Source organism: Micromonospora sp. NPDC000663 (genome assembly GCF_042898105.1).
In the GTDB taxonomy this organism is placed as follows: domain Bacteria; phylum Actinomycetota; class Actinomycetes; order Mycobacteriales; family Micromonosporaceae; genus Micromonospora.
The window spans coordinates 1-56765 of sequence record NZ_JBIAYR010000016.1; the positions used below are offsets into that span (position 1 = coordinate 1).

49 protein-coding genes, 1 tRNA gene and 2 pseudogenes (1 of these 52 running past the window's edge) are annotated in these 56765 nt (G+C 71.6%); 21 read left to right on the plus strand and 31 right to left on the minus strand.

The window, feature by feature from the left end:
* Positions 1 to 788 precede the first annotated feature (788 nt).
* From uvrC to rsgA, 4 genes are all read right to left on the minus strand, one after another.
* Positions 789 to 2777 (minus strand): excinuclease ABC subunit UvrC, encoded by a 1989-nt coding sequence (gene uvrC, locus ACFY1S_RS28705; RefSeq protein ID WP_387123963.1) that lies wholly within the window; start codon positions 2775 to 2777, stop codon positions 789 to 791.
* A 111-nt stretch (positions 2778 to 2888) separates the two neighbouring features.
* Positions 2889 to 3371, minus strand: coding sequence for a Rieske (2Fe-2S) protein (locus ACFY1S_RS28710; protein WP_354829679.1), 483 nt, complete (start codon positions 3369 to 3371; stop codon positions 2889 to 2891).
* 168 nt (positions 3372 to 3539) lie between these two features.
* Positions 3540 to 6485, minus strand: a complete 2946-nt coding sequence (uvrA, locus tag ACFY1S_RS28715; RefSeq protein WP_387123965.1) for an excinuclease ABC subunit UvrA — start codon at positions 6483 to 6485, stop codon at positions 3540 to 3542.
* A gap of 192 nt (positions 6486 to 6677) precedes the next feature.
* Positions 6678 to 7748: a ribosome small subunit-dependent GTPase A gene (gene rsgA / locus ACFY1S_RS28720; protein WP_387123967.1), complete on the minus strand. Its 1071-nt coding sequence runs from the start codon at positions 7746 to 7748 to the stop codon at positions 6678 to 6680.
* A 179-nt stretch (positions 7749 to 7927) separates the two neighbouring features.
* Between rsgA and ACFY1S_RS28725 the strand changes: the two genes are divergently transcribed.
* Together ACFY1S_RS28725 and ACFY1S_RS28730 are read left to right on the plus strand one after the other, a co-directional pair.
* Positions 7928 to 8644, plus strand: a complete 717-nt coding sequence (locus ACFY1S_RS28725) for a maleylpyruvate isomerase family mycothiol-dependent enzyme (protein WP_387123969.1) — start codon at positions 7928 to 7930, stop codon at positions 8642 to 8644.
* 7 nt (positions 8645 to 8651) lie between these two features.
* On the plus strand, positions 8652 to 9305 hold the full coding sequence (locus ACFY1S_RS28730) for an MBL fold metallo-hydrolase (RefSeq protein ID WP_387123971.1): 654 nt from the start codon (positions 8652 to 8654) through the stop codon (positions 9303 to 9305).
* Positions 9306 to 9455: 150 nt separating this feature from the next.
* Here the strand turns inward: ACFY1S_RS28730 and ACFY1S_RS28735 are convergent, their stop codons facing one another.
* Both ACFY1S_RS28735 and ACFY1S_RS28740 read right to left on the minus strand, forming a co-directional pair.
* Entirely contained in the window at positions 9456 to 10064 is a 609-nt protein-coding gene (locus tag ACFY1S_RS28735) for a DedA family protein (RefSeq protein ID WP_387123973.1), read from the minus strand.
* A gap of 101 nt (positions 10065 to 10165) precedes the next feature.
* A complete protein-coding gene (locus ACFY1S_RS28740) occupies positions 10166 to 10849 on the minus strand; it encodes a class I SAM-dependent methyltransferase (protein ID WP_387123975.1) in 684 nt (227 codons plus the stop codon).
* Between the two features lie 193 nt (positions 10850 to 11042).
* On the opposite strand from ACFY1S_RS28740, the gene ACFY1S_RS28745 reads away from it, so the two are divergent.
* The gene (locus tag ACFY1S_RS28745) at positions 11043 to 11246 is read left to right on the plus strand and encodes a cold-shock protein (protein ID WP_007072071.1); all 204 of its coding nucleotides are present in this window, start codon (positions 11043 to 11045) and stop codon (positions 11244 to 11246) included.
* Between the two features lie 49 nt (positions 11247 to 11295).
* Here the strand turns inward: ACFY1S_RS28745 and ACFY1S_RS28750 are convergent, their stop codons facing one another.
* The 5 genes from ACFY1S_RS28750 to ACFY1S_RS28770 all read right to left on the minus strand — a co-directional run bounded on the left by ACFY1S_RS28750 (position 11296) and on the right by ACFY1S_RS28770 (position 16432).
* Complete coding sequence (locus tag ACFY1S_RS28750; protein WP_387123977.1) at positions 11296 to 12576, minus strand: MFS transporter; 1281 nt, start codon at positions 12574 to 12576, stop codon at positions 11296 to 11298.
* A complete protein-coding gene (locus tag ACFY1S_RS28755) occupies positions 12573 to 13148 on the minus strand; it encodes an ArsR/SmtB family transcription factor (protein WP_387123978.1) in 576 nt (191 codons plus the stop codon). The genes ACFY1S_RS28750 and ACFY1S_RS28755 overlap by 4 nt, the downstream gene beginning before the upstream one ends.
* 71 nt (positions 13149 to 13219) lie before the next feature.
* On the minus strand, positions 13220 to 14095 hold the full coding sequence (locus ACFY1S_RS28760; RefSeq protein ID WP_387123980.1) for a hypothetical protein: 876 nt from the start codon (positions 14093 to 14095) through the stop codon (positions 13220 to 13222).
* 145 nt (positions 14096 to 14240) lie between these two features.
* A complete protein-coding gene (locus ACFY1S_RS28765) occupies positions 14241 to 15914 on the minus strand; it encodes a CocE/NonD family hydrolase (RefSeq protein ID WP_387123981.1) in 1674 nt (557 codons plus the stop codon).
* A 2-nt stretch (positions 15915 to 15916) separates the two neighbouring features.
* Positions 15917 to 16432 (minus strand): MarR family winged helix-turn-helix transcriptional regulator, encoded by a 516-nt coding sequence (locus tag ACFY1S_RS28770; RefSeq protein WP_387123983.1) that lies wholly within the window; start codon positions 16430 to 16432, stop codon positions 15917 to 15919.
* A gap of 123 nt (positions 16433 to 16555) precedes the next feature.
* Between ACFY1S_RS28770 and ACFY1S_RS28775 the strand changes: the two genes are divergently transcribed.
* Positions 16556 to 18682 carry an MMPL family transporter gene (locus ACFY1S_RS28775; protein ID WP_387123985.1) on the plus strand — a complete coding sequence of 709 codons (2127 nt, stop codon included), beginning with the start codon at positions 16556 to 16558 and terminating at the stop codon, positions 18680 to 18682.
* Between the two features lie 60 nt (positions 18683 to 18742).
* On the opposite strand, the gene ACFY1S_RS28780 is transcribed toward ACFY1S_RS28775, so the two are convergent.
* On the minus strand, positions 18743 to 19621 hold the full coding sequence (locus ACFY1S_RS28780) for a transglycosylase SLT domain-containing protein (protein ID WP_387123987.1): 879 nt from the start codon (positions 19619 to 19621) through the stop codon (positions 18743 to 18745).
* 34 nt (positions 19622 to 19655) lie between these two features.
* A complete protein-coding gene (locus tag ACFY1S_RS28785; protein ID WP_387123989.1) occupies positions 19656 to 21074 on the minus strand; it encodes a DedA family protein in 1419 nt (472 codons plus the stop codon).
* 133 nt (positions 21075 to 21207) lie between these two features.
* On the opposite strand from ACFY1S_RS28785, the gene typA reads away from it, so the two are divergent.
* The 3 genes from typA to ACFY1S_RS28800 all read left to right on the plus strand — a co-directional run bounded on the left by typA (position 21208) and on the right by ACFY1S_RS28800 (position 24792).
* Positions 21208 to 23076, plus strand: coding sequence for a translational GTPase TypA (typA, locus tag ACFY1S_RS28790; RefSeq protein ID WP_203176814.1), 1869 nt, complete (start codon positions 21208 to 21210; stop codon positions 23074 to 23076).
* Positions 23077 to 23189: 113 nt separating this feature from the next.
* A complete protein-coding gene (locus tag ACFY1S_RS28795) occupies positions 23190 to 24038 on the plus strand; it encodes a serine hydrolase (RefSeq protein ID WP_387123991.1) in 849 nt (282 codons plus the stop codon).
* 52 nt (positions 24039 to 24090) lie between these two features.
* Positions 24091 to 24792: a lysoplasmalogenase gene (locus tag ACFY1S_RS28800; RefSeq protein WP_387123993.1), complete on the plus strand. Its 702-nt coding sequence runs from the start codon at positions 24091 to 24093 to the stop codon at positions 24790 to 24792.
* Here ACFY1S_RS28800 and ACFY1S_RS28805 read toward each other — a convergent pair.
* Complete coding sequence (locus tag ACFY1S_RS28805) at positions 24761 to 25558, minus strand: tyrosine-protein phosphatase (protein ID WP_387123995.1); 798 nt, start codon at positions 25556 to 25558, stop codon at positions 24761 to 24763. The two genes, ACFY1S_RS28800 and ACFY1S_RS28805, sit on opposite strands and share 32 nt — an antisense overlap.
* A 43-nt stretch (positions 25559 to 25601) precedes the next feature.
* On the opposite strand from ACFY1S_RS28805, the gene ACFY1S_RS28810 reads away from it, so the two are divergent.
* Both ACFY1S_RS28810 and ACFY1S_RS28815 read left to right on the plus strand, forming a co-directional pair.
* Entirely contained in the window at positions 25602 to 26699 is a 1098-nt protein-coding gene (locus ACFY1S_RS28810; protein ID WP_364362700.1) for a dipeptide epimerase, read from the plus strand.
* A 59-nt stretch (positions 26700 to 26758) separates the two neighbouring features.
* On the plus strand, positions 26759 to 27673 hold the full coding sequence (locus ACFY1S_RS28815; protein ID WP_387123997.1) for an NlpC/P60 family protein: 915 nt from the start codon (positions 26759 to 26761) through the stop codon (positions 27671 to 27673).
* A 37-nt stretch (positions 27674 to 27710) separates the two neighbouring features.
* Here the strand turns inward: ACFY1S_RS28815 and ACFY1S_RS28820 are convergent, their stop codons facing one another.
* On the minus strand, positions 27711 to 28709 hold the full coding sequence (locus tag ACFY1S_RS28820) for a TerC family protein (protein WP_387123999.1): 999 nt from the start codon (positions 28707 to 28709) through the stop codon (positions 27711 to 27713).
* Between the two features lie 387 nt (positions 28710 to 29096).
* On the opposite strand from ACFY1S_RS28820, the gene ACFY1S_RS28825 reads away from it, so the two are divergent.
* A complete protein-coding gene (locus ACFY1S_RS28825) occupies positions 29097 to 29390 on the plus strand; it encodes an antibiotic biosynthesis monooxygenase family protein (protein ID WP_364362697.1) in 294 nt (97 codons plus the stop codon).
* Positions 29391 to 29500: 110 nt separating this feature from the next.
* Here the strand turns inward: ACFY1S_RS28825 and ACFY1S_RS28830 are convergent, their stop codons facing one another.
* From ACFY1S_RS28830 to uvrB, 4 genes are all read right to left on the minus strand, one after another.
* Positions 29501 to 30358 carry a helix-turn-helix domain-containing protein gene (locus ACFY1S_RS28830; RefSeq protein ID WP_387124001.1) on the minus strand — a complete coding sequence of 286 codons (858 nt, stop codon included), beginning with the start codon at positions 30356 to 30358 and terminating at the stop codon, positions 29501 to 29503.
* A gap of 182 nt (positions 30359 to 30540) precedes the next feature.
* Positions 30541 to 30909, minus strand: a complete 369-nt coding sequence (locus tag ACFY1S_RS28835) for a VOC family protein (protein WP_387124003.1) — start codon at positions 30907 to 30909, stop codon at positions 30541 to 30543.
* A gap of 65 nt (positions 30910 to 30974) precedes the next feature.
* Positions 30975 to 31811 carry a helix-turn-helix domain-containing protein gene (locus ACFY1S_RS28840; protein ID WP_387124005.1) on the minus strand — a complete coding sequence of 279 codons (837 nt, stop codon included), beginning with the start codon at positions 31809 to 31811 and terminating at the stop codon, positions 30975 to 30977.
* Positions 31812 to 31880: 69 nt separating this feature from the next.
* Positions 31881 to 33989 (minus strand): excinuclease ABC subunit UvrB, encoded by a 2109-nt coding sequence (uvrB, locus tag ACFY1S_RS28845; protein ID WP_387124007.1) that lies wholly within the window; start codon positions 33987 to 33989, stop codon positions 31881 to 31883.
* Positions 33990 to 34288: 299 nt separating this feature from the next.
* On the opposite strand from uvrB, the gene ACFY1S_RS28850 reads away from it, so the two are divergent.
* A complete protein-coding gene (locus tag ACFY1S_RS28850) occupies positions 34289 to 35767 on the plus strand; it encodes a hypothetical protein (protein ID WP_387124009.1) in 1479 nt (492 codons plus the stop codon).
* A 23-nt stretch (positions 35768 to 35790) separates the two neighbouring features.
* Here the strand turns inward: ACFY1S_RS28850 and coaE are convergent, their stop codons facing one another.
* Positions 35791 to 36969: a dephospho-CoA kinase gene (coaE, locus tag ACFY1S_RS28855; RefSeq protein ID WP_387124091.1), complete on the minus strand. Its 1179-nt coding sequence runs from the start codon at positions 36967 to 36969 to the stop codon at positions 35791 to 35793.
* 188 nt (positions 36970 to 37157) lie between these two features.
* Complete coding sequence (gene rpsA, locus ACFY1S_RS28860; RefSeq protein WP_387124011.1) at positions 37158 to 38657, minus strand: 30S ribosomal protein S1; 1500 nt, start codon at positions 38655 to 38657, stop codon at positions 37158 to 37160.
* Positions 38658 to 39036: 379 nt separating this feature from the next.
* Between rpsA and ACFY1S_RS28865 the strand changes: the two genes are divergently transcribed.
* The 5 genes and pseudogenes from ACFY1S_RS28865 to ACFY1S_RS28885 form a co-directional block, all read left to right on the plus strand.
* On the plus strand, positions 39037 to 39843 hold the full coding sequence (locus ACFY1S_RS28865) for a class I SAM-dependent methyltransferase (protein WP_387124013.1): 807 nt from the start codon (positions 39037 to 39039) through the stop codon (positions 39841 to 39843).
* A 108-nt stretch (positions 39844 to 39951) separates the two neighbouring features.
* Positions 39952 to 40155, plus strand: a pseudogene (locus ACFY1S_RS28870) (Uma2 family endonuclease); the annotation flags it as partial.
* A 98-nt stretch (positions 40156 to 40253) separates the two neighbouring features.
* Positions 40254 to 40502, plus strand: coding sequence for a Uma2 family endonuclease (locus tag ACFY1S_RS28875; protein WP_387124015.1), 249 nt, complete (start codon positions 40254 to 40256; stop codon positions 40500 to 40502).
* 36 nt (positions 40503 to 40538) lie between these two features.
* On the plus strand, positions 40539 to 40757 hold the full coding sequence (locus ACFY1S_RS28880; RefSeq protein WP_387124017.1) for a DUF2945 domain-containing protein: 219 nt from the start codon (positions 40539 to 40541) through the stop codon (positions 40755 to 40757).
* Positions 40744 to 41088 (plus strand): annotated as a pseudogene (locus tag ACFY1S_RS28885) (DUF3140 domain-containing protein); the annotation flags it as partial. The gene ACFY1S_RS28880 and the pseudogene ACFY1S_RS28885, both read left to right, overlap by 14 nt.
* Before the next feature lie 160 nt (positions 41089 to 41248).
* Here the strand turns inward: ACFY1S_RS28885 and polA are convergent.
* From polA to ACFY1S_RS28925, 8 genes are all read right to left on the minus strand, one after another.
* On the minus strand, positions 41249 to 43948 hold the full coding sequence (gene polA, locus ACFY1S_RS28890) for a DNA polymerase I (protein WP_387124019.1): 2700 nt from the start codon (positions 43946 to 43948) through the stop codon (positions 41249 to 41251).
* Positions 43949 to 44083: 135 nt separating this feature from the next.
* Positions 44084 to 44794, minus strand: a complete 711-nt coding sequence (locus ACFY1S_RS28895; protein WP_357993725.1) for an ABC transporter ATP-binding protein — start codon at positions 44792 to 44794, stop codon at positions 44084 to 44086.
* Entirely contained in the window at positions 44784 to 45689 is a 906-nt protein-coding gene (locus ACFY1S_RS28900) for an ABC transporter ATP-binding protein (RefSeq protein WP_387124021.1), read from the minus strand. Before ACFY1S_RS28900 ends, ACFY1S_RS28895 begins: the two co-directional genes overlap by 11 nt.
* Positions 45690 to 45696: 7 nt before the next feature.
* Positions 45697 to 46887 (minus strand): branched-chain amino acid ABC transporter permease, encoded by a 1191-nt coding sequence (locus tag ACFY1S_RS28905; protein ID WP_387124023.1) that lies wholly within the window; start codon positions 46885 to 46887, stop codon positions 45697 to 45699.
* Entirely contained in the window at positions 46884 to 47834 is a 951-nt protein-coding gene (locus ACFY1S_RS28910; protein ID WP_364362684.1) for a branched-chain amino acid ABC transporter permease, read from the minus strand. Before ACFY1S_RS28910 ends, ACFY1S_RS28905 begins: the two co-directional genes overlap by 4 nt.
* A gap of 110 nt (positions 47835 to 47944) precedes the next feature.
* Positions 47945 to 49111, minus strand: coding sequence for a branched-chain amino acid ABC transporter substrate-binding protein (locus tag ACFY1S_RS28915; protein ID WP_364362683.1), 1167 nt, complete (start codon positions 49109 to 49111; stop codon positions 47945 to 47947).
* 208 nt (positions 49112 to 49319) lie between these two features.
* Positions 49320 to 50504, minus strand: a complete 1185-nt coding sequence (locus ACFY1S_RS28920; protein ID WP_387124026.1) for a hypothetical protein — start codon at positions 50502 to 50504, stop codon at positions 49320 to 49322.
* A 51-nt stretch (positions 50505 to 50555) separates the two neighbouring features.
* On the minus strand, positions 50556 to 51179 hold the full coding sequence (locus tag ACFY1S_RS28925) for a response regulator (protein WP_364365987.1): 624 nt from the start codon (positions 51177 to 51179) through the stop codon (positions 50556 to 50558).
* Between the two features lie 97 nt (positions 51180 to 51276).
* On the opposite strand from ACFY1S_RS28925, the gene ACFY1S_RS28930 reads away from it, so the two are divergent.
* The 3 genes from ACFY1S_RS28930 to ACFY1S_RS28940 all read left to right on the plus strand — a co-directional run bounded on the left by ACFY1S_RS28930 (position 51277) and on the right by ACFY1S_RS28940 (position 52879).
* A tRNA-Leu gene (locus ACFY1S_RS28930) sits at positions 51277 to 51354 on the plus strand.
* Between the two features lie 15 nt (positions 51355 to 51369).
* Positions 51370 to 52137: a transcriptional regulator gene (locus ACFY1S_RS28935; protein ID WP_364362681.1), complete on the plus strand. Its 768-nt coding sequence runs from the start codon at positions 51370 to 51372 to the stop codon at positions 52135 to 52137.
* 91 nt (positions 52138 to 52228) lie between these two features.
* Positions 52229 to 52879 carry an NAD-dependent epimerase/dehydratase family protein gene (locus ACFY1S_RS28940; RefSeq protein WP_387124028.1) on the plus strand — a complete coding sequence of 217 codons (651 nt, stop codon included), beginning with the start codon at positions 52229 to 52231 and terminating at the stop codon, positions 52877 to 52879.
* Here the strand turns inward: ACFY1S_RS28940 and ACFY1S_RS28945 are convergent, their stop codons facing one another.
* Positions 52880 to 54061, minus strand: a complete 1182-nt coding sequence (locus ACFY1S_RS28945; RefSeq protein ID WP_387124030.1) for a trans-sulfuration enzyme family protein — start codon at positions 54059 to 54061, stop codon at positions 52880 to 52882.
* Positions 54062 to 54144: 83 nt separating this feature from the next.
* On the opposite strand from ACFY1S_RS28945, the gene ACFY1S_RS28950 reads away from it, so the two are divergent.
* Positions 54145 to 54624 (plus strand): Lrp/AsnC family transcriptional regulator, encoded by a 480-nt coding sequence (locus tag ACFY1S_RS28950; RefSeq protein WP_364362679.1) that lies wholly within the window; start codon positions 54145 to 54147, stop codon positions 54622 to 54624.
* A gap of 14 nt (positions 54625 to 54638) precedes the next feature.
* Positions 54639 to 55682: an LLM class flavin-dependent oxidoreductase gene (locus ACFY1S_RS28955; protein WP_364362678.1), complete on the plus strand. Its 1044-nt coding sequence runs from the start codon at positions 54639 to 54641 to the stop codon at positions 55680 to 55682.
* 200 nt (positions 55683 to 55882) lie between these two features.
* Here ACFY1S_RS28955 and ACFY1S_RS28960 read toward each other — a convergent pair whose 3' ends face one another.
* Positions 55883 to 56765, minus strand: the 3' end of a protein-coding gene (locus tag ACFY1S_RS28960) for a cellulose binding domain-containing protein (protein ID WP_387124033.1). 1394 nt of this gene lie beyond the right edge of the window; the window shows 883 of its 2277 coding nt (coding positions 1395–2277); its start codon lies off the right edge, out of view; the stop codon is at positions 55883 to 55885.

Genomic DNA, 56765 nt, shown 5'->3' on the forward strand with positions numbered 1-56765 from the left:
GGTCCGGCGATGGCGCCACCGGTGAACGCGAGGCCAGCGGCGGTCAGAGCGGTCTTACGGATCAGATCGGTACGCATGATGGCGTGCTCCTCTGCATGTCGGGGGTGTCCGCACGGCACGTCACAAGGGGGGTGCGGCGAGCGTGCGGGAAAGTCTCGCGACAAACGCCGGCGATCCTCGGGGGGACCTGCTCGGGCGTTGCGGGGGATGTAACCGGGGCGGCCCGGCGGATGTTCCCGGCCGGTGCGCCCCCGCCTGACGACCCGAAAGTCGCGGTGGCATGCCAGGTATAACGACCCCGCCCGGCCCACGATTCCGCCGCCCGGGTGGCACCGACCACGGGACACTGACACCCAGACTCGACAGCGCCCACCACAGGCGGACCCGCCGAACCGGACATCGCACCCGAATCCCCGGGCGCGGTCAATCCACGATGCGCGCACTTTCCGGGAACTTGCTGCCTCAGAACGCGGCGAGGCAGCAAGTTCCCCGAAGCTGCGCGGATCTTAACCCGGGTGGCGGGCAGCGGGTCGGCGGGGCTGCCGGGGGCCGGGCGGCGCGGTGGGCCGGGCGGCGCGGCGGGCGGCGCGGTGGGCGGCGGGCGGCGCGGTGGGCGGCGGGCGGCGGGCGATACCGGACGCCGTCACCGGGATGCCAGGGACGCCGCGGAGCTCCAAGATCACGCTGGATCCAGGAAAAAGGCCCCATCCGGTGCCGATGAGGCCACTACAACCTGGATCGAGCACGATCATGCGTGCCGCGACTTGCCGCCGAGGGGCGCGCGGGCGTCAGGTGTTGGGGGTCGCGTCCGCGCTCTCGTCGGTCTTCGTGTCGTTGTCGAGGGCGGCCAGGATCGCCTCGGCGGTGCGCCGGCCCAGCCCGGGCACCTCGGTGATCTCGTCGACGGTGGCGGCGGAGAGCCGCTTGAGCGACCCGAAGTGCCGCAGCAGTGCCTTGCGCCGCACCTCGCCCAGGCCTGGTACGTGGTCCAGTGCCGATTCGGTCATCCGCTTGGAGCGGCGTTGCCGGTGGAAGGTGATGGCGAAGCGGTGCGCCTCGTCGCGAATCCGTTGCAGCAGGTAGAGCCCTTCGGAGGTGCGGGGCAGGATGACCGGGAACTCGTCGTCGGGGAGCCACACCTCCTCCAGTCGCTTGGCCAGCCCGCACAGCGCGACGTCGTCGATGCCCAGGTCGGCGAGGGCCTGCGCGGCGGCCGCGACCTGCGGTGCACCGCCGTCGACGACCACCAGCTGTGGCGGGTACGCGAACTTCCGCGGCCGGCCGGTGGTCGGATCGATCAGCACGCCGACCTGCGGCTCAGCCGCGTCATCCGGGGTGACCGGGTCGTCGGCCGACTCGACGCCCACCTCGCCCGTCTCCGCCCGTGCGTCCAGGTAGCGGGCAAAGCGACGGCGCAGCACCTCGGACATCGCGGAGAGGTCGTCGGTGGCGCCACGGACGATGAACCGCCGGTACTCGCTCTTGCGGGGCAGCCCGTCCTCGAAGACCACCATGCTGGCCACCACGTCGGTGCCCTGGATCTGGGAGATGTCGAAGCACTCGATGCGCAGCGGCGAGGTGCGCATGCCCAGCGCCTCGCTGATCTCGTCCAGGGCCTTGCCCCGAGTGGTGAGGTCACCGGACCGCTTGAGCTTGTGCCGGGCCAGCGCGTCCTTGGCGTTGCGCTCGACCGTCTCCATCAGGGCGCGCTTGTCGCCGCGTTGCGGCACCCGCAGCGACACCCGGCTGCCCCGGTGGGTGGTGAGCCACTCTGCGAGTGCGTCGGCGTCGGCGGGCAGCTCGGGCACCAGCAGCTCCCGGGGCACGTCGGCCTCGCCGTGTTCACCGCCGTACACCTGGGTGCAGAAGTGGTGCACCAGGTCGCCGGTGGTCAGGTCCTCGGTCTTCTCCACCACCCAGCCGCGCTGCCCCCGGACCCGGCCGTCGCGGACGTGGAAGACCTGCACGGCCGCCTCGAGCGGGTCGTCCGCGAACGCGACCACGTCGGCGTCGGTGCCGTCACCGAGCACCACTGTCTGCTTCTCCATGGCGCGGCGCAGCGCGGCCACGTCGTCGCGCAGTTTGGCGGCCCGCTCGAACTCCAGCTGCTCGCTCGCCTCGGTCATCTCGCGCTCGATCTTGCGGACCATGGTGTCGGTGCGTCCGGCCATGAAGTCGCAGAACCCGTCCACGATCGCGCGGTGTTCGTCGGCCGAGACGGTGCCGACGCACGGCGCCGAGCACTTGCCGATGTAGCCGAGCAGGCAGGGACGGCCGACCTGGCCGGCCCGCTTGAACACCCCGGCTGAGCACGTGCGGGCGGGGAACACCCGCAGCAGCAGGTCGAGGGTCTCCCGGATGGCCCAGGCGTGCGAGTACGGACCGAAGTAGCGCACCCCCTTGCGCTTGGCGCCGCGCATCACCTGGAGCCGGGGGTATTCCTCGTTGAGGGTCACCGCCAGATAGGGGTACGACTTGTCGTCGCGGTATCGGACGTTGAACCGGGGATCGTACTGCTTGATCCAGGTGAACTCCTGCTGGAGCGCCTCGACCTCGGTGCCGACGGTGATCCAGTCCACCGACTCGGCGGTGGTGACCATCTGCCGGGTGCGCTCGTGCAGGTTCCAGATGTCGCCGAAGTAGGAGTTGAGCCGGCTGCGCAGGTTTCTCGCCTTACCGACGTAGATCACCCGGCCGGTACCGTCGCGGAAGCGGTAGACCCCCGGTAGCTCCGGGATGGTGCCGGGTGCGGGGCGGTAGGTCGAGGGGTCAGCCACGTCAGCAAGCCTAGTCCGCGCCCCCGACAGGCCACCGCAACCACTTGATCGACTCGGGTTCCCGCAGGACGTGTCGACCCGGTGGCGGCGTACTGCCGGGGGCGCGGCCGGTCAGGCGAGGGAGATCTGGTCGCCGGTGACCTTGATGTCCTTCGGCGGCAGGGGCTTGGTGGCCGGGCCGGCCTTCACCGAGCCGTCCTCGATCGAGAACTTGCTGCCGTGGCAGGTGCAGTTGATGGTCCCGCCGTCGACGTTCGTCACCGGGCAGTTCTGGTGCGTACAGATCGGGCTGAAGCCCTTGAACTGACCGGCGGTGGGCTGGGTGATCACCACGCCCTCGGCGGCGAGGACCTTGCCACCGCCGACCGGGATGTCGTTCGTGGTGGCCAGCGACTGGGCATTCTGCCTGTCGCCGCCGCCCGCGTCGCCGGTGCTTGGCACGGCCGGGCCGCCGCTGGTCGGGGCGGCGCCCTCACCACCGTCGTCGCTGCCGCAGGCGGCCAGGACGACGGCCGCGCCGACCGCCCCGACGCCGGTGAGCAGGGCCCGACGGGTCTGCGTACCCGGACCGGTCAGCGCCTGATCGTCACTCATGCCTCGCCTCTCTCTAGCCCACTGCGCCGCGTCGGAAGCCGGCCACACTTCTTCACACGGGCAACTGTGCCGGATGGTTCACCGTGCCGCCTGTCCGACCCGGGAAATGCGGACGGGGCGGGCCCGACCGGACCCGCCCCGTTCAAAACTGACGATGCCCGACCGGGGTCAGCGCGCGGCGGCTGGCACCTTGCGGCTGGCCCGCGCTTTCGTCACACCGTTGGCCTTGGCGGCTCGTGTGGTGGCGGCTGCCGCGCCCTTGGCCTCGCCGTCGAGCTTGAGCACCTGGCGCAGGAACTGACCGGTGTGGCTCTCGGCCACCTCGGCCACCTCCTCAGGGGTGCCTGTGGCGAGCACCGTGCCGCCCCGGTGACCACCCTCGGGACCCATGTCGATAAGCCAGTCGGCCGTCTTGATCACGTCGAGGTTGTGCTCGATGGTGATCACCGTGTTGCCCTTGTCCACCAGACCCTCGAGCACCATCAGCAGCTTGCGGATGTCCTCGAAGTGCAGACCTGTGGTCGGCTCGTCGAGCACGTAGACCGTCCGCCCGGTGGAACGCTTCTGCAGCTCGGACGCGAGCTTCACCCGCTGCGCCTCGCCGCCGGAGAGGGTCGGCGCCGGCTGGCCGAGACGTACGTAGCCCAGGCCCACGTCGACAAGGGTCTTGAGGTGCCGGTGGATGGCCGGGATGGCGGAGAAGAACTCGGCGGCCTCCTCGATCGGCATCTCCAGCACGTCCGAGACGGTCTTGCCCTTGTAGTGCACCTCGAGGGTCTCCCGGTTGTACCTGGCGCCCTTGCAGACCTCGCAGGGGACGTACACGTCGGGCAGGAAGTTCATCTCGATCTTGATGGTGCCGTCGCCGGAGCACGCCTCGCAGCGACCGCCCTTGACGTTGAACGAGAACCGCCCGGGCCCGTACCCCCGCACCTTGGCCTCGGTGGTCTCGGCGAAGAGCTTGCGGACGTGGTCCCAGACACCGGTGTAGGTGGCCGGGTTGGAGCGGGGCGTCCGGCCGATCGGCGACTGGTCCACCCCGACGACCTTGTCCACGTGCTCCAGACCGGAGACCCGGGTGTGCCGGCCCGGCACCAGCCGGGCGCCGTTGATCTGGTTGGCCAGGACCGCGTAGAGGATGTCGTTGACAAGCGTCGACTTGCCCGAGCCGCTGACGCCTGTGACGGCGATCAGCTGACCCAGCGGGAACCCGACTGTCAGGTTGCGCAGGTTGTGCTCCCGCGCCCCGTGCACCACCAGCTCGCGGGACGCGTCCTGCGGGCGACGCGACGTCGGCGTCGGGATCGACCGCTTCCCGGACAGGTACGCCCCGGTGATCGACTCCTTGTTCTTCAGCAGCGCCGGCACCGAGCCGCTGTGCACGATCTTGCCGCCGTGCTCACCCGCGCCGGGCCCGATGTCGACGATCCAGTCGGCGGTACGGATCGTGTCCTCGTCGTGCTCGACCACGATCAGCGTGTTGCCGAGCCCGCGCAGCCGGATCAGGGTCTCGATGAGCCGGTGGTTGTCGCGCTGGTGCAGGCCGATCGACGGCTCGTCGAGCACGTAGAGCACGCCCACCAGGCCGGAGCCGATCTGGGTGGCCAGCCGGATGCGCTGCGCCTCGCCGCCGGACAGGGTGCCGGCCGGCCGGTCCAGGGACAGGTAGTCCAGGCCGACGTCGAGCAGGAACCGCAGCCGGGCGTTGATCTCCTTGAGGACCCGCTCGGCGATCATCTTCTGCCGGTCGGTCAGCTCGATGCCGGCGAGCAGGTCGGCGCACTCCCCCACGGACAGGTTGCAGACCTCGGCGATGCTCTTGCCGGCGAGGGTGACGGCGAGCACCTCGGGCTTGAGCCGGGCGCCGCCGCACGCCGCGCACGGCACGTCGCGCATGTAGCCCTCGTACTTGTCGCGGGACCACTCGGACTCGGTGTCGGAGTGCCGGCGCTCGATCCACTGCACCACACCCTCGAAGCCGGTGTAGTAGGAGCGCTCACGGCCGTACTTGTTGCGGTAGCGCACGTGCACCTGGTCGTCGGAGCCGTGCAGGATCGTCTTCTGCGCCCGCGCCGGCAGCGCCCGCCACGGGGTGTCGACGTCGAAGTGCTGCGCCTCGCCGAGCGCCTCCAGCAGGCGCAGGAAGTATTCCAGGTTGTGCCCGGTGGACCAGGGCTGGATGGCGCCCTCGCGCAGGGAACGCTCCGGGTCGGGGACCAGCAGCTCCGGGTCGACCTCCTTCTTGGTGCCCAGGCCTGTGCACTCCGGGCAGGCGCCGTACGGCGCGTTGAAGGAGAAGACCCGGGGCTCGAGATCCTCGATGGCGAGCGGGTGGTCGTTGGGGCAGGCGAGGTGCTCGGAGTAGCGGCGCTCGCGGTCCGGGTCGTCCTCCGGCAGGTCGACGAAGTCGAGCAGCACCAGGCCGCTGGACAGGCCCAGCGCGGCCTCGACCGAGTCGGTGAGCCGTTGCTTGGCGCTCGGCTTCACGGTGAGCCTGTCGATCACCACCTCGATCGTGTGCTTCTCCTGCTTCTTGAGCTTCGGCGGCTCGGTCAGCGGGTGCACCACGCCGTCGACGCGGGCGCGGGCGTAGCCCTTGGCCTGCAACTCGGCGAAGAGGTCGACGTACTCGCCCTTGCGGCCGCGGATGACCGGGGCGAGCACCATGAACTTGGTGCCCTCGGCCATCGCGAGGACCCGGTCGACGATCTGCTGCGGGCTCTGCCGGGAGATCCGCTCGCCGCAGACCGGGCAGTGCGGCTCGCCGATGCGGGCGTACAGCAGGCGCAGGTAGTCGTAGACCTCGGTGATGGTGCCCACTGTCGACCGCGGGTTACGCGAGGTGGACTTCTGGTCGATCGAGACGGCCGGGCTCAGCCCCTCGATGAAGTCGACGTCGGGCTTGTCCATCTGACCGAGGAACTGCCGGGCGTACGACGAGAGCGACTCGACGTAGCGGCGCTGCCCCTCGGCGAAGATCGTGTCGAAGGCCAGGCTCGACTTGCCCGACCCGGACAGCCCGGTGAACACGATGAGCGCGTCCCGGGGCAGGTCGAGACTGACGTCACGCAGGTTGTGCTCGCGCGCGCCACGGATGATCAGTCGGTCGGCCACGGTGCGTGTACTCCCGGGAGAAGACGAAGCGGAGGATCTGTCCCGCTCTGGAGTGATTCGGAGCGGTCGTGCGGGCGCGGAGAACGCGCCTCGGCAACTCTAGCCCCGAGGTACGACAGTTTCCCCCGCCCGCACATTCCCCCAGCTCAGCCCGGTCGGCCGCGCCCCGCGAGCCCTCACCACGCGCCGGGGTCAGTAGCCCCCGGGCGCCGGTGGCCGGGCCGCTCGCCGTCGGGCCGAACGCCATCCGCCACGCCGCTCGGCGGCGAGCCGCGCCTCGCGGCGTCGACTCTCGTGCGCCACCTCACCCTGCAGCCGCCGCCAGCTCTCCCACCGCCGGGTGGAGAGCTCACCACTGCGCAGCGCATCCCGGACGGCGCACGCGGGCTCGCCGCCGTGCCCGCAGTCGGCGTATCGGCAGCCCTGCGCCAACCCGGCGATGTCGGCGAACGCCCGGTCGAGCCCGGCCACGCCGTCGAGCAGGCCGACCGCCCGTACGCCGGGCGTGTCGATCACCGCCCCGCCGCCGGGGATCGGTACGAGTGCCCGCCAGGTGGTGGTGTGCCGCCCCTTGCCGTCCACCCGCCGGATCGCCTGCGTCGGCATCATCACCGCGCCGGCGAGGGCGTTGACCAGGCTCGACTTGCCGGCGCCGGACGGCCCGAGCAGGCCGAGGGTGCGCCCCGGCGCCACCTCGTCGCGCAGCCGGTCGAGCCCGGCGCCGGCCTCGGCGCTGACCGGAAGCACCGGCACCCCGGGGGCGACAGCGGCGAGCTGCCGGGCCAGCGCGGCCGGGTCGGCCGCGAGGTCGGCCTTGGTCAGCACGACAAGCGGCCGCGCCCCGGACTCGTACACCAGGGAGAGCAGTCGCTCGATCCGGCCGACGTCCGGCTCCGGGTGCACCGGCTCGACGACGGCGGCCGTGTCGAGGTTGGTGGCGAGCACCTGGCCGCTGGCGTCCTTGCCGGCGGTACGGCGGACCAGCGCGGTCCGTCGCGGCAGCACCGCCTCCATGGTGACCCGGCCGTCGGGCCAGTGGCCGAGCAGCACCCAGTCGCCCGCGCAGGGCAGCGCGGAGGGGTCCCGGGCGGCGGCGGCCAGCACCGTCCCGCCCAGGCTGGCCCGGACCGGGCCGGACGCGGTGAGCACCGTGCAGACCCCCCGGTCCGCCCGGGCCACCCGGCCCGGTCGGTACTCGTCGCGGGTGGCGGCGTACGCCGCGCGCTCGGCGTCCCAGCCGAGGGCGGTCAGGTCGATCGTCATGGCATCCTCATCGGTGTCGAAGCTGGTGATGGCGGTACACGCGTGCCACGTCCGGCATGATCACCACCTCCGTCCGACGTCCCGGTGCCGCATCTGCCGCTGACGGTAGGTCGCGCGCCGACGCGCCGAAAGCGATTTCCCCGGCGACTGTGTGACCGGATCACCGTTAGGGTCTACGGGTGACCACGGATCCGCTGCTGCTGATGGGTGAGGTGGACGCCGCCACCGATCGGTTGCTGCGCACCGCGGCCTCCCTCGACGCCGCCGACCTGGCGGGCGCCTCGCTGCTGCCGGGCTGGACGCGGGGGCACGTGCTGGCCCACCTGGCGCGCAACGCCGACGGCTTCGTCAACCTGCTCACCTCGGCCCGCACCGGCGAGCCGGTGCCGATGTACGCCTCCCCGGCGGCCCGTACGACGGACATCGAGTCCGGCTCGGGCCGGCCACCCGCCGCGCAGCTGGACGACCTGCGGCGGACCGCTGACCTGTTCGCCGAGGCGGTCGCGGCCATGCCTGTCGAGGCGTGGGCGGCGACGGTGCAGGCACGGCGGGGCCCGTGGCCGGCCGCTCTGCTCGTCTGGGGCCGTCTGCGGGAGATCGAGGTGCACCATCTCGATCTGGCCGCCGGTTACGGCGCCGCCGACTGGTCGGAGGCGTTCACCCACCGACTGCTGCGGGAGGCCGCCAGTCATCACGCGACGGGGGCGGCACCGCCGTCGCTGGTGCTCCGCGTCGACGGGAGCCGGCACGAGGTGGTCATCGGCGGCCGGGCCGACGCCCCTGTCGTCTCCGGTTCCGCCCCCGACCTGGCCGCCTGGCTGATCGGCCGTGGCGGCGGCGACACGCTCTCCGTCACCCCCGACGGTCCCCTGCCCACTCCACCGGAATGGATATAGAAACCTCATGACCTACAGCGGAGATGTCACCCAGGGTGGCGCGCCGGCGGTACGAGAGCTGGACGGGCTCACGATCAGCAAGCTGTCGGTGGGTCCGATGGACAACAACGCCTACCTGCTGCGCTGCACGGGCACCGGCGACCAGGTGCTGATCGACGCCGCCAACGAGGCGCCCCGGCTGCTGGAGCTGATCGGTGACGGTGGGCTGACCGCGGTGGTGACCACCCACCAGCACATGGACCACTGGGTGGCGCTGGAGGAGGTGGTGGCCAAGACCGGCGCGCGGGCGCTCGTGCACGCCGACGACGCGGAGGGGCTGCCGATCGAGGCGGAGCGGCTCGCCGACGGCGACACCGTGCCGGTCGGCGACTGCGCGTTGGAGGTCATCCACATCAAGGGGCACACCCCGGGCTCGATCGCGCTGCTCTACCGCGATCCGGCCGGCACCCCGCACCTCTTCACCGGCGACAGCCTCTTTCCCGGCGGGGTCGGCAACACCGACAAGGACCCGGAGCGCTTCGCCGCGCTGATCGACGACGTCGAGCACAAGGTGTTCGACAAGCTTCCGGACGACACCTGGTTCTACCCCGGCCACGGCAGGGACAGCACCCTGGGAGCCGAGCGCCCGGCCCTGCCCCAGTGGAAGGCCCGCGGCTGGTAACCGATTGACAAGATCAACACCCCGGTCGGTAGGTCGCGGAACCACCGGACGAGCCGCCACCACGACGGGGCGGGGGCCTGCCGTGCCCGGCGCAGGGATCAAGCCTGACCGCCCGGAGCCGGGCACGGCAGGCCCCCGCCAACCAGAGACTCAGCCAGCGACAGCGAACAACCGACGCCGAGCCCCCAGCAGCACGACCGAGGCCAGCACCAGACCCACCCCCATCGTGACCAGCAGGGGGCTGGGCTCGCCGGGGAGCAGGCCGGCCAGGGACCGCGACGCGGTGCCCAGCGCGAGGTAGAGACCGGCCCAGGCGGCGGCGCCGACGGTCGCGCAGCCGAGGAACCTGCGGTACGACATGCGCAGTCCACCGGCGGCCAGCGGCAGCAGAGCGTTGAACACCGGCAGGAACGGCGCGACGACCATCATCCGGCCACCGCCGCGACGCAGGATCCCTTCCGCCGCGCTCCAGCGGGCCTCGCCGATCCAGTCGCCGACCCGGCTGCGCCGCAGCCGCTCGGCGTACCGGCGGCCGACGAGGAAACTCAGCGACCAGCCGGCGAGACACCCGGCGAGCACGGCGGCGAAGGTGGCGAGCCCGGTGGTGGGACGGCCCACCCCGACCGCGGCGAGGATCGCCACGTCGCCGGGGATGAGGACGCCCAGCAGCGGTACGGCGTCGAAGAGCATGACGACCCCGAGCGCCCCCATCAGCAGCAGGATGGGCAGCTCTCCGACCTGGGCAAGCCATTGCGTCATGTCCCGTACGCTATGGCCGGCGGGCCACCGTGGACATCCGGTCGCGTCCCCCAGCGTCCCCTGGTATCGGCCTCGGGGTCGCCCCTGAGGTGGCCTCGGCCTCAGGCCGGTCGCAGCACCAGCACCTGGCGTAGTGACGAGTCGACAGACGGTTCGGTGGTGGGCACCGGGTAGTCGGCAAGCACCGTCAGGCGGTCCTCGGGCAGGTGCCCCCGGTCGGGGTCGCCGACCAGGACCTCGGCACCGCCGGCGGCGGCCCGTTGCAGGAACGGCAGCACCCGCTCGGCCAGGGCGCGACTGTAGAAGACGTCTCCGGCGACCACCAGGTCGGCCTCCGCGCCGGCCTGGTCGAGCAGGTCGTCCCCGGTGGTGTCGACGTTCACCTGGTTGACCCGGGCGTTGATGGTGACGGCGGCCACGGCGTACGGGTCGATGTCGTTGGCGACCACCCGTGCGGCGCCGGACAGCGCGGCGGCGATGGCCACCAGGCCCGATCCGGCGGCGAGGTCGAGCACCCGCCGGCCGGCGGCGAGCTCGGGATGGTCCAGCAAATGGCGGGCCAGGGCCTGACCGCCGGCCCAGACGGAGGCCCAGTAGGGCGGCGGGAGGGCGTGCCCGGCGGCAGCCTCCATCCGTGCCCACCAGACGATCGCGTCTTCGGCGAGGTGCAGCCGTACCTCCGGGACGAAGGGGGTGGGCACGAGCCGGAGCCGGTCCAGCCCGTCGCCGGGAGCGTCGATCTCGCGCTCCAGCACGGACAGCGCGGCGGCTGTGGCACCCTTCATCGGCGCAAGCATGCCCCAGCGGAGGGTCGGCGGGGCGTGTTTCACGTGCCGCCGCGCAGAGTTCACCCGACTTCGCACAAAGACCTACGGCACTTCGGCCGGCGGATCCGGGGTTTGCCCGTTACTGTCGAACAGGTACGGGCGATCATCGGTCAACGGCCGAGGGTCAGCCGCTTTGAACAGGGAGAGATGCATGGCAACCGGCACGGTTAAGTGGTTCAACTCGGAAAAGGGCTTCGGCTTCATCGAGCAGGATGGTGGAGGGCCGGACGTGTTCGTCCACTACTCCGCCATCGCGACGAGCGGCTACCGGGAGCTCAACGAGGGCCAGAAGGTCGAGTTCGAGGTGACCCAGGGGCAGAAGGGTCCGCAGGCGGACAACGTCCGCCCGATGTAGCTCCGTGCCGGTGACGGCGGCCGGGTCTCCGGCCGCCGTCGCAGCGCACTCAAGACGCCGCCGGGGCGGCGGGCAGGTCCCGCCGCCGCCGGAGCGGTCCGATCAACAGAATCATCGGCGTCAAGGCCAGCCAGGTGGTCATCACCGTGATCGCTGTGCCGACGCCGTAGCGCGCGCCGACCGCACCGGCGAGCAGGGCCGCCAGTGGGATGGCGCCGAAGTTGAGCAGATGCATGCTCACTGTCACGCGGCCGAGCAGGTGGTGCGGGGTGTACGTCTGCCGGAAGGCGCCCTTGACCACGTTGCCGACGGCCACCCCGAGGCCGATCAGCACGCCGCCGAGCGCGGGCCAGATCAGGCCCACACCGGGTGCGGCCAGGGGGATGAGCAGCGCGGGCGGGCCGGTCAGGGCCGCCCCGATCAGCATGGCCCGTGCGGTGCCGAAGCGCCGCGCCAGTGTGGTGGCCAGCAGCGCGCCGACGATCCCTCCGACACTCATGACCGCGACCAGGGCACCCACCATGCCGGGCGCGAGTCGCAGCTCGCGGACCAGGAAGACCACCAGAACGGCCTGGTAGCCGGTCAGTCCGATGTTGCTGGCCGCACCGAAGACCGTGAGCACCCGCAGGTACGGGTCGCGGATGACGAAGCGCAGCCCTTCGGCGATGTCGCGGCGCAGCGACCGGGAACGGTCGGTACGGCCCGTGCGGGGTTCGACGGTGCGGATGCGCAGCAGGAGGGCCGCGGAGAGCAGGAAGCTGACGGCGTCCAGCAGCAGCGCGGCGACAGCCCCGGTGAGCTGGGCGATCAGGCCGGCGAGACCCGGCCCGACGACGTAGCTGACGGTCTGGGTTGCCTGGAGCTTCGCGTTGCCCTCGGGCAGTTGCTCGGGGCGCAGCACGACGGGCAGGTAGACCTGGTTGGCGGTTTCGAAGAAGACCCGCGCGGCGCCGGCGCCGAGTGCGACGAGCAGCAGGTGCCCGACGGTGAGCCGATCGAGCGCGGCGGCCAGGGGCACGCTGAGGAAGGCCAACGCGCACAGCAGGTCGCAGATCACCATCACCGGCCGGCGTGGCAGCCGGTCCACCCACGCCCCTGCGGGGAGTCCGATCAGCAGCCACGGTAGCCAGGCCGCGGCGGTGAGCACCGCCACCTGAAAGGTGCCGGCGTCGAGGACGGCCACTGCGACAAGTGGCAGTGCGACGGTGGTGACGTTGCTGCCAATGCTGCTGACGGTCTGGGCTGCCCAGAGCAGCCGGAAGTCCCGGTGCCGCAGCAGCCCGCCGCGCGCTGGGGCGCGACGGAGGGCGGCGCCGGTGGTCGCGGTCACGGCCGGGCCGGGACGCCGTGGGCGAACACGAACACGGGCTGGCGGTCGCGGCCGTCGTCGGGCAGCGGACGCTCGGCCCAGCGGGCCAGCAGATCGATCATTTCGCGGCTCAGTTCGGCCAGTTCCTCAGGGGTGAGGTGCATCCACTTGTCGGTGGAGAACGGGCCGTCGTGCCAGGCGGCCTGCGTCGGCTCGTCGGCGGCGTGCCAGGCGCGGGCGAGGGCGACGTGCCTGTCGAGGTTGAGCGAGGTGGCCGCGTCGGCGACGGCTCGGGCGCCGGGGTCGCCGTCGAAGTCGCTGTTGGACCAGCGCACTCCCCTGGTGACGAGCCGCCACCACCGTTCACGTCGATCGCGGGCCAGCTCGGGGGCCTCGGTGACCAGTTCACCGGCGGCGAGGACCTTGAGGTGGTGGCTGACGTTCGCGGGCGCCTGGTCGGTGCGGTCGGCGAGCATCCCGACCGTGGACGGGCCGTGGACCTTGAGGACGTCCATGAGCCGGCGGCGCAGCGGGTGGGCCATCGCCGCGAGGACCCGCGAGTCGGTGACCTGGCGCACGTCCGGGCTCTCCATGCGGTCAGTCTGACATCCGCAACAACTCTTGCGCAATAGGTTTTGCCCAAGAGTTGTTGCGGATGGCCGGGTCAGGCCACCAGACGACGCGCCAACTCGTCAGCCACCTGCTTGGCCATCGTGGGCGGGATGGCCGCCGCGATCCGCTCCGGGGTCAGGCCGGACAGCACGCCCTGGATGATGGCGGGCTCGTCGGTGAAGTCCCGACCGGACAGCGCGGCCAGGGCGGACTGCAGGGCGCTCAACTGCGCGCCCAGCGTCTTGAGCGTCGGGTGCGCCGGCACGTAGTTGGTGGCGGTGGCGTCCTCGCCCAGCGCCATCCTGGTGTAGATCTGACCGATCGGGTTGCGGCCGTCCAGCACTGTCAGGTTCTTGTGGACGGTTGCCAGCCAGTTGTGCTCTTCGGGGGTCATGTCGTTCTCCTCCAGGAGTCCGATGGAGCTGAGGTAACGGCGGAACAGGGGTCGCTGGTCACGACCCGCCTTGATCGCGTCGCGGAAGAAGCTGACGTGGGTGTGCCAGCGGTGCGAACCGTCCCCGCTGGTGCGCTTGCCGAGCCGGTCCCACCGCTTCACTGTCTTACCGTCGAGGCTGTAGATGATCTCGCGGATGTCCCTGGTGTCCGCCGCGTTCGCGGCGCACTGCTCCGCGCACCAACGCGAGAAGCTGGCCAGGGTGTGCGTACCGCCGCCGGAGCGGACCTCGAAACCGCCGACGTCGAGCGCCGCCGCGTCGAGCGTCAGACCGGCCCGGTCCCGGGGTGACTCCACCACCGAGTAGTCGTTGGTGACCACCCGATCGGATCCACAGTGGTACCCGCCGCGGTGGGCCGGGTCGCCGACGATGCCGACCTCCGCCGGCTCCAGGTCGTCCGGTCCGGGGGCGTTGTCGAGGTGGGTGAGGAGCAGGGTTCGAAGGGCCAACAGATTCGCCGGGGCCCGGGTCATGGGGTCCCCCCTTTCCGGATGGACGGGGGCCGGGCACGGCGTCACGCCACGTACGCGGTGTGGGCTTGCGGGCGAGCCCGGCCTACTGGTGCACGGCGCCGGGCGTTGACCCAACCATAGCCCGCTATATGGACGAATGCCCAGCTCAGAGGCGTGACGGTTGCGGGGAGCCAGAGTGGACGACCGGAAGGATCAGCGCGGAGGGGCGCTCGGGGTCATGGAAGACCTGCCGCCAGCCGGCACGCAGCGTCACCGCCGTGCCGAGGGATTCGCCGGTGCCCGGGTTACGCGCCCAGCGCGGATGGGCGCCTCCGCTTACCTGCAACCGCAGCCGGTGCCCGGCGGCGAACCGGTGCGCGGTCGGCCAGAGCGGCACCGGCACGCGCGCCGCGCCGGACGGGTCTGCCGGAAACCGGTCGGGCGCGACCCGGACCAGCCCGTCACAGATGTTCCGGGACCTGCCCCGGCGGTCCACGTCGCACAGTCGCACGAAGACATCCAGGTACGGCAGCTCGCCCCGGACGTGGATGTCGGCGCGTACCGGCCCGACGACCTCCAGCGGCCGGGTCAGCGGGGCGCTGGTGTACGTCAGCACGTCGGGTCGGGCCTCGACGCGCCTGTTGTCAACAGCGCCGGCGCGCTTCGCGACGAGCAGCGGCCCGCCCTGTGACGGGGTGGGATCGGCCGGGTCGTAGCGGAACTCGTCAGGCGTCGACGGCACCGGCGCACGTGTCGCCAGCTCGCCGCCCGGGTGCAGGTGCCAGGCGGTGTCCGTCGCGGGTGGCGGCCAGTCCGGCAGGTCACGCCAGCCGCCGCCGCGGCCCCCCACGTACAGCCGGACCGGCGCCGCCGACCCGCCCGGACGGCGATCCCCCGAGGTCAGGTGCGTGTCGAGCCAGGCCAAACCCTCCCGCAGGGCGGCGACGAACAGTCCGGGACTGCCGTGCGTCCACGGCCCGATCACGAGGCGCCCCCGGGCACCGGCGGCGCGCAACGTGGCGTGGTCGTCGAGCTGGGCGGGCAGGAAGATGTCGTGCCAGCCGGTGACCATCAGCACCGGTGCCCGTACGCGGGCGACCCGGTCGGCGAAGACCCGCGTCCGCCAGTACGGGGCGTCCGGAGTGTGGTGGCGCAGCCACTCCTGGAAGAAGGGGATGGTCACGCCGGTGGCCACCCGGTCGGCGTCGGCCAGCGGCAGGTGCTCCAGCGCGGCGGCCAGCCGGGGCTGCCCCCGTTTGAGCTCCCACTGCCGGGCCAGCCACGGCACGGTCTGCGCGTGCAGCAGCTCCGCCCAGGTCAGCACCGTGTCCAGGGCGAAGGACTCCCCCGCGTACGTCGAGTCGCGGGTGGCCGAGGCGGTGACCACCGCGACCATCGCCCGCAGGTCGTCGCCGGCGTCGGCGGCCAGCGCCCACTGCGCGAAACCCTGGTAGCTGATCCCGAACATGCCCAGCGCACCGGCCCACCAGGGTTGGCGGCGCAGCCAGTCGAGGGTGTCCAACCCGTCGTCGCGCTCGTGCACCAGCGGGGCGAAGGTGCCACCGGATCCGCCGGTGCCCCGGCAGGACTGGATGACGGCGTGCCGGCCGCGTGCGGCGAGCAGCCGCCCGAGCAGGCGTAGCGGGCCACCCCGCCCGTACGGGGTGCGGATCAGCACGGTCGGCGCGTCGGAAACGGTAGGGGCGTAGTGGTCGGTGCGCAGCACCACACCGTCACGGGCGCGTACCGGGATGTCGCGGGTGACCCGTACCGGTCCGGTGCGGGTCGCCGGCAGCCGCAGCGCGGCGCTGGCCAGGCGGGCGGCGAACGGGGGCGGCACGGTCAGCTCGTCGGGCGGCGGGGCGGCTCGGGTCGGGCGGCGCGCACCGAGTCGCGGTGGGTACGGATCGACTCGCTCATCGCCGTCATGAACCGCTGCACCACCTCCAGCTCGTCCTCGCTGAACCGGTCCATGACCGTGTCGGTACGGGCGCCCAGCGGCCGGAAGAATTCCATGGCCAGCGCGGCGCCCTGGTCGGCGTAGTGCAGCAGCACCTTGCGCCTGTCGGCGGTGTCCCGGTCCCGGCGGATGTGCCCGGCCCGTTCGAGTCTGTCGATCAGGGCGGTGACCGAGCCGGAGGAGAGGTTGAGCTGTTCACCGAGGCGCCCGGGGGTGATCGGGTCGCCGAGCATTTCGGCGTCCATCACGGCGATCAACGCCTGCAGGTCGGTCGGGTTGAGCCCGTGCAGGTTGGCGAACGCGTGACCGACCTGCTGGGCGTCCACCGAGTACCGCCGAAGGTTGTTGGTGATCTCCCCGACCAGTTGTGCGCGGCGCGTTTCACGCCGCCGATACATGCCGTGAGTTGCCACCTCGTGCCGCTTCTCCCCGTCGTCCGACCTCCGGTTGCAGCATAGAGCAGCCGGAGATAATCTCGATAAACAAGATACTCGGCGCTCGAAACACATGGGGTCTACCTGATGTCCGTCTTCACCAGAGTCGCCCGCGGCCGGTTGGCCGCGTGGCTCACCGTGGCCGCCGCGATCGTCGTCGGCGCGGCCGTCTTCGGGCTACCCCGGCCGGACAATCCGGCGCCGGTCTCCGCCAGCGGACTGTCCGTGCAGTGGCAGTCGACGCAGGTGGAACGCCTGCAGGACCAGCTTCCGTCGAGCGAGGTGCAACCCGCCATCGTGGTGGTCAGCCGCGACGACGGCGGCGCGCTGAGCGAGGCCGACCGGGGTGCCGTCGCCGCCCGCTCCGGTGAACTGGGCAACCTCGCGGTGGGCGGGCGGGTCAGTCCCCCGCAGCTCTCCCCGGACGGCACGGTGGCGCTGGTCGCCGTGCCGCTGAGCACCGCCGGCGGCCAGGAGGAGGTCACCGGGAAGGTCGACGAGGTCCGCGCCGCGCTTGAGGCGCTGCCCGAGGGGCTCGCGGTCGAGGTGACCGGCGCTCCCGCCTTCACCGCCGACCTCGCATCGGTCTTCGAGGGCGCCGACATCACACTGCTCGCGGTGACCGCCGCCGTGGTGGCGCTGCTGTTGCTGATCACCTACCGCAGCCCGTTCCTGTGGATCGTGCCGCTGGTCGTGGTCGCGGCGACCGAGCAGATCACCCTGCGCGCGGTCGACACGATCGTGCCGGCGTTCGGGATCACCCTGCAGTCCGGGCAGGTCACCGGCATCGCCAGCGTGCTGGTCTTCGGCGCTGCCACCGACTACGCCCTGCTGCTCATCGCCCGCTACCGCGAGGAACTGCGCCGCGACGAGAACCGGTTCGCGGCGATGCGCGCCGCGTTGCGCCGCACGGCCGAGCCCATCCTGGCCAGCGGCGGCACCGTGGTGCTCGGCGTGCTGACCCTCCTGCTCAGCGAGCAGGAGACGAACCGGGCACTGGCCGTGGCCTGTGCCACAGGTGTGGTCTTCGCCATGCTCTCGGCGCTGTTCGTGCTGCCCGCCGTGCTCGTGCTCTTCGGCCGTGGCCTGTTCTGGCCGTTCGTGCCCAAGGTCGGCGGCCCGGCCCGCGAGGGTCGGCTCTGGGGTCGGCTCGGCGCCGCCGTGGAACGCCGTCCCCTGCCGGTCGCCGTGCTGGCCACCCTGCTGCTCGCCGGCCTCGCGCTTGGTGGGCTCGGTATCCGCACCGGCCTGTCCGAGACCGAGCAGTTCCGGGCCCAGCCGGAGGCGGTCACCGGGGCGCAGACCCTGGCCCGGGCGTTCCCCGCCGGCACCACCCAGCCGGTGGCGGTGCTCACCACCCCGGCCGCGGTGCGGGCGGTCACCGACGCCGCCACAGGCGTGCCCGGCGTCTCCTCGGCCCGTCCCGGCGACGCCGGTGAGGCCGTCGCCCAGGTCGACGTGGTGCTGGAGGCCGAACCCGGCACGGCCGCCTCGGACCGGGCGATCGAGGCGCTGCGCGACGCCGTCGCCGCCGTTCCCGACTCCGCGCCTCCCGCGGTCGACGGCGCCGACGCGCCCACCGGGGCGATCGTCGGCGGCACCGTGGCTGCCACGTACGACTCAGACGAGGCCAACGACCGGGACCTGCGGCTGATCATCCCGATCATCCTGCTGCTGGTCGGCGCGGTGCTCGTGCTCCTGCTGCGCGGTCTGCTCGCGCCGCTGCTGCTGGTGCTCACGGTCATCGCGTCGTTCTTCGCCAGCCTCGGCGCCGCGTGGCTGCTCTTCGACCACGTGCTGGACTTCCCGGCACTGGACAGCGGGGTGCTGCTGCTCGCGTTCGTGTTCCTGGTGGCGCTCGGGGTGGACTACAACATCTTCCTGGTCACCAGGGCCCGGGAGGACGCCCGCACGGCCGGCACCCGGGACGGGATGCTCTCCGCCCTGCGGGTCACCGGCGGCGTGATCACCAGCGCCGGCGTGCTGCTCGCCGCGGTCTTCGCCGTCCTCGGTGTGCTGCCGCTGATCACGCTGACCCAGATCGGGATCATCGTCTGCATCGGCGTCCTGCTCGACACCCTGCTGGTCCGCACGGTCCTGGTGCCGGCGCTGGCGTTCCTGCTCGGCGACCGCTTCTGGTGGCCCGGCCGGATCAGGCGGGACCACGACGCGGACACCCAGGCGGCACCCGAGCCGGTCGCCGCCCGGGACTGACAGGCGTACCAACCGGACGGCGGGGCCGTGGCGCGACTGCCACGGCCCCGCCGCCGTCGGTCAGTACGTCAGGCAGACGCACTCGGTCATCAACGCCCGCACGTTGCGCACGTACGACGGGTTGGGGATGGTCAACGGCTCACCCTCCTGCGCCACCGCCGCGTGCCCGTAGTTGTACGCGGCGATGACGGCGTTGAGCAGGCAGGAGTCCAGCTCCGAGGTGCACAGGGCGGCGTCGAGGCGGAAGTCGGACTCGAAGTACATGTCGCCGATGTACTTGGTCAGCCAGGCCAGGTAGTTGGCCCCCAGGTACGCGTTGTCCCGGTAGTCGTCGATGTCGTAGCTCTGCTCGAACCGCTGGTTCATCCAGGTGGCGGTGCCCGACATCACCTGCATCAGGCCGACACCGCCGTCACAGGCGTAGATGTTGGACTGCCAGCCGCTCTCCTGCCAGGCGGTGGCCTCGACCAGTTCGAGTGGGATCTCGATGTCCGGTGCCGAGGTCGGCCAGTAGGTGCGCGCGGCGGCGTCGGTAAGTGCCGCCTTCACCGCCGACCGGCTCGCCTGGGTGCCCTTGTAGCTCGGCTTGCAGGATGCCGGAGCCGGCTTCGGCGGCGGCGGCGGGACCTTTGTCTCGCTGGGCGGCTTGGCCACGGCGCGCGGCTTCGGCGCCGACCCGGTCGTCCGGGTCGGCTTCCTGGTCGGCTTGGGGGACGCGGTGCGGCTGGGCGCGACGCCCATCGACGCCACGGCGCTCGCCGACGGCGTCGGCTCCTCGGTCACCTCGTCCAGGGGGACGTCGGTCGGGGCGTCGGTGACCGCTACCGGCGCCCCCAGGTCCGCCGGGCTGTCGCCCTTGTCCGCGCAGCCGGCAAGCGTGCCCGCCAGGAGGAGCCCGGCGAGCCCCGCGGCGCTCAACCGACCTGTCCATCGAACCATCGCCGTGCCTCCCCCGTGAGACTGTCGCCGCACCCTAGCAAGGTTCGACAGGCCGCCGAGGCCCCTGCGGCGGCGTCCGGACCGGCTCCACGGGCTGCTCCCGATCCCTGATCGCCCGGTCCCTCGTGGCCCAGGCGACGACGAACACCACGGTCCACAGCACCCCGAGCAGCACCGCCGCCGCGGTCCCGCTCGCCGTGTCCAACCCGAGGTAGAGCCGCGCGCCGCCGACGCCCACCACGCCCGCAGCGGCGGCCGTCCAGGCGGCCACCGCCGCCGGCCAGCGGGCGCTGCGCGACACCAGCCAGGCCAGGGTGCAGAAGCTCGCCGCGACCACCGCGTTCTGGGTGGGGAACGGGACCGACTCGCGTCCGCCAGGCCCCGCCGCGGGCGACCCGGTCAGCTCCGCCACCACTGCCAGCACCAGCAGCGGCACGAACGCGCCCACCGTGCCGACCACGCTGAGCAGGTCGGCCCGCCACGGCCGGTTCCGCCACGCCACCACCGCCGCCACCAGCGCCACCAGCACGATCAACAGCCACCCGCGCACCAGCGACACCACTACCGCTGTGGCCTCGGCGGCGTCCGGGGTCCGCCGGGCGGCGAACCAGCCCCCGATCGCCCCGTCCAGCGCGGCGAGCCCACTGTTGCGTACCACCACGGCGAGCAGACCGGCGATGGCGAACCCGGCGGCGAAGAGCAGCAACAGCCCCGCCGCGAGGTTGAGCAGCAGCGTCCAGGCCGGCCCGACCCGCATGGCCACCAGGAAGAACAGCAGCCCGTACCGGGCGCTGAGCCAGCGCATCGGGGGCAGCGCGCCGGCGCGGGAGAGCAGCGCGCGCACCGGGTCGGGGTTACGGCCCAGCCACCGGCCGGCGAGCACCACGCCCAGCAGCCCGGCCAGCAGCACCAGCGCCGCGCCCGTGGCACGGCCCAGGAAGCCGGAGACCGTGTCGTACGACTCACCGGCCAGGTGACCGAGCAGCATCGAGCCGCCCACCCAGGTCACCACGCCGGCGACGTTCCACGGCGCGAACCGCCGGTACGGCATGCCTGCCGCGCCGGCCAGCCGGGGCACCAGGGTGCGGGCGAAGGCCACCCAGCGGGCGGCGAACACACCCCGTCCGCCGAGGCGGGCGAGCATGGCCTCGGCCCGACCCCACCGCTCCGGCCCGACCCGGTGCCCCAGCCCGGCGCGCAGCTTCGGGCCGTACCGCCGGCCGGCGCGGAACGCCAGCCCGTCACCGAGGACAGCCGCGACGATCATCGCGACCAACGCCGGGCCGAGCCGCAAGGTACCGTTGTAGGTGAGGAAGCCGACGAGCAGCAGGGTAGCCTCACCCGGCACCAGCAGGCCGAAGATCACCGCGGTCTCGCCCGCCACGATCAGCGCGGCGACCAGGTAGATCCACAGAGTGGGCAGACCCTGCACCGCGGTCAGCAGGTCGTGCACTCAGGCCCCCGGGACACGGGAGCCAGCATGCCAGCCGGGGGAACGACCGGCACAGCGGTTTCACCAGAGATCAGGGGCACCTGGGGGTGACCCCGACGCAGCCTGCGCGAGCGCAGGCGGAAGGATAGAGGGTATGCAGCTTCGCACCGACCTCCGCAACGTCGCCATCATCGCTCACGTCGACCACGGCAAGACCACCCTGGTCGACGCCATGTTGCGGCAGGCCGGCGCGTACGGCGCACGAGGCGAGACGACCGAGCGGGTGATGGACTCCGGTGACCTGGAACGGGAGAAGGGCATCACCATCCTGGCCAAGAACACCGGCGTGCGCTACCTGCCCGCCGACGGTTCGGACCCGGTCACCATCAACATCATCGACACCCCTGGCCACGCCGACTTCGGTGGCGAGGTGGAGCGCGGCCTGACCATGGTCGACGGTGTGGTGCTGCTGGTGGACGCCAGTGAGGGCCCGCTGCCGCAGACCCGCTTCGTGCTGCGCAAGGCCCTGCGGGCCCGGATGCCGATCATCCTGGTGATCAACAAGGTGGACCGTCCGGACGCCCGGATCAAGGAGGTCGTGGACGACACCTACGAGCTCTTCCTCGACCTGGACGCGGACGAGGAGCAGATCGACTTCCCGATCGTCTACGCCTGCGCCCGCGACGGCATCGCCTCGCTGACCCAGCCCGCCGACGGTTCGGTGCCCGACGACAGCACCTCCCTGGAGCCGCTGTTCCGCACCCTGCTCGACACCATCCCGGCCCCCGCGTACGAGGACGGCGCGCCGTTGCAGGCGCACGTCACCAACCTCGACGCCTCGCCGTTCCTCGGCCGGCTGGCGCTGTGCCGGGTCCGCCAGGGCACCATCAGCAAGGGCCAGACGGTGGCCTGGTGCCGCACCGACGGCAGCACCCAGCGGGTCCGCATCTCCGAGATGCTGATGACCGAGGGTCTGGAGCGCAAGCCGGCCGAGACCGCCGGCCCGGGCGACATCATCGCCGTCGCCGGCATCTCGGACATCATGATCGGTGAGACCCTCGCCGACGCGGAGAACCCGGTGGCGCTGCCGCTGATCACCGTGGACGAGCCGGCCATCTCGATGACCATCGGCACCAACACCTCGCCGCTGGTCGGCCGGGTCAAGGGCTCCAAGGTCACCGCCCGGATGGTCAAGGACCGGCTCGACAAGGAGCTGATCGGCAACGTGTCGCTGCGGGTGCTGCCCACCGAGCGGCCGGACGCCTGGGAGGTGCAGGGCCGCGGTGAGCTGGCCCTTGCCATCCTGGTCGAGCAGATGCGCCGGGAGAGCTACGAGCTGACCGTCGGCAAGCCGCAGGTGGTCACCCGGGTGATCGACGGCAAGACCTGCGAGCCGGTGGAGCGGCTGACGATCGACGCGCCGGAGGAGTACCTGGGCGCGATCACCCAGCTCCTGGCAACCCGCAAGGGCCGGATGGAGCAGCTGGTCAACCACGGCACCGGCTGGATCCGGATGGAGTGGCTGGTTCCGGCGCGTGGCCTGATCGGCTTCCGCACCGAGTTCCTCACCGACACCCGTGGCACCGGCATCCTGCACCACGTCTTCGAGTCGTACGAGCCGTGGTTCGGCGAGCTGCGGACCCGCAACAACGGCTCGCTCGTCGCCGACCGGGCGGGCGCGGTCACCGCCTTCGCGATGATCAACCTTCAGGAGCGCGGTCAGCTCTTCGTCGAGCCGACCACCGAGGTGTACGAGGGCATGATCGTCGGGGAGAACTCCCGCTCCGACGACATGGACGTCAACATCACCAAGGAGAAGAAGCTCACCAACATGCGGGCGTCGACCTCCGACGAGACCGAGAAGCTGATCCCGCCGCGCAAGCTGTCGCTGGAGCAGGCGCTGGAGTTCTGCCGCGAGGACGAGTGCGTCGAGGTCACCCCGACCGCGGTGCGCATCCGCAAGGTGGTGCTGGACCAGCAGCTGCGCGGCCGGGCCGCCGCCCGCCGCAAGCACGCCGGCTGACCCACCGGCACCCGGCTTCCGGGCGCGTCGGCCGCTCGCGGCCGGCGCGCCCGTTTGCTTCCCGGCGCGGGTACGCGGGCCCGCCCGGCAGGTGATCGGCTACGGTCACCGGCATGACCTGGGATGATCTCGACGCCCACCTGGACCGGGTGCCCGGCACCGTGTCGGCGTACGTGGGCCGGCTCGACGCACCGCCGACCTGGACGCGGCACGCCGACGCCGCCCACTACGCCGCCAGCACCATGAAGGTGGCGGTGCTCGCCGCGCTGCACCGCGCCGCCGAGTCGGGCGTCCTGGACCTGGACGCGCAGGTCCCCGTGGTCAACGAGTTCGACTCGGCCCAGCCCGGCGCGCCCCGCTTCTCCTGCGCCAGGCACTACGACAACGACGACGCGGTCTGGGACCGGATCGGCGGCGCCGCGCCGCTGCGCTGGCTCGCCGACCGGATGATCGTGCGGTCCAGCAACCTCGCCACCAACCTGGTCATCGGGCACGTCGGGCTGCCGGCGGTGGCCGAGGTGTGGGCGGCGGTCGGCGCCCGCGCCAGCGTCACCGGGCGGGGCATCGAGGACTTCGCCGCCCGCGAGGCAGGCATCACCAACGAGGTGACCGCCGCGGACCTGGCCGCCCTGCTCGGCGCGCTGGCCACCGGGGCCACCACCCCCGGCCACCTCGCGTCCCCGGCGGCCTGCGCGGCCATGCTGGACGTCCTGTTCGCCCAGGAGCACCGCGAGGACCTGGCGGCCGGCCTGCCCGAGGGCACCCGCATCGCGCACAAGAACGGGTGGGTGCGCGGGGTCCGGCACGGCGCGGGAGTGGTGCTGCCCGACGACGCCCCGCCGTACCTGATCGCCGTCTGCACCACCACCGACCTGGCCGGCGGCGACGACGTCGAGGACGACGCCTGCCTGCTTCTCGCGCACATCTCGGCGCAGGTGTGGGCCGCCCGTCACCAGCTCTGACCGGGACCGCCGCTGCGGCTAGGCTGCTCGCACCCCAACCCCGGAGCCGTCGATGCCGCGCAGCCGCACCATCCTGATCGTCTTCCTCGCCGTCACGGCGGCGAACCTGCTGGCCAACGCCACCGACAACCACCTGGCCGAGGTGCTCAGCAAGCCGCTGCTCATGCCGCTGCTTGCCGCGTACCTGTGGCGGTCCACAGTCGAGCGTGGCGCCCGGGCGGACCGGCTGGTGCTCGCCGGGCTGGCGTTCGCCACAGGCGGCGACGTGGCCCTGCTGGGTGACGGCACCGGCTGGTTCATCGCCGGCATGGCCTCATTCCTCGGCACCCATCTGTGCTACCTCGCGGCGTTCACCAGGGGCGGCGCCGCGACCGCGCTGCGCCGCCCGCCGCTTGTCGCGGTCCCCCTGGGGTACGCGGTGCTGACCGTCCTCGCGCTCGCCTGGATGTGGGCGGGACTGACCGACGAGGGTCTGGCCGTACCGGTGGCCGGCTACGCGCTCGCGTTGGCCGCGATGGCCACCACCGCCGTCACGCAGGGCTGGCGGGTGGGGCTCGGCGCCGCGCTGTTCCTCGGCTCGGACCTGCTGATCGCCGCCGGGGTCGCCGACGTGGCACAGCCGCCGGGCGCGCCGGTGCTGGTCATGGCGACGTACGCGGCGGGTCAGGCGCTCATCGTCGCCGGCCGGGCGGCCCACGCGCAGGCACCGCCCGGCGCGCCTGTCACTCCAGCAGTTGCGCCCGCAGCGCCGTGAGGACGTCGTCGGTCAGCCCGAGCCCGTCGCGCAGGTAGCCGTCGAACGAGCCGTGCACCAGGCGTACCTCGTCGTAGCCGGCGTCGAGGTACGCGTCGCGAACCTCCAGCACCGGCAGCACGGCCTCCACGTCCAGTTCCGGCTGCCGCCGCCGCATCGCCTCGATGATCACCGCGCGCAGGCTCTCGGTCAGCGCGTTGTTGCGCAGGTACTCGGCGCGGATGGTGGCCTCGTCGACGCCGAGCGCGGTCAGCAGGATGACGGTGAGCCAGCCGGTGCGGTCCTTGCCCGCGGAGCAGTGGTAGACCAGCGGCAGGTTCTCCGGCCGGGTGGCCAGCCGCACCGCCTCGGCGAAGCCGACCCGCGCCGACTCACCTGTGACGAACCACCTGTAGATCTGGGCCATCGCCCCGGCCGTGCCCTGCCGGGCCAGCTCCGCGTACGCGTCGAGGTCGTGGCCGAGCAGCACCGCCGAGACGTACGTGAAGACGGGGTGTTCCGGGTCGTGCACCGGCAGGTGCACCAGCCGCGGTTCGCCGGCCAGCCGGTCGGCCGGGGCGACCGCGACCTCCGAGGAGTCCCGCAGGTCCAGCACACAGGCCGGTCCGAGCTTCGCGAGCACCGGCAGGTCCTCGTCGGTGAGGCGGCCCAGCGCGGGGGTACGGATCAGCCGTCCGGCGCGTACCCGCCGGCCGTCGGCGCCCGGCAGGCCACCCAGGTCACGGGCGTTCGGCGCGCCCACCAGCTCCCAGTCCCGCCCGGTCATCGGTCTCCCCCTCCGCCGCCAGTCTGCGTATAGGGTGCCCCACATGACGATCTCGGCGGTACGCACCCACCGGGTTTCCGCCCCCTTACACACCCCGTTCGTCACCGCGCTGCGCCGCACCACGACTGTCGACACCCTGGTCGTCGAACTCGTCGACGCGGACGGCCGTTCAGGCTTCGGCGAGGCGCCGCAGGTCTGGCAGGTCACCGGGGCGTCGGTCGCCGGTTCCCAGGCGTGCGTGCGCGAGCTGCTCGGGCCGCTGTTGATCGGCCGTGACCCGGACGACCTGGTGGCCCGCTGCGCGCAGGTGCAGCGGGCGGTGGTCGGCAACGAGGCCGCGAAGGCGGCTGTGGACGTGGCGCTGCACGACCTGGCCGCCCGGCGGTTGGGCGTACCGCTGGTGCGTCTGCTGGGTGGCACGGCGCTGCGGGTCCCGACGGACGTGACCCTCGCGGCCGGCGACGCGGTCGACCTGGCGGCGGCAGCGCGGCAGCGGCAGGCCGACGGTTTCGGCGTGCTCAAGATGAAGGTGGGCACCGACGCGGCAGGTGACCTGGACCGGGTACGGGCGGTCCGCGCGGCGGTAGGCGCCGGGGTCCGGATCCGGCTGGACGCCAACCAGGGGTGGACGCCCCGCGAGGCGGTACGGGTGATCAGGGGTATCGAGGACGCCGGCCTCGACGTGGAACTGGTCGAGCAGCCGGTGGCGCGCTGGGACCTGGACGGTCTGGCGTGGGTCAGCGACCGGGTGTCCGTGCCGATCCTCGCCGACGAGGCGGTCTTCGGGGTGCGTGACCTGGTGGAGGTGATCCGTCGCCGGGCCGCCGACATGGTGAACGTCAAGCTGGCCAAGTGCGGCGGGCTGCAGCCGGCGCGCACGCTGCTGGAGCTGGCCGCCGCGCACGGCCTGGGCACTGTGGTCGGGTCGATGATGGAGAGTCAGGTGGGCATCGGCGCGGCGGCGAGCCTGGTCGCGGCGTACGGCACCACGGCCGTGGCGGACCTGGACGCCGGCTGGTGGCTGGCCTGGTCGCCGGTGCAGGGCGGGATCCGCTACGACGGGGCGACTGTGGTGTTGCCGGAGGCCCCTGGCCTGGGCATTTCCGGCCTGGCTGAAGCTAAGGTGCAAGACCGAGGTTGATGGCCGTTTGTTTCTTTCATAGAGTTCCCCGGGACAGCCGATTCGAGCTGGGGGTTGACGTGGAGCTGCAAACGGGCCGCGAGGCCCTCGTCCGGGTCGCGGTGGCCACCCTGTGGACCTCCCCCGAGGCGGTCCGCCCGGTCGACGGCCCGGCGCTGAGCGCCGGCGCGGACATCTCGGCCTGGATCTCCGGTCTGGACACCGACCAGCAGGTAGGCGACTGCGTGCTGAGCCAACTCCTGCTCGGCGAGCGGGTCCTGGTCAGCGAGCTGCGCCCGGACGGTTGGGCGCGGGTGGTCGCCGTCGAGCAGCCGGCCGCCAAACTGGACCCCCGCGGCTACCCGGGCTGGCTCCCCGCCGACCAGCTCACCCCCGTCGACCCGGCCGTCGCCGGGGACGCGCTTGTGGTGGACGCGACGGTCACCGGGCTGCGCTCCACGCCGAACGGGCCTGTCGTGGTGCCAGGCGTGGTCGTCGGGACCCGCCTCGTGCCGGCCGGCCCGGCCCGCGCCGGCTGGCAGCCGGTGCACGTCCCCGGCCAGCCCACGCCGCTCTGGCTGTCCGAGGGCGACCTCGCCCCGCCGTCCACCGAGCCGCCGAACGCGGAGCAGGTGCTCGCCGTGGCGCAGCGCCTGCTGGACGTGGCGTACGTGTGGGGTGGGCTGTCGTCGTACGGCATCGACTGTTCCGGGCTGGTGCACCTGGCGTGGCGGCGCTTCGGGGTCCTGCTGCCCCGCGACGCCGACGACCAGGCGGGGGCCACCACTCCCCTGCCGCTGGGCGCGGAACGCCCCGGCGACCTCTACTTCTTCGCGCGGCCCGGCCGCGGCATCCACCACATCGGGATCGTCACCGCGCCGCCCGGTGGGGAGCAGCGACGGATGTTGCACGCCTGCTACCGGCGGCGGCGGGTCGTCGAGGAGGCCCTGCCGGCCGAGCGCACCGCCACCCTGGTCGGCGCGCACCGGGTCTGACACCGGCCGGGCGTCCGGACGCCCGGCCGGCGCGACGTCAGCGTCGGGCGTCGGTCAGCTCGCGGCGCCGGTCCCGGGAGGACTTGATCAGGCTGGCGGCGGTGGCGACGCCCAGCGTGCCGATGATGACCAGCAGCGAGAGCCAGATCGGGATGTGCGGCGCCCAGCCCACGTGCTCCCCGCCGTTGATGAACGGCAGGTTGTTGTCGGCAAGCGCCTCCAGCACGAGCTTGACCCCGATGAAACCGAGCACCACGGCCAGGCCGTAGCTCAGGTAGATCAGCCGGTCCAGCAGGCCGCCGAGCAGGAAGTAGAGCTGCCGCAGGCCCATCAGCGCGAACACGTTGGCGGTGAAGACCAGGTACGGCTCCTGTGTGATGCCGAAGATCGCCGGGATCGAGTCCAGGGCGAAGATCAGGTCGGTGGTGCCGATCGCGATCATCACGATGAGCATCGGGGTGAACAGCCGCTTGCCGTTCTCGTGGGTCATCAGCTTCGCGTCGTCGTAGCCCTTGGAGATCGGCAGCGCCCGGCGGCTCCAGCGGATCAGCAGGTTCTCGGAGAACTCGTCCTCGTCCGGCTCACCCTGGCGGGCGAGGTTGACCGCCGTGTAGATCAGGAACGCGCCGAAGATGTAGAAGACCCAGGAGAACTGCGAGATCAGCGCGGCGCCCGCCGCGATGAACCCGCCGCGCATCACCAGTGCCAGCACGATACCGATGAGCAGCACCTTCTGCTGGTACTGCCGGGGCACCCCGAAGCGGGCCATGATGATCACGAAGACGAAGAGGTTGTCCACCGAGAGGCTGTACTCGGTGAGCCAACCCGTGTAGAACTGCCCCGCCGCGCTGGCCCCGGAGGTCAACCAGAGGCCGGCGCCGAAGAGCAGGGCCAGGCCGACGTAGAACGCGACCCAGAGGCTCGACTCCCGCACGCTCGGCTCGTGCGGACGCCGACCGATGATCAACAGGTCGACGAGCAGAACCGCAGTCAGTACGACGAGGGTCCCCGCCCACACCAATCCGGACACGTCCAACGTTCCATCCTCCGGCAGACACGCGACGTCGGGCACACCGTACGCCCGTGGGGAGGCCGGTGTACCGGTGACGCTCACTCTGGTGACTGTCGGAGGTCTCTTCCGCCGCCGCCCCACCGGGCGACGACCGACGGAGCCGGGTCGGGACGCCCAGGGCTTGCGGCGATCGACCGTGCTGACGACTCCGACGCGGGGGAATACTCCCCTCCTCGATGACCATTGTTGCCCACCACGCGCCGTGATCACACCCCGGGCAGCCGGTGGCTGCGCCCATCCGTATCGCGCGCGTCACACCCGCACACGTGTCCTAGGAGGCTAGTGCAGGTCCGACGTGGACGCCGACCCCACGAGGCCGCCGCTCCTCCGGGCCGTGGGAGGCTGTGCGACATGGTGCTTGAGGTCGCGTTGATCGACGTACTGCCCGGACACGAGGACGCGTTCGCCGCCGCGTACGCCGAGGGTCACCCGATCCTGGCCGGGGCCACCGGCTGCCGGTCGGTGCGGATGACCCGGGGCATCGAGTCCCCGACCCGGTTCGTGCTGCTCGTCGAATGGGACTCGGTCGAGGCGCACGAGGAGAACTTCCGAGCCACCGAGCGGTTCGAGCAGTGGCGCGCCCTGATCGGCCCGCACTTCGCCGGGCCGCCAGTGGTCGAGCACTTCCTCGACGTACCGGCCTGAGCAAGCTGTCGTACCCCCCGGATAGCGTGCCCGCGCACGCGCCGGTCGCCGGTCCCGACGGGCTCGGGGGCGCCGGGCCCGGTGGCCGCGCGGGCACCACCGTGCCCGCCTCACCCGCCGACGCGCCGGGCCAGCGCCGTGACCGACTCCTCCGGTGACAGCGCGGCCGCCAGCAGGGCCTCGGTCATCCGCTCGTAGCGGTCGACGTCCAGCACCGTGGCCAGCCGCACGTCGGTGGTCAACGCCTCCAACATCACCGTCCGCGGGTCCGCCGGGTCGGGAAAGGCATAGCAGGAGTACGGCGTGAGCGGGTGCAGGCCGCCACCGGCCGCCCCGCGCGGCAGCAGCCGCACCGTCACGTGCGCCAGCCCGGTCACGGCGACCAGGTGCCGCAACTGTTCGCGCCACACCTCGACGGGCAGGTCGCCCGGGTCGCAGGCCGCCTCGGCGAGCACCGCCGTGTAGCGCGGCGGGTCGGCCCGACGCAGCACCTCCTGGCGCAGCGCTCGGGCGCGCACCTCCACCTCGACGTTCACGTCGGGCGCGAGCAGGGCGCCGGCGGCGACCCGCAACCGGGCGTACGCCGGTGTCTGGAGCAGCCCCGGCACGATCGCCGGCTGGTACTCGACGATGTGCGCCGCACCGGCCTCCAGTTCGGCGTACGTGCGTTGCCGCTCGCTCATCTCACCGAACGTCCTCCACCAGCCCCGGCTGGTGGCCGCGTCCCGGGCGATCACGATCAGCGCCTCGCGGGCCGGCGACGGCACCTGGTAGACGTCCAGCAGGTCCAGCACGTCGGCGAGGTCCGGTCGGCTCTGCCCCAGCTCGATGCGGGACAGCTTCGACGTCGAGGCCCACCCCAGCCGGTCACAGACCTGTTCCAGGGTCAGCGCCTCACGTCGGCGCAACTGGCGCAGTTCTGCGCCCAGACGTACTCGTCGAATGACAGGACTTGTTGGCAGCGGCATCCCGGCCTCCCCACCGAGGGAGAGTACGCAGGACGATCACCCAGTGCAATACCTTGCTTGCAGACCGCAACCGGGGAGGTCCTCCCCACCGGGCCGGACCGGCAGGCACGTGCGGTTTCCGCACCCGATGACCGGCACCGGCCGGGCGCCCCCGCGTCGCCCGGCCGGCGTCCACCGGCGGCTCAGGGCCGGTACGTGCCAAACGCCCACGGGATACCGGCGAGGTCACGGGCGGCGTAGTCACGGGACCCGTAGTCGGTGTTGTACGGCTCCCGGGTGACGTCCGCGCCGGCGGCTCGGGCCCGGGCGCAGTGCACGTCGACATCCGGCACAGCCACGTAGAGGGACCAGTCGTCGTCGGCCGGCCGGGGCGCCCCGTCGACACGCGGACCCAGCAGGATCATGCCGGTGTCCAGGACGAGTTCGGCGTGCGCGACAGTGCCGTCCGGCGCGTCGTACACGGCGTGCACCTGGAAACCGAAGGCGGAGCAGAGCCAGTCGATCGCGGCGCGGGGATCGGGATACCGAAGGATCGGATAGACGGTTCGCATACGACGAGTCTCCCGCCCACGGCCCGCTCCCGATTGGACGAATGTGACCTGCGGCAGGCCGGCGGTCAGCCCCCCGGGCGGGCGGCGAGAAGTGCCGCCGGGGTGGTTCCGGCGAACTGGTGGAAGTCCCGGATGAGGTGGGACTGGTCGTAGTACCCGCAACGGGCCGCCACCTCGGCCCAGTCGACGGCCCGCCCGGCCGACGCCGCACCGGTCGCCGCGTCCGCGCTGCCCAGTGCCGCGCGGGCCTGCTGGAAGCGCAGCAGCCGGGCCGCCGTCTTGGGCGGCAGGCCGACCTCCTGCCGGAACCGGGCCGCCAGGTGCCGCCGGCTCCATCCCAGCTCGGTGGCGAGCGCGCCCACGCCGCCCTGCCCACCCCGGGCCAGGAGCCATCGCCAGGCCCAGTCGAGCCGGGCGTCGACAGGTGGGGACGCCGCCAGCCGGGCGGCGAGTGCCGCGTCGAGGAGCGCGAAACGGCGCGGCCAGTCCGGCGCGTCGGCCAGCCGGCACCGCAGCCGATCGAGCCAACCGCCCGGGAGTTGCCCGACACCCACCGCCCGGTTGGTCAGCTCACCCAGCGGCAGGCCGAGAAGGCGGCGGGCGGTCAGCGGCGACAACAGCAGCTCGACGCCCTCCCCCACCCCCACCGTGCGGGTCGTGCACCAGCCGTCGAACGTGCCGGCAACGAACGAGTCCACCCGCCGGACGCCGCGCTCCGCACTGCGCGGGTCGGTCACGTCCAACGGGGCGCCCCAACCCAGGATCAGCACCACGAACACGCCCGCGGTCTCGCGGCGGACCAGCGGCACATCCGCGCGTTCCCGGTAGCCGATGTACCTGTCGACGAACGGCCGCAACCGGACCTCGGGCAGACCGACGACCATCTCGTCGGCAGGCGTCACCGCTGTCAACCCGACCGCCCTCCCCCGCCCCGACCGGCCGCGCCCACCCGCGTGTCGCCGGGACCGTCGTCACTTCACGCCTGCGGCGTCCATCCCGCGCAGCTCCTTCTTCAGGTCGGCCACCTCGTCGCGGATCCGCGCCGCCAGCTCGAACTGCAACTCGCGGGCGGCGGCCAGCATCTGGTCGTTGAGCTCCTGGATGAGCTGGGCGAGGTCGGCACGGGCCATCCCCTCCCGCGAGGGAGTGGTGGCGCCGGCCCGACTCCGGCTGCGCGTCTCCTTGACGGGCGCCTTGCCCCGGGAGAGCTGGCGCACCGCGCCGCCGACCCGGGAGTTCTCGGTGTCCTCCGCCTCGCGGTAGATGTCGTCCAGGATGTCGTGGATCTTCTTGCGGAGCGGCTCCGGGCTGATGCCGTTTGCCTCGTTGTGCGCGATCTGCTTGGCCCGACGCCTGTCGGTCTCGTCGATCGCCGCCGCCATCGACGGGGTGATCTTGTCGGCGTACATGTGCACCTGCCCGGACACGTTACGGGCGGCCCGTCCGATGGTCTGGATCAGCGAACGGCCGCTGCGCAGGAAGCCCTCCTTGTCGGCGTCGAGGATCGCCACAAGCGACACCTCGGGCAGGTCCAGACCCTCGCGGAGCAGGTTGATGCCGACCAGCACGTCGTACTCGCCCTTGCGCAGCTCGCGCAGCAGCTCCACCCGGCGCAGCGTGTCCACCTCCGAGTGCAGGTAGCGCACCCGGATGCCGTTCTCGAGCAGGTAGTCCGACAGGTCCTCGGCCATCTTCTTGGTCAGCGTGGTGACCAGGACCCGCTCGTCCTTCTCGGTGCGCAGCTTGATCTCGTGCATGAGGTCGTCGATCTGGCCCTTGGTCGGCTTGATGACGACCTCCGGGTCGATCAGGCCGGTGGGGCGGATCACCTGCTCGACGAACTCACCCTGGGACTGCTCCAGCTCCCACGGGCCGGGGGTCGCGGAGAGGTAGACCATCTGGCCGACCCGCTCCAGGAACTCGTCGAAGCGCAGCGGCCGGTTGTCGGCGGCGCTGGGCAGCCGGAAGCCGTGGTCGATGAGCATCCGCTTCCGGGAGGCGTCACCCTCGTACATGCTGCCGATCTGCGGGATCGTCACGTGCGACTCGTCGACCACGGTGAGGAAGTCGTCGGGGAAGTAGTCGAGCAGGCAGTGCGGCGGGCTGCCGGGCAGCCGCCCGTCCATGTGCATCGAGTAGTTCTCGATGCCGGAGCAGAAGCCGACCTGCCGCATCATCTCGATGTCGTAGGTGGTGCGCATCCGCAGTCGCTGCGCCTCCAGCAGCTTGCCCTGCCGTTCCAGCTCGGCCAGCCGCTCGGCCAGCTCCGCCTCGATGTCGCGGATCGCCCGCTCCATCCGCTCCGGGCCTGCCGCGTAGTGCGTCGCCGGGAAGATCACCAGCTTGTCGACCTCGCGGACCACGTCACCTGTCAGCGGGTTGAGGTAGTAGAGCTTCTCCACCTCGTCGCCGAACAGCTCGATGCGGACCGCCAGCTCCTCGTACGCCGGAATGATCTCCAGGGTGTCGCCCCGGACCCGGAACGTGCCCCGCTGGAAGGCCATGTCGTTGCGGGTGTACTGGATGTCGACCAACCGGCGCAGCAACTGGTCGCGGTCGAGCTCCTGGCCGACCCCGACCCGGACCGCTCGGTCCAGGTATTCCTCCGGGGTGCCCAGACCGTAGATCGCCGAGACGGTCGCCACCACGATCACGTCGCGGCGGGTGAGCAGCGACATCGTCGCCGAGTGCCGCAGCCGCTCGACCTCCTCGTTGATCGAGGAGTCCTTCTCGATGTAGGTGTCGGTCTGCGGAATGTACGCCTCGGGCTGGTAGTAGTCGTAGTACGAGACGAAGTATTCGACAGCGTTGTGCGGCAGCAGCTCGCTGAACTCCTTGGCCAGCTGCGCGCAGAGCGTCTTGTTGGGGGCGAGCACGAGGGTCGGGCGCTGCAACCGCTCGATCAGCCACGCCGTCGTGGCGCTCTTGCCGGTGCCTGTCGCGCCGAGCAGCACCGTGTTACGGTCGCCACGCCGCACACGTCGCTCAAGATCGTCGATGGCGGCCGGTTGGTCACCGGCCGGCTGGAACTCACTGACGACCTGGAAGCGGCTGTCCAGCCGGGGAATGTCGAGCGCCATGACCTCAACGGTACGCCGGAGGTCCGACAGGAACGGCCGTCACGCCGGGTCCGTGATCAGCTTCAATATTCCCATTGTGTGGCACATGTCACCGGCGCTAGGCTTTCGACGTAGGCCGCTCGCGGCGGCCGACCGGGCCGGTGGCCGGGCCGTCATCTCGGCCGGTCGCCCCCGGCACTGCGGGTCGCAGCACCCGGCGTGTCCGGCGTGCGCACCTGTGTGGTCGCGCTCGAGGCGCAGACCGGCCGCCGCGAGCGCCCCTGCTCGTCACCCCGTCGCGCTCCACCCGTTTCACATCCGTGGACACCTCTGCGCACCCGGCAACCGACACCGACTCCGGGGACGTGCCCCGGTCCGACGGCCCGACGCCACCCGCCCGCCGGCGGCGCACGGTGCTGCTGCTGCTCGGCCTGACCGCGGCGATGTCCGCGACGGCGCTGGTGATCGGTCTGCTGAGCTGGGCGCCCGACCCACCCGAGCCGGCCCGGCCGCTCACCCTGGCCGAGGGCGAGCGACTGGCCGCGATGCGGGTCACCAACCTGCGGGACCTGCGCGCCGGGGTCCGTGTCACGGCCGGCACCGGCGCCGCGCGCACCGAACTGGTCGGCTGGGTGGACTGGTCGCGGTCCCTGCTCTACCTGGACGTGGGCGGGCCGGGCGCGGGCACGGAGCGGGGCCTGTTGCAGCGCGTCGGTCCGGCACTGGTGATCCGGCCGGACCCGGCGGCGGTGCCCACCCCCGCCGCGCCTCCCCTGGTGCCTCCCGCCGACCGCTGGCGGCAGCACCGCCTGACGCCCGGCACGGGCCTGGCGCCGGTGCTCGACCTGCTCCTCGGCCTCTGCGCCGACCGGCCCGACCCGCCGCCGACGGTGGGCCGCTGGGTTGCCCGGGACACCGTCGCCGGCGGTGCGGTGGACGTCCTCGCCGCCCCACTGCCCGCCGCGACACTGCCCGCCGCGACACCGGCCAGCCCGGCCGCGCCCGACGACGGGCAGCCCCGCTACTGGCTCGACGGGGACGCCCGGCTGCACAAGCTGGTGACCCGGCTGCCCGGGGTCGGCCCCGTCACGGTGACCCTCAACCGCGCGGACCGCCCGACGCTGCGCCCGGTGGACGCGCTCGGCGGCCGGCCCGGGCTGCCCCGCGCGCTCACCGACGCCGAGCGGCGCCGGCTGGACCGGCTACCCGCCCGGCTGCGGGCCCAGGGCGGTGGTGCCACGGCGACCCTCACCGCGCCGGTGGGCACCGACACCAACCTGCGGGGCGCCGGCTGGTTGAGCTGGACCACGCGGACCGCCTACCTGGCGGTCGCCGACCTCGGCGTACCCGACCGGCGGACCCTGCTCTGGCGGGACGCCGCGACGCAGGCCCGCGCGGACGTGCCCGCCACGGCCGGTGGCGGCGGCACCGCCGAGACGCCCGGCCGACCACCCATGCCACCGCCCGCCGGCGCCTGGCGCTTCGACCGCACCGGCACGGACGACCTGGGCGTCCTGGCCGGGGCCGCGCTCGCCGCCGGCACTGACGTGCGGCGCGGTCCGGCCCAGCGGGTACGCGAAGACGTCGCCGACGGGCGGACCGTGGACGTCATCGAGCTGGACACCGGCCCCGGCCGGTTGCGCTACTGGATCGACCGCGACGGCTCACTGCGCCGGCTGGAACTGCACACCAGCGCCGGCATGTGGGCACAACTGGATCTCAGCCCCGGCGTCATGCCCCGGCTGAGCCCGGCGCCCCGGCCACCGGCCACGACCCGCCCGGCCGCCCGGCCGCGCTGACCCGCGCCGCCCCGTCGTGACCCTCAGGGCCGCCAACCGGTCTGCGCGGCCCACTGCTCGGCGCGCAGGTACTCCTCGTCGAACCACGGGTCACGCACCGTACCGGACCCGACGGCGTCCGGCGCGGCGTCGACCAGCTCCCGCTTGAGCAGCAGGTACGCGGACCGCCGGTCAGGGTCGGCCCGCAGGTGGTCGCGCATCAGCAACGCATGCCGCCAGCCCGGCGAGTCGACCTGGCGCACGTGCAGGCGCACCGGGCGGCCCGGGTCGGCGCTGCCGTGCAGCCGCTTCTCCCAACGGCCGTCGGCCGGCCGCGGGTCGTCCCACCACTGGCCCGGCACCCGGGGAAACCCGGCGTTCGCCAACCGGTCGGTGAACACGCCGTCGGCGTCGGCGAGGTCGGGCAGCGCCACCTGCACGTCGATGACGTCCTCCGCGGCGACGCCGGGCACCGCCGTCGGACCGACGTGGTCGATCCGGAGTTCGGCCGGCGCGAGCGCGTGCCGGATCCGCGCGGCCAGCCGGGCGTACTGCTCGGGCCACGTCGGGTCGGCCACCGCCCCGTCGACCCGGTCCGGCGGCACCACCCGGCGCGACCGCAGGTTGCGCTCGTAGGGCAGCAGACGCCGCTCCCACAGCTCGTCGACGGCGGTGTGCAGCGCCGTCAGGGACGCGTCGTTCGTCAGCACCACGTCCGCCGCCGCGCGGCGGCGGTCGTCGTCGGCCTGCGCGGCGATCCGCCGCTCGGCGTCCGCCCGGTCCATCCCCCGGGTGCGCACCAGCCGGTCCAGTCGCGTCGACACGGCCGCCTGCACCACGACCACCAGGTTGTACGTGGGCGCGAGCCCGACCTCCACGAGCAGCGGCACGTCGTTGACGACTACCGCGTCGGGTGGTGCCGCCGCCGTCAGCTCCGCGGTACGGGCCCGCACCCGAGGATGGGTGATGGCCTCCAGCCGACGGCGGGCCGCCTCGTCGGCGAACACCACGGCGCCCAGCGCGGCCCGGTCCAACGCGCCGTCGGCGTCCAGCACCCGGTCGGAGAAGGCGGCGACGATCTCGGCCAGGCCCGGGCTGCCCGGTGCGACGACCTCGCGGGCGATCTGGTCGGCGTCGATGAGCACCGCGCCCCGCTCGACGAGCCGCGCGGCCACCGCGCTCTTGCCCGATCCGATTCCACCGGTCAACCCCACCCTCAGCACCCGACCAGTCAACCGGATCACCGTGCCCGCCGCCAAACCCGCACCGCGCCGGCCGCGCGTCGCGCCCGGTCCGGAGTGCGCAGCACGGCCGGACCGACGAACGGCGAAGGCCGGGCCCACGAACGGCGAAGGCCCCGCCCCCGGCGATCCGAAGATCGCGGGGACGGGGCCTGTCGTCGTTCAGCGGGTCACTTACCGCCGGCGAGCTTCTCCCGCAGTGCGGCGAGCGCCTCGTCGGTGGCCAGCGTGCCGGCCGGCTCCTCGGCCTGCCGGCTCGGGGCCGGGCTGGACGAGGAGGTGGTGCCCCCAGTGGCGGCCGGGACGGCCGGAGTCGGGTTGGCAGCGGCCTCGGCGTCGGCGGCCCGAGAGGTCTGCACCTGCTTGGTGTGGGCCTCCCAACGCTGACGGGCCTCGGCGTACTGGTTCTCCCAGGTCTCGCGCTGCTTGTCGTACCCCTCGAGCCACTCGCCCGTCTCCGGGTCGAAGCCCTCCGGGTAGATGTAGTTGCCCTCGGCGTCGTACGTCGCGGCCATGCCGTAGAGGGTCGGGTCGAAGTGCTCCTCGCCCTCGACGAAGCCCTCGTTGGCCTGCTTGAGCGACAGCGAGATCCGGCGACGCTCCAGGTCGATGTCGATGACCTTGACCATGACCTCGGAGCCGACCTGGACGACCTGCTCCGGGATCTCCACGTGGCGCTCGGCCAGCTCGGAGATGTGGACCAGGCCCTCGATGCCGTCGTCCACCCGGACGAACGCGCCGAACGGAACCAGCTTGGTGACCTTACCGGGCACGATCTGCTGGATCGCGTGGGTGCGGGCGAACTGACGCCACGGGTCCTCCTGCGTCGCCTTCAGCGACAGGGAGACGCGCTCGCGGTCCAGGTCGACGTCCAGGACCTCGACCTCGACCTCCTGGCCCACCTCGACGACCTCGGACGGGTGGTCGATGTGCTTCCAGGACAGCTCGGAGACGTGCACCAGACCGTCGACGCCGCCGAGGTCCACGAAGGCGCCGAAGTTGACGATCGAGGACACGACGCCCTTGCGGACCTGGCCCTTCTGCAGCTTGTTGAGGAACTCGGTGCGCACCTCGGACTGCGTCTGCTCCAGCCAGGCCCGGCGGGACAGGACCACGTTGTTGCGGTTCTTGTCCAGCTCGATGATCTTGGCCTCGAGCTCCCGCCCGACGTACGGCTGCAGGTCGCGCACGCGCCGCATCTCGACCAGGGACGCGGGCAGGAAGCCGCGCAGCCCGATGTCGAGGATGAGGCCACCCTTGACCACCTCGATGACCGAACCGCGGACGACGCCGTCCTCGTCCTTGATCTTCTCGATCGTGCCCCAGGCCCGCTCGTACTGCGCCCGCTTCTTGGAGAGGATCAGACGACCCTCCTTGTCCTCCTTCTGGAGGACCAGGGCCTCGATGTGGTCGCCAACAGTCACAACCTCGGCGGGGTCCACGTCGTGCTTGATCGACAACTCCCGAGAGGGGATGACACCCTCGGTCTTGTAGCCGATGTCGAGCAGGACCTCGTCCCGATCGACCTTGACGACGGTGCCTTCGACAATGTCGCCGTCGTTGAAGTACTTGATGGTCTCGTCGATCGCGGCGAGGAAAGCCTCCTCGGAACCGAGATCGTCGTGGGTGACCCGGGTGGCGCTCGAGGGGGCCTCGATGCTGCTCGTCATGTGGGCGGTTGCTCCGGTCGGTGGGTTGTCACAGCAGGCTGGTGTCGCAGTGACCTGTTCGCGCCAGCGGATCCGTCGCCGGGCACACCGAACGATCGCCTAGTGAGATCATGATGTGGCTCCGTCGACCGCGCACCTGCTCCCTGCCGAGACACACGATCCGCGAGCGCATCGTCTAGCCTACCGTGCGCATTACCACAGCGTGCAAGCCCTCCCGGCTTCTCTGGATGCGATGACCTGCGAAAGCCGAACAATCGCCCGGAAACCGCCCCTGCTGTCTCGTGCGTCACACCCGCCCCGACAGCCACCGCCGGAGCGGGTCGGCGGGTCGGGTCGGCCCAGCGGGCCGCTCAGCCCCGAGTGGGCCTAGCGTGGGCGGGTGGATGACGACAGCCGGGTGACCCGGCGCCAGGTGGGTGACGCCGAGGCCCGGCGCGCCAACCGCGGCTGGTGGGACGCCGACGCCGACGACTACCAGGCCGAGCACGGCGCGTTCCTCGGCGAGGTGGACTTCGTCTGGTGCCCGGAGGGCCTGCGGGAGGCCGACGCCCGGCTGCTCGGCGACGTGTCGGGGCGACGGGTGCTGGAGGTGGGCTGCGGAGCCGCGGCCGCCGCCCGCTGGCTCGCCACCCAGGGCGCCCGGCCGGTCGCCTTCGACCTGTCCGCCGGCATGTTGCGGCACGCCGCCGAGGCCGCCGACCGCACCGGGGTACGCGTACCGCTGGTGCAGGCCGACGCGCTCGCCCTGCCGTTCGCGGACCGGGCGTTCGACGTGGCCTGCACCGCGTTCGGCGCGATCCCGTTCGTGGACGACTCGGCGGCGCTGCACGCCGAGGTGCACCGGGTGCTGCGACCGGGCGGCAGGTGGGTGTTCTCGGTGACCCACCCGATGCGCTGGATCTTCCTCGACGACCCCGGTGAGGGCGGCCTGACGGCCGTGCACTCGTACTTCGACCGCTCGCCCTACGTCGAGCAGGACGAGGCGGGCGTCGCCACCTACGTCGAGCAGCACCGCACCCTGGGCGACCGGGTCCGCGAGCTGGTGGGCGCCGGTTTCCGGCTGGTGGACCTGGTGGAGCCGGAGTGGCCGGTGGGCCACGAGGGGATCTGGGGGCAGTGGAGCCCGCTGCGGGGGCGACTCTTCCCCGGTACCGCCATCTTCGTCACCGAGAAGCCGCTCGAGTGAGCGCGTCGCACGCGTTGTCCGGCCTGCGTTCCATCGATCGCCGGTAGGCTCGTTCCCATGAGCGCCGAGCCCATCCCGACATCACCTGGCCCCTGGTGTCCGGATCCGATGCGGCAGCAGCGTGCCGACTACACGCTGGAGGACCTGCTCGCCCTGCCGGACGACGCCCCCCGCGTCGAACTCGTCGACGGAGTTATCCAGGTGACGCCCTCCCCCACCCTGGGCCATCAAGACATCTGCAGCCTGCTGTGGCTGTGGCTGCGCTCGCACGCCCCGGCGGACCTCCGTGCCGCGCAGGCCGTCGGCGTCGCGCTCAGCCGAAACACGAGCCGCCAGCCGGACGTGCTGCTCGCCACGCCGAGATCCCGTCCCACCGGTCCACACTGCGGCCGGCCGACGTCGTGCTCGCCGTGGAGATCGTCTCGCCCGGGACGCGACGGATCGACCGGTTCGCGAAGCCCGGTGAGTACGCCGCCGCCGGCATCCCCTACTACTGGCGGATCGAGCAGGATCCGGTGCACGTGTGCGCGTACCGGATCGGCGACGGGGTGGGGCCGGGCGGTGAGCGACAGTACGAGCTGGTCACCGACGGCGCCGACGTGATCGAGCTGACCGAGCCGTTCGCCATGAAGCTGCCGATCGCCGAGATCAGGCCGTAGCCGTTTCGCCCCGACGGGGTCGGGTAGCCGAGGCGCATGGCCGAACAGAGTTTCCGCAAGGGCGACCATGTCTCCTGGTCGGCCCACGGAAGCCGCGCGTACGGCGTGGTTCAGGGGACGATCACCGAGCGGACCCGGATTCGGGGGCGGGCCGTGAACGCGGCTCCCGACAACCCGCAGTACCGGGTTCGCAGCGACGGAACGGGCCGCGACGTGGCCCACCGACCCGAGGCGCTGCGCCATGAGCAGAGGTGACGACGGCCGGGACACCTACCGGGAGTTCACCGAGGCGGTGAACATGAAGCCCCGCGAGTTGTCCACCTGGCTGGAGACCGACGAGTCGAAGCAGGTCGGCTGGCACAAGGGCGGCCGCTCCGGCGGCGGCGAGTCCGTCGGGCACGAGTCCGGTCGGAAGATCATCGACCTGTTGCGTCGCAAGCGCGCCGAACTGTCCGAGGGCGACTACAAGCACATGCGCAAGGTGGTCGGCTACGTCCGCCGGCACATGGCCCAGCGCCCCTCCGGCGACGTCCGCGACACCAAGTGGCGCTGGTCCCTCATGAACTGGGGCCACGACCCCCTGAAGTAACCCACCACCGAGCGCCTCCAGATCAAGCGCTCACGGCGGTGGACGCGACCAGCATGACCTGGTCAGGGTTTCCGGGGCAGCCCGACCCGCGCAGGGATCAAGCCTGACCGCCCGGAGCGGTCGGGCTGCCCCGGGAACCCCCACCACAACCACAGAATCAGTGATCGGCGCTGTTCCAGTCCCGGCCCTCGCCGACCGACACCGACAACGGCACCGACAGCGGGTACGCCCCACCCATCTCTCGCCGGACCAACGCCTCCAGCGCCTCCCGCTCACCGGGGGCGACCTCGAAGACCAACTCGTCGTGCACCTGCAGCAGCATCCGCGAGCGCAGCCCGGCTTCGCCCAGCGCGGTGTCGACGTGCAGCATCGCCACCTTGATGATGTCTGCCGCCGAGCCCTGGATGGGGGCGTTGAGCGCCATCCGTTCGGCGATGTCGCGACGCTGCCGGTTGTCGCTGACCAGGTCGGGCAGGTAGCGGCGGCGACCCAGGATGGTCGACGTGTAGCCGTCCTGGCGGGCTCGGGCGACCACCTGGTGCAGGTAGTCGCGCACTCCGCCGAAGCCGGCGAAGTAGTTTTCCATCAGCCCGCGTGCCTCTTCGGTGCTGATGCCGAGTTGCTGGGACAGGCCGAACGCGCTCAGCCCGTACGCCAGGCCGTAGTTCATCGCCTTGATCTTGCGACGCTGGTCGGGGGTGACCTCGTCGACGGGCACCCCGAACACCGACGACGCGGTGGCGGCGTGGAAGTCGGCTCCGGAGTTGAACGCGTCGATCAGGGCGTCGTCCGAGGAGAGGTGCGCCATGATGCGCATCTCGATCTGGCTGTAGTCGGCGGTGAGCAGGCACTCGTAGCCCTCGCCGACCACGAACGCGCGGCGGATCCGCCGGCCCTCCTCGGTGCGGATCGGGATGTTCTGCAGGTTGGGTTCGGTTGAGGAGAGCCGCCCGGTGGCCGCCACCGTCTGGTTGAACGTGGTGTGGATGCGGCCGTCGTCGGACACCGACTTGAGCAGGCCGTCCACTGTCGACTTGAGCTTGGCGACGTCGCGGTGACGCAGCAGATGGGCCAGCACCGGGTGCGGCTGCTGCGCGTAGAGCCACTGCAACGCGTCCGCGTCGGTCGTGTAACCGGTCTTGATCTTCTTGGTCTTCGGCAAGCCCAGCTCGGTGAAGAGGATCTCCTGCAACTGCTTGGGCGAACCCAGGTTGAACTCCCGGCCCACCGCCTCGTACGCGCCCTGCGCGGCGGCCTTCACCTCGGCCGCGAAGTGCGCCTCCAGCTCGGAGAGGTAGTCCGTGTCGGCGGCGATGCCGGTGCGCTCCATCCCGGCCAGCACCCGCATCAGGGGCAGCTCCACACCCGCCATCAGCCGGGCGGACTGCTCGCCGTCGCGGGACAGCTCGGCGTCGATCGCGTCGGCCAGATCCAGTGTCGCGCGGGCCTGGAGCATCAGGTTCTGCTCGACGACACCCTCGTCACCCAGCCCGTCGAGGGTCAGCTGGCCGGACTCCGGAACGTCGACGCGCAGCTCCCGGTGCAGGTAGCGCAGCGCCAGGTCGGTCAGGTCGTAGGACCGCTGGTCCGGTCGGGCCAGGTACGCGGCGATCTGGGTGTCGCGCTGGATCCCGGCCAGCTCCCAGCCGTGCGCGGCGCACGCCAGCACGGCGGGTTTGCTGTCGTGCAGCACCTTGGGTCGTTGCGCGTCGGCCAGCCAGGCGGCCAGGGCGCTCTCGTCCGTCGGGTCGAGCCCCACCGGGTCGACCCAGGCCGCCGCGCCCCCGGCGGTGGCCAGCGCCAGGCCGGTGATCGAGGCGGTGTGCCGGCGGTTGGGGCCGGTGTCGAGCTTGACCGCCAACCCGACGGGCGTACCCGCCGGAGCGTGGTCCGCCAGCCAGGCGGCGAGCGCGCCCGGCTCGGTGAGCACGGCGCCGGTGAGGTCGAACCCGGACTCGGCCTCCGGCTCGACGGACTCCAGATACTGGTAGAGGCGGTCGCGCAGGATGCGGAACTCCAGGGTGTCGAAGACCTGGTGCACCGCCTCACGGTCCCAACCGGTCCACCTGGTGTCCTCCGGGCGCAACGGCAGCTCCAGGTCGGACACCAGGCAGTTGATCTCGTAATTGCGGATCACGTCCGCGAGACGCTCCCGCAGACTGTCGCCGGCCTTGCCCTTGATCTCGTCGGCGCGGGCGATCACGCCCTCCACCCCGCCGTACGTGGTGATCCACTTGGCGGCGGTCTTCGGGCCCACGCCCGGGATGCCTGGCAGGTTGTCACTTGTCTCGCCGACGAGCGCGGCCAGGTCGCGGTACTGCTGCGGCGGAACGCCGTACTTGGCCTCGATCGCCGCCGGGTCCATCCGGGCCAGGTCGGAGACGCCCTTGCGCGGGTACAGCACGGTCACCTGGTCGTCGACCAGCTGGAACGCGTCCCGGTCACCGCTGCTGATCAGCACCGTCATGCCCTGGTCGCGGGCCTGGCAGGCGAGCGTGGCGATCACGTCGTCGGCCTCGAAGCCCTCCTTCTCGACCACCGGGATCTGCAGCGCGGCCAGGACCTCCTTGACGAGGCTGACCTGGCCCTTGAAGTCGTTGGGGGTCTCGCTGCGGCCGGCCTTGTACTCCGCGTACTTCTCGGTGCGGAAGGAGCGGCGGGAGACGTCGAACGCGACGACGATGTGGGTGGGCTGCTCGTCGCGCAGCACGTTGATCAGCATCGAGGTGAAGCCGTACACCGCGTTTGTCGGCTGACCCGTCGTGGTGGAGAAGTTTTCCACGGGTAGGGCGAAGAAGGCCCGGTATGCCATGGAATGTCCGTCGACGAGGAGCAGGCGCGGCGTCGTAGCTGTCACGGCAGCGACTCTAGTCCGTCGCACCGACATCTCCCGGCGGCGGCACCGCGCGCGCCGGGGCCGGAACGGACAGCCCGGTCGAAACGGCGGCGGCCGGCCACCCCCGAGGGGATGACCGGCCACCGCACGTACAGCTCAGGCGACGCCGAGGTACGCCTCCTTGACCGCCGGGTCGTGCAGGAGCTCCTGGCCGGTGCCCTCCTTGACGATCCGGCCGGTCTCCAGCACGTACCCCCGGTGGGCCCGGGACAGCGCCTGCTGGGCGTTCTGCTCCACCAGCAGGATCGTGGTGCCCTGCTCGTTGATCCGCGTGATGATCTCGAAGATCTGCTGGATCAGCTTCGGCGCCAGCCCCATCGACGGCTCGTCGAGCAGCAGCAGCTTCGGACGGGTCATCAGCGCCCGACCCACCGCCAGCATCTGCTGCTCACCGCCGGAGAGCGTGCCACCGGCCTGCTTGCGGCGCTCCTGCAACCGCGGGAACAGGTCGAACACCATCGCCAGGTCCTTGGTGATGCCGGCCTTGTCCTTGCGGGTGTAGGCCCCCATCTCCAGGTTCTCCAGCACGGTCATGCCGGGGAAGACACCACGACCCTCGGGCGACTGCCCGATGCCCCGGATCACCCGCAGGTCGGCGCGGAGCCGACTGACGTCGACGCCCTCGAACTTGATGCTGCCCCCGGAGATGGCGTGCAGCCCCGAGATCGCCTTCATGGTCGTGGTCTTGCCCGCGCCGTTCGCGCCGATCAGCGCCACGATCTCGCCCTGCTCCACGTGCAGGCTGATGCCGTGCAGCGCCTCGATGCGGCCGTAGAGCAGTTTCAGGTTGTCGATCTCAAGCAGCATCCTCGACACCTCCCAGGTACGCCGCGATCACCTTCGGGTCGTCGCGCACCTCGGCCGGCGACCCCTCGGCAATCTTCTGCCCGAACTCCAGCACCACGAGCCGGTCCACCACGCCCATGACCAGTCGCATGTCGTGCTCGATCAGCAGGACGGTGACGCCCGAGTCGCGGATCTTGCGGATCAGCTGGAGCAGCGCCACCTTCTCGGCCGGGTTGAAGCCGGCCGCCGGCTCGTCGAGGCAGAGCAGCTGCGGGTCGGTGGCCAGCGCCCGAGCGATCTCCAGTCGGCGCTGGTCACCGTACGACAGGTTGCGGGCCAGGTCACCGGCGCGGCCCTGGATACCCACGAAGTCCAGCAGCGCGCGGGCCTTCTCCTTGCCCTGCCGCTCCTCGCGCCAGTGCCGCGGCAACCGCAGCAGGGCGCTCGGGACGCTGGTCTTGTGGTTGGCGTCCGCGCCGACCTGCACGTTCTCCAGGGCCGTCATCTCCGGGAAGAGACGGATGTTCTGGAAGGTACGCGCGATGCCCAGCTTGGTGATCTGGAACCGCTTGCGGCCGCTGACCTTCTCGCCCCGGAACCGGATCTGCCCGGTCGTCGGGGTGTAGACGCCGGTCATGGCGTTGAAGCAGGTGGTCTTGCCCGCGCCGTTCGGGCCGATCAGCCCGAGGATCTCCCCCTCGTAGAGGGTGAAGTTGACGTCGTTGAGGGCCACCACGCCGCCGAACCGCAGCGTGACGTGGTCGACCTCCAGCAGCGGCTTGCGACCGTCGGCCGACGGGGTCGGCTCACTGACCGCCTCGTCCGGCGTCGACGAGGTCTCCGGCGGGCTACCCGCCGTCGTCCGCGCGTCGATCGCCATGTCGCGCTCGCTGGTGACGTCGCGCTCGCTACCCATCCGTGGCTCACTCAACGACAGCCACCTCCTTCTGCCGGTCCTTGAGCTCGGCGGCCCGCCGCCGGTTCGGCCAGAGACCCTGCGGCCGGAAGATCATCACGACGATCAGCAGAATCCCGAAGATGAAGTAGCGCAACGACGTCGGGCTCACGTCGAAGTCGTTGCCGAAGACGGTGGCCGTCTCCGGCAGACCGAACACGTCACCCACCGACCGCAGCCACTCCGGAATGTAGATGACCAGGAAGCCGCCGAGGATTGCGCCGCCGATGCTGCCGGCACCGCCGAGCAGCACCGCCGCCAACACCAGAATCGAATTCTCCAACGAGAACGTCGAGGAGTTGACGAAGTTGGCCTGACCGGCCCACAGCGTGCCGGACAAACCACCGACCGCCGCGCCGATCGCGAACGCCCACAGCTTGAACCGGAACGTCGGAACGCCCATCAGCTCCGCCGCGTCCTCGTCCTCCCGGATCGCGACCCACGCCCGACCCACCCGGCTGTTGGCCAGGTTACGGATCAGGAAGACCGCGCCGATGATCACGGTGAGCAGCAGCCAGTAGTACGGCTTGAACTCGAACTGGAAGATGGCCGTCCCGTCCGGGTACTTGCCCGGCGGGTGGGCCACCTGCGGGATACCGCGGTCACCGTTGAGGATCCAGTCCTGGTTCTTCGCGATGATCCGGATCATCTCGGCGAAGCCGAGCGTCACGATCGCCAGGTAGTCACCGCGCAGCCGCAGGGTCGGAGCGCCCAGCAGCACACCTGACAACAACGCCAGGGCGATCGCGATGGGCACCGTGACCAACCACGGCCACGGGCTCTCCAGCCAGTTGTACTCGGTGATGAGCTTGCTCTCCGGCGACGTCAGCAACGCCACCGTGTACGCCCCGACCGCGAAGAAGCCGAAGAACCCCAGGTCCAGCAGACCGGCGTACCCCACCACCACGTTGAGGCCGAGCGACAGCAGCACGATCCACGCGCAGTAGAACAGCACGGCCGCCATGTCGTTGCGGGTGGTGTACAGCGGGATCCACAGACCCGGAATGTTCAGGTACTCGTAGAACCACTTGTTCGGCAGGACGTACATGAAGGCGATGAAGGCCAGCAACCCGGTGATCCGGGCGGACTTCGGCAGCCCGTCGACCCGCCGACCGATGGCACTCGAAGCGGAGTGCCAGCGCTCTCGCAGAGCGGTCATGCCCGCGCCCTCCCCAACGACTCGCCCAGCAGACCGGTCGGCCGGAACATCAGCAGGACGATCAGCACGACGAACGCGATGAGGTCCCGCCACTGCGAGCCGAACAGCGCCGACCCGTAGTTCTCGACCAGACCCAGCAGAACGCCGCCGATCGCCGCGCCCCGCAGGTTGCCGATACCGCCCAGCACCGCCGCGGAGAACGCCTTGAGCCCGAGCAGGAAGCCGATGTTGTACCGGGTGTTGCCGCTCTTCATGTCACTGAAGACAGCGGCCACACCGGCCATCAGACCACCCAGGACGAAGACCAGCGCGATCACGCGGCTCTTGTTGACACCCATCAGCGCGGCGGTGTTGGAGTCCTGCGCGACCGCGCGGATGCCCTTGCCGAAGCGGGTGCGGTTAACGAACCAGTCGAGCCCGACCATCATGACGATGGCCACGCTCAGCGTCAGCATCTGCACGGGCGTGACGCTCCAGCCGCCGATGCTGAACAACGTGTCAGCGGGCAGCAGCGCCGGCGCGCCGACCTGGCGACGCTGGGTCAGCGTCCCCATCAGCTCCATCAGGGCGTACGACGCGCCGATGGCCGTGATCAGGAAGGCCAGCGGCGGCGCGTTGCGCCGCCGTAGCGGACGGTAGGCGGTAACCTCGATCAGAAGCGCGACACTGCCGGACAGCAGCGCCGCCGCCACGATCGCCAGTGCGATCAGCAGCAGGGCGCGACCCACCGAGGGTGCCCCGCTGTTGCTATCGAGCCCGAAGGCTGCCCAGGTCCAGATGGCACCGAACGTGCCGATCATGAAGACCTCGGAGTGCGCGAAGTTGATGAGGCGCAGCACGCCGTAAACGAGGGTGTAGCCGAGGGCGATGAGCGCGTAGATCGCACCCTGCACCAACCCGGTTGTGGTCAGTTCCGGGAAGCCCCGGACGAGTTCTGCAAAGTCCACCGATGCTCCGAAGGGTGTTGCGTTGAGCCGATGCGGCCGGGGTTACGCACCCCGACCGCATCGAAACAACTCTGTTCGTCACGCCCTCAAACCTGTGACCCCGACCGGGATCAGGCCTTCGGGATCTCCACGTCCGGAGCCCACGCACCGGCGGTCGCCTTGAAGGCCCACACCTTGACCTGCGCCGGGTCCAGCTCGCCGTTGGCCTCCCACTTGTAGGTCACGCCGGAGGCGGAACCAGCCTTGTTGTAGGAGGAGAGGAAGGCCTGGATGTCGGTGCGGGTGGTCTTGCCGGCCTTGATCGCCTCAAGGTAGATGTTGGCCAGGTCGAACGCCACGTCGGCGTACACGCCCGGGTCCACGTTGTACTTGGCCTTGAAGTCGGTCACGAAGGTGCCCTTGGCCGCGGTCGCCGGGCCACACGGGCAGGTCGCGATGGTGCCCTCGACGTCCTTCTGACCAGCCACCGACAGCATGTTGGCGTCGTTGATGCCGTCGCCACCGATGAACGTGCCGGTCCAGCCAGCGGCGCGCAGCTGCTTGAGGAACGGCGCCGCCTCCTCGGTGTAACCCGCGTAGAACAGCACGGTCGCGCCGCTGGTCTTCACCTTGGAGATCTGCGCACCGAACTCCTGCGCGTTGTCGACGACCTTGTCGGTGCCGATGACCAGCGGGCCGAGGCCCTTCTTGGCCTCGTCGGCCAGACCCGCGCCGTACGCCGACTGGTCGTCGATGACGAACGCCTTCTGCGCCTTTAGCACGTTCTTGATGTAGCTGGCGATCGCCGGGCCCTGGGAGAAGTCGTTGCCGACGCCCCGGTGGAAGACCTTCCAGCCCTTCTCGGACAGGCTCGGCCGCGTGGCCGACGGGCTGATGCTGGGCAGGGTCGCGGTGTCGAAGATCGGCAGCGCGACCTCGCTCTCACCGGAGAACGCCGGGCCAACCATGCCGACGATCTTCGTGTCCGCCACGGCGCTGGTCGCCAGACCACCGGCCAGGTCGGCCTTGCCCTGCGAGTCGAACGCCTGAACGGTGACCTTGCAGTCCGCGTTCGCCGCGTTGTACTTCTCCACGGCCAGGTCGGCACCCTGCTTCATCGGGGTGACCAGGCCGGCGTCGGCGCCCGAGAGCGCCCCGAAGAAACCGATCTTGAGGTCGCACGCCTTGCTGGCGGAACCACCCGACGTGCCCTCGTCCTTCTTACATGCGCTGGCGCCGCCGGCAACGAGCGCCACGATGGCGACGCTGCCGAGGACGCGCACGAAGTTTTGCCTCAAGGCTGGAACCCTCCTCCGTCCAGAAGCCCGATGTCGCCTGGCAGAGCGCCTCGACGCCAACGGACCGGACCGTTCACCCGGTCTGGGGCGGGACGTTATCCCAGAAGCACTACTCACCGTAAGGTGTCGTAGGCGGCATTGACTCAACCGTTACCAGACGCGGAGAACCTCGCGTTTAGATGTCACATCGGCGGCTGTCGACAACCCGTCAGACGGCCCCGGAAGGCGCGAACCAGACCCTCGCCGCGACCCCGTCATCGACGATGGCCACCACCCGGCCAGCCAGCACCGCGACCGCCGCGGACGTGTCCCCACCAGCGGAAACGTCACTCGGAAGCACCACCGGAAGCCACGACGCGGCACCCGCTGCGGACAGCCACAGCCGATGCCCACCGGCCGCCACCGTCATCGCCACAAGCCCGTCCGCACCGCCCGCCGCCGACTCCACACCGGCCACCGCACCCGTGCCCGTGGCACCGAAACGACCCGCCGCCCGCCACGTGGCGGCGCCCGTGGCGCCACCCCCGGGCTCGCTCACCCACGCCTGGAACGCGCCGCCGCGCACCCCCACCGCGTACATGGTCGACCCGATCCGCACGAGACGCTGCACGATCTCGTCGTCCCCGGTCGCCGGCAGCGCCACACGTGTCCACGACCGGCCGTCGCCGGAGAACCAGACGAACGGATCACGATCGGCCCGACCCGCCGGCCGCCCCCCACCGCCGACCAGCCAGCCGTCCGGCACCGCCACCGCGTCCGTGGCGAGCGTCGTCAGACCCGCGTCGCTGGCCAGCGCCGCGGCGCGGTCGACCAGTTGGAAGTCGGCAGCGTCCGGGGAGAGCCACACCGCCGCGCCACCCGTGCGCGCGCCCGCGATCAACCAACCGCCGGCGCCACCGGCGATACGGCTCGCGCTCACCGCCTCCGGCCCGCCGTACACCTCGAACTCGGCAGGCACCTCGGTCAGACCGCCGTCCGGGTCCGGTCGCCACGTCCGCACCCGCGGATTGCCGTGCGCGCCGCCCGCCCGGGCCCCGATGACCGCGACCCGCCCCTCATGACAGCCGGCGGCATAGAGGATCGCCCGCTCACCGTAGTAACTGATCGGGCGCAACGGCAGCGGCGTCCACGTGCGACCCTCCGGACTCCCCCACGCGGCCGGGCGGGTCGCGCCGTCGGGCCCACCCACCGCGCCGACCACGTACCACCGACCCGCGCAGGCCGTCACGTCACGGACGATGAGCCGACCCGCGGAACCCGGCGGAACCGGCAGATCGGCGGCCTCCCACCGCGGCCGGACCGGCTCCGACGGACCCTCGTCCCGGCCGGCTCGACAGCCGGCGAGCAGCGTGGCCACCACCCCGAACACCGCGATCACACGCCGGACCGACACGCATGTGATGCTATCGATCCGGCCGGCCGGACGCGGCCCCCGCCGCGACGGTCAGACCGTCGGCTGCTGCGCCATCTCGCCACCGGCGGTCTCGGCCAGGATCCGCTCGGCGACCTCCTTCATGGTCATCCGGTGGTCCATCGCCGTGCGCTGGATCCACTTGAACGCCTGCGGCTCGGTCATCCCGTACGTCGTCATCAGCGCACCCTTGGCGCGCTCCACCGTCTTGCGGATCTCCAGCCGGTCGGTCAGGCTCGCGACCTCGGCCTCCAGGGCCGCGACCTCCGAATAGCGCGACAGCGCGATCTCCACAGCCGGGACCAGGTCACTCTTCTGGAAGGGCTTCACCAGGTACGCCATCGCGCCCGCGGCACGCGCCCGCTCCACCAGGTCACGCTGGCTGAACGCGGTCAGGATGATCACCGGGGCGATCCGCGCGCCGGCGATCCGCTCGGCGGCGGCCAGCCCGTCCATGATCGGCATCTTGATGTCGAGGATGACCAGGTCGGGCTTCAGCTCCTCGGCGAGGCGCACGGCGGTCTCGCCGTCGCCGGCCTCCCCCACCACCTCGTAGCCCTCTTCGACGAGCATCTCGGCGAGGTCCAGCCGGATCAGCGCCTCGTCCTCGGCGATCAGTACGCGCCTGCGCTCGGCATCCGTCGGCGTCTCAGCCACCAGCCCTACCCCCACCAGTTCGAACGCGTCACCCGCCCAGCCGGGTGTCACCGCCCTCAGCGTAGTGGGTATCCTGTCAGTGCTGAATCAGGGAAGCGCCCTCGTAGCCCAACTGGCAGCAGGCAATGGTCTCAAACTCCATACAGTGTGGGTTCGAATCCCACCGAGGGCACCAAAAATTGTCGTACGGGTGTTCGAGAATTTTCTCGTGCACCCACCCGAGATACGTGCCCGTGCGCGACAGCTCTTCCTCGCTGGCGGCACGGTTGCCGACACCGCTCGTGCGGTCAGCCTGCCCTATCGGACTGTCTGGCACTGGTGCAACGACCGACCAGAGACGAAGTTCCAGGGCACGCAACACCGGTGTTTTCGCTGCCGTGACGGTGTCGACAGTCCGACAGACCCGAAGGCCTACGCCTATCTGCTCGGCCTTTACCTGGGCGATGGCCACCTGGTGACGACTGCGCGCGTGCCGGTGTTGCGCATCTACTGCTCCAACGCATGGCCAGGGCTGATCGAGGCGTGCGACATGGCCATGCGGGCCGTACTCGCGTCGAAGGTGCAACGGGTCCAAAAACAGGGTTGCGTCGGGGTGCAGAGCTACGGCATGCACTGGCCGTGCCTGTTCCCGCAGCACGGCCCCGGCAAGAAGCACGATCGGCCCATCGTCCTGACCGACTGGCAGCGACCGATTCTCCAGAGCCATCCCGGCGACTTCCTGCGCGGCCTGTTCCACTCCGACGGCTGCCGAGTCGCCAACCGCGTGACCGTGCGCGGCAAGGCGTACGTCTATCCGCGATACATGTTCGTCAACGAGTCGACCGACATCATGCAGCTGTGCCAGTGGGGTCTCGACCTGCTCGGCATCGACTGGCGGATGAACCGGCGCAACTCGCTCTCGGTGGCGCGGCGAGGCGCGGTCGCCGCGCTGGACCGGCATGTGGGCCCGAAGTCCTGACCGCCGCCGGCGCGGGTCGTGCCGATCGTGGGAGCCTGGCTGACGCGCGGGCGGATGGCCGGTGGCGGGTCGACGACAGGGGTGGGAACTGATGCGGGTGGTCATCTTCGGTGCGACCGGCATGGTCGGTCAGGGCGTGCTGCGGGAGTGTCTGCTCGCCCAGGACGTGCGGGAGGTGGTGACTGTCGGCCGGAGGCCGACCGGCCGACCGGATCCGAAGCTGCGCGAGCTGACGGTCGCGGACGTGGGCGAGTTGGCGGCGGTACGCGCCGAGTTGACAGGCGTGGACGCGTGTTTCTACTGCCTGGGTGCGTCGTCGTTGGGTCTGGACGAGGCCGCGTACACCCGGATCAGCTACGACTACCCGCTCGCCGCCGCGCGGTTGCTGGCGGAGGTGAGTCCGCCTGTCACGTTCATCTACGTCTCGGGCCAGGGGACCGATTCGTCGGGTCAGGGCCGGGTGATGTGGGCGCGGGTCAAGGGTCGTGCCGAGAACGCGATCATCGACCTGCTGCCCAACGGGTACGCGGCGCGGCCGGGATTCATCCAGCCGACGTACGGGGCGGTGTCGAAGACCCGGTTGTATCGGACCGGGTACGCGGTCACGCGTCCGTTGTTCCCGGTGCTGAGGCGACTCTTCCCCAACCAGGTCACCACCACCGACGGGATCGGCCGGGCCATGCTGCGGGTGGCGCGGGAGGGCTCACCGACCCGGGTGTTGGGCAACCGCGAGCTGCGCTGATCAGGCGATCGTGTCGAGCGCGTGGGCGAGGTCGGCGCGCAGGTCCTCGGGGTCTTCGAGGCCTACCGAGAGGCGCAGCAGGGCGGCGGCGGGTTTCGCGTCGCCGTCGACCGGTCGGTGGGTGAGTTTCGCCGGGTGCTGGATGAGGGTGTCGACGCCGCCGAGGGACACCGCGTGGGTGATCAGGCGGCAGGCGCCGGCGACGGCGGCCGCGGCGGGTGCGCCGCCGCGTACCTCGAAGGCGAGCAGGCTGCCGGGGCCGGCCATCTGCCGGCCGACGAGCGCCGCCGGGTCGTGCACCGAGGGGTGGTGCACCAGGTGTACGGCGGGGTGGTCGGCGAGCCAGCCGGCGAGCTTCTCGGCGCTGGCCTGCTGGGCGCGGACCCGCAGCGGCAGGGTCTGCAGGCCGCGGTGCAGGAGGTACCCGCCGAGGGGGTGCAGGATCGCGCCGGTGACCGCGCGGACCTGGCGCAGTCGGGTGGCCCAGTCGGCGCCGCAGGCGACGGCGCCGGCGAGGACGTCGCCGTGACCGCCGATGCTCTTGGTGGCGCTGTGCAGGACGAGGGCGGCGCCGTGCCTGGCGGGTTGTTGCAGGACGGGGGTGGCGACGGTGTTGTCGACGAGCAGCGGGACGTCGCCGGCGGCGGTGGCGAGGGCGGCGATGTCGACGAGGTCGAGGGTCGGGTTGGCGGGTGTCTCGACGATGACCAGCGCAGTGTCGGGACGGATGGCGTCGGCGACCTGGTCGGGGTTGGCCCAGGTGACTGTGGTGCCGAGCAGGCCGGTCGCGAGGACGTGGTCGGTGCCGCCGTACAGGGGTCGGACGGCGACGATGTGACGGTGTCCGTCGCGGGTGGCCGCCAGCAGGGTGGCGGTGAGGGCGGCCATGCCGCTGGCGAAGGCGACGGCCTGCTCGGTGCCCTCCAGGTCGGCCAGTGCGGCTTCGAAGCGGGCGACCGTCGGGTTCCAGAGCCGTTGGTAGACGGCGCTGCCGTCGGCGGGGAGGGTGCCGCCGGTGGCCAGTTGCTCGTAGGCGTCGCCGCCGCCGTCGACCGACGGCAGGGGGTTGGTGGTGGAGAAGTCGATCGGTGGCACGTGCACGCCGAGGGCGCGCAGGTCGTCGCGGCCGGCGTGTACCGCTCTGGTGTCCACCGTCGTCGTCATGCGGGTAGCGTCGAACATCTACCGGCTCAGGGGCAATGGTTCGGCAGATCATTCTGTTGAGAGGGCTGTTTTCGTCGCCGCATTCGGGCGAGAATGGTGAAATGCCTGCTGAGCCGAATGATGTACGGCCGTATCCGGCCCTGGACGAGGTGGACCGGGCGATCCTGTCCGAGTTGGCTGCGGACGGCCGGTTGCCGAACAACGCCCTCGCCGAGCGGGTGGGGGTGGCGCCGTCGACCTGCCTGACCCGTACGCGGGCGTTGCGGGAGCGTGGCGCGATCCGCGGATTCCACGCCGAGGTGGACCCGGCTGCGCTGGGTCTGCCCCTGCAGGCGCTGGTGTCGGTGCGGCTGACCGCGCACGAGCGGGCGGCCGTGGACGCCTTCCGGGCCCGGTCGGTGCGGCTGCCGGGGGTGGTGTCGGTGTTCCACGTGGCCGGCGCGGAGGACTACGTGCTGCACGTGCGGGCGGCGTCCGGTGACGCGCTGCGCGACTTCGTGCTGGACCATCTGGCTGTCGATCCGGTGGTGCAGCACACCCAGACCAGCCTGATCTTCGAGCAGGCGCGCGGGATGGGCTGAGCGGCCCGGATGGAATGAACGGGCAGGCCGGGGAGTTGGCACAACGTGTGATCACCGTACCCTTGTCTGTTCTTGATCTTGCCCCGGTCGCGAAGGGCGCCACCGCCGGCGCCGCGTTGCAGGCCACCACCGAGCTGGCGCGGCGCACCGAGGAGTTGGGCTACCGCCGCTTCTGGGTGGCCGAGCACCACAACATGCCGGCGATCGCCAGCTCCGCGCCCGCCGTGCTGCTGGCGCACCTGGCCGCGAACACCTCGACGATCCGCCTCGGGTCGGGCGGGGTGATGCTGCCCAACCACGCGCCGCTGGTGGTGGCCGAGCAGTTCGGCACCCTGGAGGCGCTGCACCCGGGCCGGATCGACCTGGGCATCGGTCGCGCGCCGGGCACCGACCAGATGACCGCGCTGGCGTTGCGCCGCACGATGGAGGGGCTGTCCGCCGAGGGCTTCCCGAACGAGCTGGCCGACCTGATGAACTACTTCAGCGGGGAGAAGCCGGGGCAGATCGTGGCGACCCCGGGTCGCGGCCAGCAGCCGGCCGTGTGGCTGCTCGGGTCGAGCGGCTTCAGTGCGCAGCTCGCCGGCCTGCTGGGCCTGCCGTTCTCCTTCGCCCACCACTTCAGCTCGGCGAACACCCTGCCGGCGCTGGCCCTGTACCGGCAGAACTTCCGGCCGTCGCAGTGGCTGGACAAGCCGTACGCGATGGTGGCCGTCAACGCCGTCTGCGCCGACACCGACGAGCGCGCCGAGTGGCTGGCCGGGCCGAGCGCCCTGTCGTTCCTGAAGCTGCGCTCCGGCCGGCCGGAGCCGCTGTCGACGCCCGACGAGGCGGCCGCTTACCCGTACACGGAGATCGAGCGGGAGTTCGTCCTGGCCCGCCGCGACGGTCAGGCGATGGGCTCGCCGGAGACGGTGCGTCGGCAGCTGACCGAGTTGCAGGAGCGCACCGGCGCGGACGAGCTGATGCTGACCACGCTCGTCTACGACGTGCAGGACCGGGTGCGCTCGTACGAGCTGATCGCCGAGCAGGTGGCGGGCGGCCTGCGCCAGGACGCGTGAAACACGATCTTCACGTCAGCGTCACCCCGGCGACCCGGACGGTGCCTAATGTTGGTGCCGGTGGTGGTACGGCATTCCCGGTCGGGACGGGTCGGGAATGCCGCGGTGTGGCGCACCGGGCCGGAGCTGAGCGGATTCCGCGGCTGCGGCCCGGTGCCTGCCACCCTAGGCGACCCCGTTCGGGACCGCCAGGGGTCGGATCACCGTAGGTAGATGTTCGGGGTCGGCGGGCCGGCCATCTGATCACCGATGAAGAAGCCCGGATGCGGCGGCTGGTTGTAGGCGGTGTTCTGCCAGGCGACAGCCACCCGGTACTGCGGGTCGTGCATCAGCGTGTGGATCCGGGTGCTGGTCGGAGTGGGTGTGCTGTAGATGCGCAACGCCCGACTGTCGGTGGTCCGCCAGATCACCTCCTCACGCCAGTCCCCCAGGATGTCGCCGGAGAGCGCCGGCGTGGACTTGGTGCCGTTGTTGGAGGCCACGTCGCTGCCGGTGAGCAGCCGGGTCTCACCGCCGGTGCCGTACTTGTCGATCTTCGTTCCGTCGAGCAGCTCCCGCACCGGGTCGCCGTCCCACCAGGCGAGGAAGTTCGCCGACGACGGCTTGCGGCCGACGTTCTGGCCCCTGGTGTTGGCCAGCCCGGCGACCGCCGACGACCACGACTCCGCGCCGGGGCTGCCCGCCCAGATGTCCGCGGAGACACCCCTGCCGTTGTCGCCCGACGCCGGCGTGGACCAGAGGATCTGACCCGTACGGGCGTCGGCGAACCAGGAGCTGGGCTTGCTGGCGTCCTCGTCGACCTTGAACACCTCCAGGCCGCCGCGGCCCGGGTCCAGGTCCCCCACGTGCAGGGCGTCGCCGTGCCCGTTGCCCGTCGAGTAGAGCAGCCGGCCGTTGTCGTCGATGGTGGCGGCGCCGTACACGATCTCCTGCCGGCCGTCACCGTCCACGTCGGCGACCGAGAGCTGGTGGTTGCCCTGGCCGGCGGCGGCGCCGTTGCCGGAGGAGTTCGAGTCGAACGTCCAGCGCCTGGTCAGCGTGCCGTTGCGGAAGTCCCAGGCCGCGATCACCGCGCGGGTGTAG

What these genes read in the sequence shown, in the direction of transcription:
- ACFY1S_RS28710 (WP_354829679.1), bottom strand. Translation starts at nt 3,371, where the DNA reads ATGAGTGACGATCAGGCGCTGACCGGTCCGGGTACGCAGACCCGTCGG.
- rsgA (WP_387123967.1), bottom strand. Translation starts at nt 7,748, where the DNA reads ATGACGATCGACCTGACCGCCCTCGGCTGGGACGCCGAGCGCGCGGCG.
- ACFY1S_RS28730 (WP_387123971.1), top strand. Translation starts at nt 8,652, where the DNA reads ATGACCTACAGCGGAGATGTCACCCAGGGTGGCGCGCCGGCGGTACGA.
- ACFY1S_RS28735 (WP_387123973.1), bottom strand. Translation starts at nt 10,064, where the DNA reads ATGACGCAATGGCTTGCCCAGGTCGGAGAGCTGCCCATCCTGCTGCTG.
- ACFY1S_RS28740 (WP_387123975.1), bottom strand. Translation starts at nt 10,849, where the DNA reads ATGAAGGGTGCCACAGCCGCCGCGCTGTCCGTGCTGGAGCGCGAGATC.
- ACFY1S_RS28745 (WP_007072071.1), top strand. Translation starts at nt 11,043, where the DNA reads ATGGCAACCGGCACGGTTAAGTGGTTCAACTCGGAAAAGGGCTTCGGC.
- ACFY1S_RS28755 (WP_387123978.1), bottom strand. Translation starts at nt 13,148, where the DNA reads ATGGAGAGCCCGGACGTGCGCCAGGTCACCGACTCGCGGGTCCTCGCG.
- ACFY1S_RS28760 (WP_387123980.1), bottom strand. Translation starts at nt 14,095, where the DNA reads ATGACCCGGGCCCCGGCGAATCTGTTGGCCCTTCGAACCCTGCTCCTC.
- ACFY1S_RS28770 (WP_387123983.1), bottom strand. Translation starts at nt 16,432, where the DNA reads ATGTATCGGCGGCGTGAAACGCGCCGCGCACAACTGGTCGGGGAGATC.
- ACFY1S_RS28775 (WP_387123985.1), top strand. Translation starts at nt 16,556, where the DNA reads ATGTCCGTCTTCACCAGAGTCGCCCGCGGCCGGTTGGCCGCGTGGCTC.
- ACFY1S_RS28780 (WP_387123987.1), bottom strand. Translation starts at nt 19,621, where the DNA reads ATGGTTCGATGGACAGGTCGGTTGAGCGCCGCGGGGCTCGCCGGGCTC.
- typA (WP_203176814.1), top strand. Translation starts at nt 21,208, where the DNA reads ATGCAGCTTCGCACCGACCTCCGCAACGTCGCCATCATCGCTCACGTC.
- ACFY1S_RS28795 (WP_387123991.1), top strand. Translation starts at nt 23,190, where the DNA reads ATGACCTGGGATGATCTCGACGCCCACCTGGACCGGGTGCCCGGCACC.
- ACFY1S_RS28800 (WP_387123993.1), top strand. Translation starts at nt 24,091, where the DNA reads ATGCCGCGCAGCCGCACCATCCTGATCGTCTTCCTCGCCGTCACGGCG.
- ACFY1S_RS28805 (WP_387123995.1), bottom strand. Translation starts at nt 25,558, where the DNA reads ATGACCGGGCGGGACTGGGAGCTGGTGGGCGCGCCGAACGCCCGTGAC.
- ACFY1S_RS28810 (WP_364362700.1), top strand. Translation starts at nt 25,602, where the DNA reads ATGACGATCTCGGCGGTACGCACCCACCGGGTTTCCGCCCCCTTACAC.
- ACFY1S_RS28825 (WP_364362697.1), top strand. Translation starts at nt 29,097, where the DNA reads ATGGTGCTTGAGGTCGCGTTGATCGACGTACTGCCCGGACACGAGGAC.
- ACFY1S_RS28830 (WP_387124001.1), bottom strand. Translation starts at nt 30,358, where the DNA reads ATGCCGCTGCCAACAAGTCCTGTCATTCGACGAGTACGTCTGGGCGCA.
- ACFY1S_RS28835 (WP_387124003.1), bottom strand. Translation starts at nt 30,909, where the DNA reads ATGCGAACCGTCTATCCGATCCTTCGGTATCCCGATCCCCGCGCCGCG.
- uvrB (WP_387124007.1), bottom strand. Translation starts at nt 33,989, where the DNA reads ATGGCGCTCGACATTCCCCGGCTGGACAGCCGCTTCCAGGTCGTCAGT.
- rpsA (WP_387124011.1), bottom strand. Translation starts at nt 38,657, where the DNA reads ATGACGAGCAGCATCGAGGCCCCCTCGAGCGCCACCCGGGTCACCCAC.
- ACFY1S_RS28880 (WP_387124017.1), top strand. Translation starts at nt 40,539, where the DNA reads ATGGCCGAACAGAGTTTCCGCAAGGGCGACCATGTCTCCTGGTCGGCC.
- ACFY1S_RS28895 (WP_357993725.1), bottom strand. Translation starts at nt 44,794, where the DNA reads ATGCTGCTTGAGATCGACAACCTGAAACTGCTCTACGGCCGCATCGAG.
- ACFY1S_RS28900 (WP_387124021.1), bottom strand. Translation starts at nt 45,689, where the DNA reads ATGGGTAGCGAGCGCGACGTCACCAGCGAGCGCGACATGGCGATCGAC.
- ACFY1S_RS28905 (WP_387124023.1), bottom strand. Translation starts at nt 46,887, where the DNA reads ATGACCGCTCTGCGAGAGCGCTGGCACTCCGCTTCGAGTGCCATCGGT.
- ACFY1S_RS28940 (WP_387124028.1), top strand. Translation starts at nt 52,229, where the DNA reads ATGCGGGTGGTCATCTTCGGTGCGACCGGCATGGTCGGTCAGGGCGTG.
- ACFY1S_RS28945 (WP_387124030.1), bottom strand. Translation starts at nt 54,061, where the DNA reads ATGTTCGACGCTACCCGCATGACGACGACGGTGGACACCAGAGCGGTA.
- ACFY1S_RS28950 (WP_364362679.1), top strand. Translation starts at nt 54,145, where the DNA reads ATGCCTGCTGAGCCGAATGATGTACGGCCGTATCCGGCCCTGGACGAG.
- ACFY1S_RS28955 (WP_364362678.1), top strand. Translation starts at nt 54,639, where the DNA reads ATGAACGGGCAGGCCGGGGAGTTGGCACAACGTGTGATCACCGTACCC.